The organism is Paenibacillus aurantiacus (assembly GCF_042431225.1).
GTDB classification, from domain to species: Bacteria; Bacillota; Bacilli; order Paenibacillales; family Paenibacillaceae; genus Paenibacillus_Z; species Paenibacillus_Z aurantiacus.
Map to the genome: position 1 here is coordinate 170,814 of NZ_JBHMDO010000024.1, position 56,226 is coordinate 227,039.

Sequence of the window (56,226 nt, forward strand, 5' to 3'; positions counted from 1 at the left end):
CCAAGACGCCGGCCATAGTAGCGACAATGCAGCAGCAGCAAGCGCGATCGATCCGGTCTTCCGCTCCGACGCAAGCGTGAGCGCCATGCCCTGCACGGCCTGAGCCACGACCGCAACCGCCACGAGCAGAAGCCACTTCGCCCATTCGCCTCCGGCCAGGTCCGTCGCCCCCATCGCATATGCAAGCGCGGCAAGCGCCAGCGCGGACGGAAGCGTGAAGCCTGCCCATGCGGCGATACCGCCCAGCCACCCGGCGCGCAGCATGCCGATTGCGATGCCGACTTGACTGCTGGCAGGCCCGGGAAGCAGCTGGCATAACGATACGATCTCGGCATAGGTCTGGTCATTCAACCATCGTCGTTTCTCTACGTATTCAGCGCGAAAATACCCAAGGTGAGCGACGGGCCCGCCGAACGAAGTAAGTCCAAGGCGCAGCGCTGCTCGAAATACTTCCCACACCGCATCCCGACGCGGCTTGGCAAGGTCAATATCGTGATCCACTTTGCATTCTCTCCTCGCCGATTCGAAGCCCGGACTAACTCGCCCAGGGCTTCGACCGATCGTACCACCTGTCCAGTTTGCCGTAAAGTAAAGAAATCGTAAATAAGAGCCGTCTGCTTATATTGGCAATTCTTGTCCTCGGGCATCTACAAAACCTCGCTTCACCTGCAGCGGTCTTGCCCGTTCAAGCAGACCGATGATCGACGAGGCCGTCGCGGAAGGATCGCCCGGCGCTTGTTCACCGCCCATATCCGTGCGGATCCAACCCGGATGAATGGCGAGCACCTGGAACCCTTGCGGACCCAGCTCCATCCGAAGTTTCTCTGTGAAGTAGGTAAGCGCCGACTTCGAAAGGCCATATGGATAATCTCCGGCATACACCGATGCGTACGCGCCTGCCTCGGACGATATGTTCAATATCGAAGGCATCTTAGCTCCGCGAAGCAGCGGCATCAGCGCTTGCGCGATGAGTACGGGGCCGACGAGATTGGTCGTTAAGGAAGCGCTTAGCGCGTCCGGATCGAGCGATTCGATTCCATCCTCCCGCCCAAGCAGAATCGCAGCGTTGTTCACTATCCCATCAAGCGTCTCTTCGCGAGAAGCAAGGACGCCGGCGAACGAGGCAATCGACTCCCGGCTAGCGACGTTCAGCTCGATCGGAATAATTCGGTCTCTCACTTGCGGATCCAGTTCCCCATATCGGCTCGCATCCCCCATATTCCGAATGCCCGCATATACCGTGTGTCCGCGCATGGCCGCGGCCGCCGCAAGCTCGAAGCCAAGTCCTCGGCTTGCGCCTGTGATCGCGATTTTCATCCCCAACTCCTCCTGACGTTACAATATTCCTTCTATAGTATAGCGCTTTCATTCGTAATTTTCTAATGCACCGATCACCTTGGGATGGTTATATCAAAGCCCCAGCGGTTATATGACTTTGAATACCAATGCGTAAAATGCGCGCGAACTCGAAATGCTATGGCATTGAAAGGAGTGTTTGGCAATGACCGAACAAAACCAGAAGCAACCCGTTCCGCAACCGGCGGACGGCCCGCAGCGCCCGACAACGCTTCCGCCTCAGCACCAGAATCAGCAGCCCGGAATAGAGTCCGAGATGACGCCAAGACCGCTCTTCGACTCCTCCGCGTACTTGGCGGCAGGCAAACTTAAAGGGAAAGCAGCCATCATCACTGGCGGCGACAGCGGCATTGGACGAGCCGTGGCGATCGCCTATGCGAAAGAAGGCGCCAACGTCGCGATCGTGTATTTGAACGAACACGGCGATGCGGAAGAGACGAAGCGCCTCGTCGAGGAAAAAGGCGTCCAATGTCTGCTCATTCCTGGCGATATTGGCGACCCCGCTTTCGCCAAACAAGCCGTAGCGAAGACGGTCCAGCAGTTCGGCAAGCTCGATATCGTCGTCAACAACGCGGCTGAACAGCACCCGCAGCAGAAGCTTGAGCAAATCACGCCCGAACAGCTCGAACGCACGTTCCGCACGAACGTATTTGGCATGTTCTATATCACGCAGGCAGCAATCCCGCATTTGCAGGCGGGAGCTTCTATTATTAATACCGCTTCCATCACCGCGTACAAGGGCAACCCGACGCTGCTTGATTACTCGTCAACGAAAGGCGCGGTCGTGTCGTTCACCCGTGCGCTGTCCCAGAACGTCGCCACGCAAGGGATCCGCGTCAATGCGGTAGCGCCTGGCCCGATTTGGACGCCGCTCATCCCGTCGACGTTCGACGAGCAGCAAGTCGCCAAATTCGGCGCCGACACCCCGCTCGGACGCGTCGGACAACCGGACGAACTTGCTCCGGCGTATGTTTACCTCGGCTGCGGCGACTCGTCCTATATGAGCGGACAAGTCATTCATATTAACGGCGGAGAAGTCGTCAACGGGTAAGCGGCGGATACCTGAGCGTTATCGAAACTCCAGTATATGCGAAATGAATACCGAGCGGCATGGTAACATGGCGCCGAAACAGGCAAAAGAGCCACCTTTTAGGATGGCTCTTTTGGTTTTTCAGCCGAAGCTCGCGCCGTATCTCGCGGCCCCAAAGAAACGGCAATAGTGCGTAATGCGCATTCGCCGCCTTCCTATCCTCCGCATTCAAATTAAACTCCCGTCGCAAAACGCCCTGCAATGCCTAATTGGGCGATTGATTCTTTCACTCCAGCTGTCGACAGCACCTGTTCTTCGAACGCTTCGCGCTGTCCCCAGTCCGTCTTCATGGACGCCGCCTCGAACAGGCCGACGCTCACGTCTTCATATGCGAGATGATTGCTGTTATCGAACCAGTCGATATCACGCGACGCATCGTTATGCACGATCGCGTTCATCTCGAACTCGCGTTCGTCGTCGGCCGACGGTCCGAAAAAGGCAAGGAGACCGCCCGTACCGTACGCTTCCGTGTCGACTTCCACCAGCGCGGAGCGCGCGCCATCCCTGTCAACCGCGCCTCTGACGCGTGCGCCCTTGACCTGGAGCGTTTCAATCATGACAGATAACCTTCATTCACCTTGAACAAACCCATTTTGGCAATATGCACGCGGGTTTCGGGGGTTCCCAGGTCGTACAGCAGCTTGTAAATCTGGACAAGTATCGAATCGACTCCGTCGCTCAAATGATCTGTATCCGCGGAGCCGTAAGGGTGCTTGTGAAAATGGACCACCTCTGCTTCGTCCTCCGTCGCCAGATCGTCGAACAGTTCCTCCAGGCGGTCAAGTTCGTCCTCGTTCGCGCGGATCTCCAGCTCGAAGGACGCTACCTCGGGGTCTTCCAGCACGGAGCCCGCCTGAACGGATACATAATAAGTCTTGCGCTCCAGCGCCCGGTCCGCGTGCGGCATCACCGCTTCCTCGTCTCGGACATTATCCTCCTGACGGTCGTACATCGTCTTCCACGCTCCTCTATGCCTGGCATCTTCATCCTTGATTAGCATCCCCCGGGGGACAGACATTTTATCCTTTTTTGTCGCATACCCATTCTAATACCGCTGTTTCTAACGCCCATTTCCAAGGCAGAAGCCAAAGGCCAGAGAGGAATGAGAACCAATGTGTGGATTTACGGGCTGGATCGATTGGAACGAGGATTTGACTTTACAATACGCAACTCTAGAGAAAATGACCGATACGCTCGCCTTTCGAGGTCCCGACGCCACCGGCACGTGGATATCTCCGCACGTGGCGCTGGGGCACCGTCGTCTATCCGTCATGGACCCGGCCAACGGCGCGCAGCCCATGGTACGTGCCTCCGGCGATGATACGTACGTCATCGTATATAATGGCGAGCTGTATAACGCTCCCGAATTGAAGCGGGAACTCGAAGGACGCGGACGGTCGTTCACGACCAACTGCGATACCGAGGTACTGCTCGTCGCCTACATGGAATGGGGCCGCTCGTGCGTTGAGCGGTTCAACGGCATCTTCGCGTTCGCGATCTGGGATACACGTGAGCAGCACTTGTTCCTGGCTCGCGACCGTCTCGGCGTTAAGCCGCTGTTCATCGCCAAGCAGCTCGGCCGATTCATCTTCGGATCCGAGCCGAAGGCGCTTCTCGCCCATCCTGCTATTCGTCCCGAAGTCGGGCCGGAAGGCTTGGCCGAAATTTTCATCGTCGGCCCCGCGCGTACGCCCGGCCAAGGCGTATATCGGGATCTCGGCGAGCTGCTCCCTGGCCAATGCGCGACCGTCACCCGCTCGGGCGTCTCGGTCTCGCACTACTGGAAGCTAGAGAGCCGCCCGCATACGGAAACCGTCCAAGAAACAGCCAAATCCGTGCGGGATCTACTGATCGATACGGTCGAAAGACAGCTCATCTCCGACGTGCCGCTTGGCACGCTGCTCTCCGGCGGACTCGACTCGAGCATTCTGACGACGCTGGCCGTCCGGCATTACGAACAGAGCGGGAAAGGGAAGTTCAAGACATTCTCCGTCGATTTCGTCGATAACGACAAACATTTCAAAGCTCATGCGTTCCAGCCGAACGCGGACGCGCCGTGGATCGAGCGGATGAACCAATACTTGGGCACCGAGCATCACACGTTCAAATTCGATACGCCGGACATCTACGGCGCGCTGCGAGCCGCTCTGCATGCCCGCGATCTGCCGGGCATGGCGGACGTGGATTCGTCGCTGCTGCTGTTCTGCGAAGCGATTAAGCAGCATGTGACGGTCGCGATCTCCGGTGAGGCGGCAGATGAAATTTTCGGCGGTTATCCTTGGTTCCACCGCGAAGAGTCGCTGAACGCCGCCACATTCCCGTGGTCGCTCGCCTCGAATATGCGTGCTAGTCTATTGTCTGAAGACGTGGCCGCTTGGATTCGGCCGCTGGAATATATCGGCGACCGCTATAGCGACGCCATCGCGGAAGTGCCTAAGCTTGCGGGCGAAGACGAAGCGGCGGCCAAGATGCGCGTTATGTCGTACTTGAACATCACGCGCTTCATGCCTACGCTGCTAGACCGCAAAGATCGCATGAGCATGGGGGCAGGGCTAGAGGTGCGCGTCCCGTTCTGCGATCATCGCCTTGTCGATTATGTATTCAATATTCCATGGGAGATCAAAACCGCAGGGGACCGGGAGAAAGGCATTCTTCGTATGGCGATGGAAGGCGTCCTCCCGGACGACGTGCTGTACCGGAAGAAGAGCCCTTATCCAAAAACGCATAACCCGAATTATTTGAACGCCACCCGCTCCAAGGTCTTGGAGATCTTGGACGAAGGCACTTCGCCGCTGCTGCCATTGATTAACGTAGCGAAAATCCGCGAAATCGCCGCTTCCGACGAAGCAAGCTCCAATCTGCCGTGGTTCGGCCAGCTGATGAGCGGCCCGCAGCTGTTCGCCTATTTGCTGCAGATCGATATATGGCTGCGTGAGTATAACGTAACGATTCGCTAATTAGCGGCTAACAAACAGGGTATGACAAAAACCCGCAAGCACGCCCATACCGGGTTTGCTTGCGGGTTAGTTGTTCATTGGCAGCAAAGCATATGCAAGTATTCAGCATTGCCGCCTCTTCCGTTATTCCGCGCTCTTCAGCTGCTCGAGCAGACGCGCCAGCGCGCGGCCACGGTGGCTGATCGCCTGCTTCTCATCCTTCGTCAGCTCCGCCATGGATCGATGGTGCGAGACAAGCCAGAACAACGGGTCGTAACCGAACCCGCCTTCGCCTCGCGGTTTGCTCATAATATCGCCCGCCACGTAGCCTTCGGCCTCTGCGAACGTCCCGTCCTTCGGATCGTACAACGCGAGCGCGCAGACGAATCGCGCTTCGCTGAGCAGCTCCGTGCCGTCCTCAAGCGTCTGGAACCTCTCGACGCCGCCAGCGTCCAGCTTCTTCAATTCTTCCAGCAGCTTCGCGTTGTTCGACGCATCGGTCGCGCTTTCGCCGGAGTATCGCGCGGAGTAGACGCCCGGTTCCCCTTGAAGGCGCACAACCTCTAGACCCGAGTCATCCGCCAACACCGGCTGTCCAAGCGCGTCGCCGACTGCCTTCGCCTTCTTGCGGGCATTCTCGGCGAACGTAAGGCCGTCTTCCTCGACGTCCGGCAAATTCGGATAATCGAACATGCTGACAACGTCCATCCCCAGCTTCGCGAAGGCATGGGCGAACTCGCGCACTTTGCCGGCGTTCTTCGTCGCGACGACGACCGTATCTCCGGACCTCATGCGTTCGCCGTCCCGATCCGGTTGCCGAACAGCCCAAGAACCGCCTTCTGCTTGGCGATCAATTCAAGAATGCCGCTCTCCGCCGCGCCGAGCAGCTCGTTCAGCTCCGTTCGCGAGAACGGCGCCTCTTCGCCGGTGCCTTGAATTTCGACGAACTTGCGGTCCCCGGTCATGACGACGTTCATATCTACTCTCGCCTTGGAATCTTCCTCGTAGTTCAAGTCGAGCAGCGTCTTGCCGCCTACGACACCTACGCTAACCGATGCCAGATAATCGGAAATGGGGTATTTCGCGAATTCATGGTTTTTGCTCAGTTTATGTACGGCCAGCGCTAGCGCAACGAACGCGCCGGTAATCGATGTCGTTCTCGTGCCCCCGTCCGCCTGGATGACGTCACAATCGATCGTGATCGTCCGTTCCCCAAGCGCCTGCAAATCGACGACCGAGCGAAGCGCCCGACCGATCAGCCGCTGGATCTCCATCGTGCGGCCCGTCAGCTTGCCCTTGGCCGATTCGCGCTGGTTGCGAACTTGCGTGGCCCGAGGCAGCATCGAATATTCGGCCGTGATCCAGCCTTTGCCTTGCCCTTTCATGAATGGAGGCACGCGCTCTTCAACCGAAGCCGTGCACAGCACCTTCGTATCGCCGAATTCGATCAGCACCGAGCCTTCCGCGTACTTGTTGGGGTTCATCGTCATGGTAACGGGCCGCAGCTCGTCCCATTGTCTTCCGTCGGTTCTCATCGTTAGCGTAATCCTCCGTCCTTCATGCTTAAGCGGGAGCGACTAACCTTCCCGCTAATCCACCCTATTTTACCAAAGCCGACAGCGAAAATCATCTTGCCTCCGGGTCAAGGCGAAAAAAAGAACATGACCGGCCGCTTGTGCGGTTCGGACATGTTCTTCGTAAGGCGAATGATAGGTCCAACTTAGAACGCAGGCACGATCGCGCCTTTGTACGTATCTTCAATGAACTTCTTCACGTCGTCCGTTTGGAGCGCGGCCATCAGCTTCTTGATCGCGTCGGAATCCTTGTTGTCCGGACGAGCGGCGAGAATATTCGCGTACGGGGACTCTTTGTCCTCAAGGAACAGCGCGTCCGTCGTTGGCACGAGCTTCGCTTCGAGCGCATAGTTCGTGTTGATCAACGCAAGGTCGACTTCGTCCAGCAGACGCGGCAGCATCGCGGCTTCGACTTCCGTGATTTCAAGCTTCTTCGGGTTCTCTTCGATGTCGGCTACCGTGCCGGCAACGCCTACGCCCGCCTTCAGCTTGATCACGCCTTGCTTCTCCAGCAGCGCAAGCGCGCGGCCCGCGTTGGACGGGTCGTTCGGGATGACGACTTTCGCGCCTTCCTTCAGCTCGTCAACGCTTTTCAATTTCTTCGAATAGCCGCCGAACGGCTCGACATGCACGGTACCAACGCTGACCAGGTCATAGCCTTTGTCTTTGTTGAATTGGTCCAGGTAAGGCACGTGTTGGAAGAAGTTCGCGTCGATCGCTTTCTCGTACAGCTGCACGTTCGGCTGCACATAGTCCGTGAACTCGACGACTTCCAGGTTGATGCCTTGCTCTTTAAGCGCCGGGGCGATATGCTTCAGAATTTCCGCGTGCGGCACCGGGGAAGCGCCAACCTTCAGCGTCACTTCTTCCGTCGTCGCCGCCGTATTGTTCTCGGCCGCATTGTTCGTCGCTGCGCCGCCATTGCCCGTCGCCGCGTTGTTGCCGCCGTCATTGTTTTTCGCGCCGCATGCGGATACGACGACCGCAAGCACCAGCGTAAGCAGAATCAAACTAATCTTTCTCATTCCATTTCCCTCCTAATTATCATTGCTTCTCTATGTCCATGAATCCTACTTGCGGCTATAGCGTCGCACGAGCAGGTCGCCAGCCATCTGAAGGAGTTGAACCAATATTACTAGCAGCGCGACCGTAACGAACATGACGTCAGTCTGGAACCGCTGATAGCCGTAACGAAGGGCCAAATCGCCCAGACCGCCGCCTCCGATGACACCCGACATCGCCGTATAGGAGACGAGCGTTACCGCGGTAACGGTCACCGCCGCGAACAATCCCGGACGCGCTTCGCGCATGAGCACGCGGAATACGATGTCCGATTTCGAAGCGCCCATCGCCACAGCCGCCTCAATGACGCCTCGGTCGACTTCGCGCAGCGCCGTCTCGACCAGACGGGCGAAGAACGGCGCCGCGCCGACGATAAGCGGCGGAATGGTGCCCGCTACGCCGAATGTCGTCCCGGTGATCGCCTTCGTTAACGGCATGATCGAAATCATGAGAATAACGAACGGCACGGAACGGACGATATTGACGATGAACGAGAGCACACCGTATACAGCGGACTGCTGCAGTAATTGACGGCGCGACGTAAGAAACAGCACAAGTCCGAGGAAGAATCCGAGCACGATCGTAAAGACGAGCGACCACGCCGTCATCGTCAGCGTATCTTTGGTCGCCTCCCAAATCTCGTCCGGGCGTACGTTTTCAAAGCTCATGTCAATTCCTCCACATTCAAGCCGTCCTGGCGCAGCTGCGCCAGAATGCCGTCAATCTCCAAGCTTGCGCCGATAAATTCCACGATAAGTTCGCCGTATGGAGTTTGCTTCATCCGGGAAATCGTCCCCTGCAAAATCGCCACCTGCACGCCGAATGCCTTCACCGCATTGTACAAGATAGGCTCGTACGTGACGTTACCTACATAATGGACCCGGAAAATGCGACCCTGACGTGCGCTCAGCAGCTGACGGATGTCCGAATGCGATTCGGCCGCCTCGTCGACAAAGTCCTGCGTCACCGGATGCTGCGGCTTCAGGAACACGTCGATAACGTCGCCCATCTCGACGATCGTGCCGCCGTCGATTACCGCGACACGGTCGCAAATCGAACGGATAACCTGCATCTCGTGGGTGATCAGCAAAATTGTGATGCCGAGCTTCTGGTTAATGTCGAGCAGCAGCGCAAGGATGGCGCTCGTCGTCTGCGGATCGAGCGCCGAAGTCGCCTCGTCGCAGAGGAGTACATCCGGATTGTTCGCGAGCGCGCGCGCGATGCCGACCCGCTGCTTCTGTCCGCCGGAGAGCTGCGCGGGGTACTTGTCCCCGTGATGCTCGAGCCCGACCAATTGGAGCAGCTCGTTCACGCGGCTTGCAATCTCGGCCTTCGGCAGCTTCGCAAGCTGCAGCGGGAACGCGATATTCTCCTTCACCGTTGCCATCGAGAGCAAGTTAAAGTGCTGGAAGATCATACCGATCTTGCGGCGCTCCTTCTGCAGCTGCCGGTCGCTGAGCGCGGTCAATTCGACGCCAGCCACCTTGACCGAGCCGGAAGTCGGCCGCTCCAGCAAATTGACGCAGCGGAGCAGCGTGCTCTTACCCGCTCCGGAATGGCCGATGATGCCGAATATCTCGCCTTTGCGCACGGTCAGATCGATATCGCTGATTGCTTCGACCGATTGTTTGCCGACCTGATACATTTTGGTAATACTTGCTAGTTCTATCAGATTAATGCCCTCCTGCCCAAAAGTATTGCGAAAAGTCCTGTTACCACGTATAATACCCTCTTGTGCTTCTTTTAAAAGGTTTGCTCTATGAATCCCGGCGTCAGCAGCCAGGAGTAAGGATACAATATTCGATTGCAGAGGTTTACATATTATTCCTATCCAGTTACACGGATATGAGCAATTTTAACAACCTCACATCATTACGTCAATGACAAAAAATAACTATTGTAACAAAAAAAGCCCCACTTCGCGAGGAAGTGCGGGCTTTGCCTTTTCTTTGTCACAATTAGGACTTAATGGTGTTCACGTAGACCGGTTTGTCCACTGGTTCACTGTATGAATTGTTCTCGGTGTCGATGACCGAGGCGCTGCCGTTCACCGTAATTTTCACTTTGGCGTAGCCTGTATTCTCCGCGAGCGCAAGCACGACCGCTTTCAACATTTGAGCCGGCATGGCCTGACCGTCCTGGTAAGCCTCGTCTTTCAGATCGATCGTGACGTAATCCTTCTCCTTTTTGACGTCCTTAACCTGAATGTCCGGCGTTGCGACTGGCGTCAAGCTCTTCAAATTAGAAGGACCCGCGATAAGCTGTTCGATCGCCGCCTTCGCTTTATTGTCGGTCCGGTTGATCAGGCGCGTTACCGGTACGTAGTAGGGCTCGTCGTTCGGCGTGACCGAAGAGAAGTAGAGCGTCACCGGCGTCGATTGGCTGTAATCTACACCCTCCGCCGTCTCCAAGTTAATGCCGACCGCGCGCGTCAGCGCTTCGTCGAGCGGATAGCCATCCACTGGCATCTCGCCCAGCTTGACACCGTCCATAGACAGCTCGACCTTATCGATGCCCGGCAAGCTGGTGAGCGTCCAAGTGACCGCTTCCACAATACGTCTCTCATCCGTGGCTGCGTAGTTGCCGAATGCCTTATTGAAATCGACGACGGCTTTCTTCTGATCGGCGATGACATCAAGCTTGTTCACCGCCGTGCCGGCCGGCAGCACCGCTTCGAAGCCGGCGGGAAGCTCGCTCTCGTTCGCCCCGCCTTGTACCATGAGCTCAAGCGCCCGCTGACCGGCCGTCTCCTCCGCCCCGAGCGTCGCCAGCACGGTGACCGGCGCGAGCAGCTGGTTCTGATCACGCAAATACACCGTCATCTGCGTCTGTCCTTCCGCGACCGCTTCGCCGCCCGCGTCCGCGGATGGGGTTGCGGTCGTACCGTTCTGCGCGGTCGGCGTCACGGCGCCTGCCGCGTTGGTTGCGCCCGTACTGCTCGTCTGCTCAGAATTTTGCGGCGGGTCGATCTGTTGGCTCGCTTGCTCGGAGAACAGCCCGCATCCAGCCGTTAGAATCGGCAGGGCCAACACGCCGGCCAGCGCCGCCTTGCGAAGTACGCGATAGTGAGTCATCTCGATAGTTCCTCCCTTTTTTGATGTTGCGGATTGAACTGGCGTATATTTGGTACAAGTCTCCTTTTGTAGTACTATGTATACGAGCCCGTCCGAACAATTAGACCAGTTGTTTTGTCCCACTAATTCGAGTCAAGGGGTGCAATCGATGTCCAAGTCCAAACTGTATAGCTTAAATAGCGAAAGCGTCGCTGCCGCGACGAAAGATTGGCTGGCCAAACGCGGCGTGACGCGCGAACAGATCGCCGAGCTGGTATTATTCCTGCAGAAGGATTACTTCCCGGACTTGACGATCGAAGAATGCGCCAACAACGTCGACGCCGTCCTCTCCAAGCGCGAGGTGCAGAACGCGGTACTGACCGGCATCCAGCTCGACCTCCTCGCCGAGGAAGGCAAGCTGCTCTCCCCGCTGCAAGAGATGATCGAGAACGACGAGGGACTATATGGCTGCGATGAAATTCTCGCGCTGTCGATCGTCAATGTCTACGGCAGCATCGGATTCACGAACTTTGGCTACGTCGACAAGCTGAAGCCCGGCATTCTGAAGAAGCTGAACGACAAAGAAGACGCGCAATGTCACACCTTCCTTGACGACATCGTCGGCGCGATCGCCGCGTCGGCGAGCAGCCGCATCGCCCACCGTAAGCAGGCTGAACGCGAAGGCCGCACGACGCCGCCGCTGGATTAAGCCGCCGGGCCCAAAAGTAAAGAGGGCAGAGAAGAAGTCGCTTGTGTACGACTTCCGCTCTGCCCTCTTTATTTGTCCTGATAACGCGCGAACCGGCTATGCCTCAGGTGACGCGGGTGGCATCCAGCAGGCTGGACGCCGCCTCTTTACCTTGACGGATACAATCCGGCAGTCCGACGCCGTCGAATGCCGCTCCCGTCACCCATACGCCGGGCAGCGTCTTCGCCATCTCCCCGCGCAGCTGCGCGGTACGCTCCAGATGGCCGACCGGATATTGCGGCATGGATTGATGCAGCCGCGTAATCTCCGTGAACAACGGCTCGGCCGTAATGCCCATGATCGAGCGAATATCCGCGCGAACCGCTTCTTTCAACTGCTCGTCCGGCAAGTCCACGACCGCTTCTTCTCCTGCCCTGCCGACGTAGCAGCGCAGCAGCACTTTATCGTCTGGAGCGGAATGCAGCCACTTGGACGATGTCCACGTGCAAGCCGTGATCGTCGTTCCTTCCGAGCGGGGAATGACGAAGCCCGACCCGTCGAACTGATATCCGAGCGTCGCTCTATCGAAGGCCATGACGACATTCGCGACCGAGACGTAATTGACCGCACTTATCGCATCGACGTTCACATACGGCTCCAGCAGCGACGCAGCATGGAACGCCGGCGTTGTGATGACGACGCCGTTCGCCTCTATCGCTTCTCCGCAGTCCAGCAGAACGCGGTAGCCGCATTGCTCCTCGAACCCTGAGTCGGGTTCAGCTACCTTCTCGATCCCGACGACCTTGGCGCCCAGCTTGAATTCTGTTCCATCGGCTGCGAGCGATCGTTCGAGCGCATTCACCATCGTCGCCAGCCCCCCCTTGAATGTCAGGAAAGCCGTGCGCGCGGATGACGGCAGCTCCGAAGCGTTCGCAGCGATTGCCGGCGTCTTGCCTTTGTTCGCCCGCATGCCGCGAATGAGGCTGCCGTGCTTGCGCTCCGCCGCGCCGAACTGCGGGAATGTCGCCTGCAGACTCAACGTGTTCAAGTCGCCCGCATAAATGCCGGCAAGCAGCGGCTCGGCCACCCGCTCCATCACTTCTCGTCCCAGCCTGCGCGACAGGAAATTGCCTAGCGACTCATCGCCGTCCGCCTTTCGCGCGGGCTTGACGAAGTCAAGCATCGCCCGCATCTTCGCGCCGAAAGTAAGCAGGCGCGTCTTCGCGAACTGGGCGATCTCCGTCGGAATGCCGAGCACGAGTCCCTGCGGCATCGAATGAAGCTTACGACGGTGCAAAATGTACGTTTTCTTCGCCGCCGGATTCGTACCCGTCAGCTGCTGCTCGATGCCGAGCTCCAGTGCCAAATCGATTATCGGCTTTTTACGTGCCAAGAAGGAATCCGGACCTCGCTCGATGACGAACCCGTCACGGTGCAAGGTGTTAATTTTGCCGCCGACGCGATCCATCGTCTCTACGATCGTCACGCGGATATCGAGGCCCCGTCGCTTGGCTTCCCTCAGCAAATAAAAAGCGGAGCTCAGTCCGCTGATCCCGCCGCCGACGACGACAATCCGATCAGGTTCTCCGTTTCTCCGCATAAACTTCATCTCCTATAAGCTCTCTATATCTTTGCTTGACCGCTTGCGGCCGCACGGCCGCAAACATTATTAGGCGCCTTGCGCCTCAAGCTGCGCAATAATCGTCTCGGCTAATGTCTCCATATAGAAACGGTCCGTGTTCAGCATCGCGATGCGCTCGAAGTGGACGCCGATCTCTTCCGCCAGCGCCTTCGCTTCGATGTCCAGATCGTACAGCACTTCCAAATGATCGGAGACGAAACCGATCGGCGCGGATAGCACCTGCTTGTAGCCTTTCTCCGACAGCTCCTTCATCGTATCGAGGATGTCCGGACCAAGCCACGGCTCGTGCGTGCGCCCGGCGCTCTGCCACGTGAATTCCCAATCCTGCACGCCGGCTTTCTTGGCGACCGCATCGGATGTCTCCTGCAGCTGCTGCTCGTACGGGTCCCCCAGCTCGCGAATGCGAACCGGCAGGCTGTGCGCGCTGAACAGCACTTTCAGCGGGCGGCTGCGGTCGAACGCGGCCAGCTTCGTGACGACACGGTCGACTAGCGCGTCGACGAGCTTCGGATGCAGGTGATAGCTATCCACGCACGTCATCTCGATCCCTAGCTCTGCCGCCTTTTCCTTCGCGCGCTTGTTGTAGCCGCCGACGCTCATGACGGAATAATGCGGTGCGAGCACGATGCCGACCGCTCGTTTGAAACCGCCCTTCGCGATCGACTCCACGCCGTCTTCGATGTAAGGACGCGCATGTTTCAAGCCTTGATAGCAGACGAAGCGGCCAGGGGCAAGCTCGTCCAGCGTCTGCTGGAGCGCCTCGACTTGGCGGTTCGTGTTCTCGCGCAGCGGGAATACGCCGCCGGCTACCGCTTCGTAGCGGTCCTTCAGCTCGGCGAGCAGCTCCGGCGTCGGCGGATTCCCGCGGCGGATGTGCGTGTAATACGCCTCGACGTCGTCCATGCTCTCCGGTGTTCCGTATGACATGACGAGGACGGCGATTTGATCGTTAGACATGGGATGATGCCTCCTTCTGCTGGCGCTCGGCGATCGCCTCGGCCGAATAACGGTGAATGAATGCGGTCAGCTCGCGGAGCTTGTCCAGCGAAGCTTCAGGGAACAAGCCGTGGCCCAGGTTGAACACGAAGCCAGGCTCTTGGATGCCTTCGTCGATAATCGAACGGGCGTAAGACTCGACGACATCCATCGGCGCAGTCAGGACGTAAGGGTCCAGATTGCCTTGCACGGCGTACTTGCCGCCAAGGCGGCGTCTGCCTTCCGCGATCGGCACGCGCCAGTCCAGTCCGATGACGTCGGCTTTCAAACGGCCAAGCGTCGGCAGCAGCTCGCCGGAAGCGACGCCAGGGAAGTAGATCTTCGGCTGCGGCAGATCGGACAGTTCGTCGAAAATGCGCTCGATTGTCGGCAGGACAAACTTCTGAAAATCCGCCGGGGACAACGCGCCGACCCAACTGTCGAACAGCTGGAACGCCTTACCGCCCGCTGCCATGTGCGCGCGCAGATAAGCGATGACCATGTCGCCGAGTTTGTCCATGAGCTGGAACCAAACCTTCGGATCGCCATACATGAGCGACTTCGTCCGGATATAAGACTTGGACGGACGGCCTTCGATCAAATAGGACGCGATCGTGAACGGCGCGCCCGCGAACGTAATGAGCGGCACGTCCAGCTCCCGGTCCAGAATGCGGATTGTCTCCAGCACGTGGCTAAGGTCGCCTTCGACGTCGATCGGCTTCAGGCGCTCCACATCGGCCGCCGAGCGGATCGGATTGTCAATAACCGGGCCGATATTCGGCACGATGTCGAAGTCGATGCCGATCGATGCGACCGGGTTCATAATATCGGAATACAAAATCGCCGCGTCGACGCCGAGCTTGCGGATCGGCATCATCGTCACCTCGGCTGCCAATTCGGGCTGACGGCAAATCTCGAGCAGCGAATATTTCTCTTTTATTTTGCGGTAGTCGGGATCATAGCGCCCTGCTTGTCGCATATACCAGACGGGCAAGCGATCGACGGATTCCTTCCGGCACGCCCGGATGAAACGGTCGTTGTAACTCATGGTCGTTCCCCATTTCTCTCGTATTCCCTTCGTTTCCATTATGCCCTTTTTGGTTGGACGTAACAACCGCTGCCATCCGGCTTTCGTTGACAATCATATGACAAATATATGTTCGCTTTCGCAACTCCCTTAATTGAAGCGGAAGTTATTTACAAATTCTCCAAGTTTACATGACGTTCACTTAACAATGCGTGACGCTCCATTAACAATGGGCTTGTACGCTTGTTCATGAGGCTACTATTACGCTAAGGAGTGAATTTCTTGAGCAACAACATGGACCGTAAAACGTTTCTTTCCTATCTGGGCACGGGCGCTGCCGCGCTAGCCGTCGCATCCGCGGGTCTGGGCACGTTGGAAGGCAAAGCATCCGCCGCGACGGGCAACGCCAACCACCTGTTCGGCTTCAAGACGAATAAAGTCAGCGGCTATTTCGACCCGATCCAACCTTCCAAAGAGGACAAGCTGATCGTGCCGAAAAACTTTAAATACGACGTAGTAGCGGCGTACGGCGACGTCATCAACCCATCTGGCGAGAAGTTCGGTTCCGGTGCCGACTACAATGCGTTCTTCCCGATCAAGGACTCCAGCACGCGCGGCCTGCTCGTCACGAACCACGAGTACACGACCATCTTTCAATTGGGTCCTGTAGGCGACGCCATGACCGCCGAGCAATTACATAGCAACCTCTATAACCAAGGCATGTCCGTCACCGAAGTGTACCGCGACGCAGACGGCACATGGAAGCTTGACCCGACTTCGGCATATGCCCGACGCATTAACGGCTATACGATGTTCCAATTGACGGGACCGGCGGCAGGCATCGCGGCGCTGAAGAACGCTTCAACGGTTCAAGGCACGTTCGCCAACTGCTCCGGCGGCGTTACCCTATGGAACACGGTGCTGTCCTGCGAGGAGAATTTCTCCGAGACGGCTGCGGCATCCAAACTGACGGACACGCACTACGGCTGGGTCGTCGAGATCGATCCTTTCGACAAGACGTTCCTGAAAAAGCATACGGCGCTCGGCCGCTTCAACCATGAGAACACGGCGATGGGCCTGGCAGCTGACGGCCGCGTCGTCGTCTACATGGGCGACGATAAGAAAGACGCCTGCGTCTACAAATTCATCAGCAAAGGTAAATACAACGCCTCCGCCGGCCGCGCTAATTCCGCGCTGCTCGAAGAAGGTACGCTGTACGTCGCCAACCTGAAGACGGGCAAGTGGGCGCCGGTTACGCTGGAGGAAGTCAAGAAATCCAAGACGTATGCGGAGAAAGCCGACGTGCAGAAGAAGTTCGCGTCACTCGGCGACGTCGTCACCTATTGCCAGGAGGCTGCGCTGCTCGTAGGCGGCACCCCGACTGACCGTCCGGAAGACATCGAAATTTCGCCATTTGACTATACCGTGTTCATCGCACACACCAACAACGATAACCACGGCAACATCCACGGGCATATTACCCGGATTTTCGAAGCGAATAACGATCTGGGCTCGCTGGAATTCGATTTCGAAATTTTCGCCGCAGGCGGCCGCCAATCCGGCTTCAGCTCGCCGGACAACCTGGCCTTCGACTCCAACGGCAATCTGTGGGTTGTCACCGACATCTCCAGCAGCAGCCAAAATAAAGGCGTGCACAAATCGTTCATGAACAACGGCCTGTTCGTCATCCCGACGAGCGGCAGCGCCAAAGGCAAAGCGCTTCAATTCGCTTCCGCGCCAGTCGAAAGCGAGCTGACAGGCCCATTCTTCACGCCGGACGAAAGCACGCTCTTCCTCTCCGTGCAGCATCCGGGCGAGAACACAACCGACCTGAGTAAGCCAACCAGCCTGTGGCCGCATCGTTCGGGCGATAAAATCGCGCGCTGCGGCGTCGTCGCAATCAGCGGCTTTAAGCTGTAAGGCTAACGAACAGTTCGAATATTAAACGACTACACATATTGACGCGGATGCGCGAGCCTTTCCGACCGGACAAGCCGCGCATCCGCGCGATTAAAGGAGATGTACAGCGATGCCGTTTGGCAGCATTGGTATTCCGGGACTTATTTTGATTCTAATTATCGCGCTTATTATTTTCGGACCGGCGAAATTGCCGGAACTGGGCCGCGCCTTCGGCCGCACGCTGAGCGAGTTCAAGGGCGCGACGCGCGGGCTCGTAAGCAGCGACGAAGACGAGGAAGCAAAGAAAGACAAAGCCGCGCAGACGGCGGCTTCCAAGTCTTAAAATGGCAAATCCGAACGACTTGAACCTGGTCGGCCACTTGGGGGAGCTGCGGTCGCGGATTATCCGGACGCTCGCGGCGTTCCTCGTCTCCATGACGGCCGCTTTCATCTATGTGCGGGACATCTACGGCTGGCTCGTCCGAGGCATCGATCACAAGCTGGTCATTCTCGGCCCGTCGGACGTGCTCTGGGTGTACTTGGTCATCTCGGCGGTCGTCGGCATCACCGTCACGCTGCCGGTAGCCGCTTATCAGACGTGGCGATTCGTCCAGCCTGCTCTGCCGCCTGTCGCAAGCCGGACCATCTATGTGTTCATTCCGGCAATAAGCGCGCTGTTCGTCGCAGGGATCTGCTTCGGGTATTTCATTCTGTTCCCGATGGTGCTCTCGTTCATGGAAGAGATGGCCGGCGAGGAGTTTCTGGCCATGTATACGGCTCAGAAATATTTCTCGTTCATGATCCACATGACCGTGCCGTTCGGATTACTGTTCGAGATGCCAGCCATCGTCATGTTCCTGACCAAGATCGGCATTTTGAATCCGAACCGGCTGGCCAAAGCGCGCAAAATCGCGTACTTCGTTCTCGCGATTGTCGCGATCTCGATCACGCCGCCCGACATCGTGTCGGATATTCTCGTTATCGTGCCGCTCTTCCTGCTGTACGAGATCAGCATCGGCATTTCGAAATTGGTCTACCGCAATCAGCTTCGCGCGCAGTCCGAATGGCAAGCCGGGGCTTCGTCGTAGCCGCAAGCCGTCCAAGCTTTGCACTCCCTGTCGCAGACCCGTATCCATTCAACCGCCAATCCGTTGTAAGCAGCGGAAACGGCGGTTTTTTGTGTTATGCGCTGAATTACCCCCATCTGGCTGCCCCTTCCCGCGACGCCGCTTCCTCTTTGCCATTGTGCTATACTGTTCCTATTGTGTTCACAACGCGCAACAAGAGGAAGGTGGCCACAGACGCATATGGAACAATGGAAGAAAAACTTGGCCGTGTTGTGGGTCGGACAATTTCTCGTCATGGCCGGGATGACGATGATCATCCCGTTCCTGTCCCTATATCTACAGGCGGATCTCGGACTCAGCGACCCGCACGAGACGGCGACGTGGGCGGGGATCATTTTCGCCGGCAACTTCGTGACGTCGTTCTTGTTCCAACCGCTATGGGGCAAGCTGTCCGATCGGTATGGACGCAAAATGATGCTGCTTCGCTCCGGATTCGGCATGGCGATCGTCATGGTGCTCATGGGCTTCGCCCAAAATCCGTGGCATCTGCTGCTGCTGCGCATGGTGAACGGCACCATCTCCGGCTTCAATCCCGCATCGGTCTCGCTCGTCTCGGCCACCACGCCGAAGGAACGAATGGGCTTCGCGATGGGCACGCTGCAATCCGGCGGTATTGCGGGCACCATTCTGGGTCCGTTCATCGGCGGCTTGATGGCCGACGCGATCGGATTCCGCCCGATCTTCTACGTCACGGGACTGCTCTTGTTCCTCGCTTCCCTGCTGGCGATGTTCGTCGTCAAGGAGTCGTTCGACCGGACCAAGGCGGCCGCCAAGCCGAACATCTCGGTCATGGCAGGCTTCCGCAAATTGGGGCGAATTCCGCAGCTCACCTCGCTGTTCGCCGTCACGTTCCTCATTCAGTTCGCCATGATCGGCCCGATGCCGCTCATGCCGCTCTACGTGCAGGAGCTGCACGGCACCGCCGTCAATCTCGCCTTCTGGTCAGGGCTTGTCGGCTCCGCGACCGGACTGTCTAATATGGTCGCCTCTCCGCTGCTCGGCCGTCTGAGCGACCGGATCGGCCAGGAACGGGTGCTTGGCGTATCGCTCGTCGGAGCGGCGCTGCTGTTCGTGCCGCAGGCGTTCGCCTCCACCGTCTGGCAGCTGCTGGCGCTGCGGTTCCTGCAGGGGATGTTTCTCGGAGGCCTCATTCCGTCCGTCAACGCGCTTATCCGCAAGCATACGCCCGATGGCATGGAATCGCGCTCGTTCAGCATGAATTCGAGCACGCTGTCGCTTGGCAACATGATCGGCCCTGTTGCAGGCGGCCTGATCTCCGGATGGATCGGCATCGAAGGGGTCTTTATCGTGTCGGCCGCTCTGTTCGCGCTGAACGCGGTATGGGTCAGATGGTCGTTGATCCGGCGAACAGCATCTGCTCGGGAGAAGGGCACTCCTTAGCCCGAATGCCGTTCCGGTCCTGAGCCGCGGCGAGAAGCATAACAAATAGCCTTCCAACCTGCCGTTTAGGCAAGATGGAAGGCTATTTGTACTTCTGCGGGCTACTTCACCGTTGCGACGGTTAATCCGTCATAGCCCGGCAAAATCGTTCCCGTCAATCGTTCGTCGCTTAGCATTCGTTCATTGAACGCCCGCATTGCTTGTACAGACGGCCCGTTCTTCTCTGAATTCCACACTCGGCCGCGAAGCAGCGTGTTGTCGCCGACGATGACCGCGCCCGGGTTCGCCAGCGCAAGCGCCCAGTCCAAATATACCGGGTAGCCTTCCTTGTCGGCGTCGATAAAGAAGAAGTCGAATCGTCTTCCCTCTTGCGCCAGCTTAGCCAAATTGTCCTTCGCATCACCGATGCGGTACTCGACACGTCCGCCGAAGCCGGCCGCTTCCATATTCGTTCTCGCCGCGTCCGCGAAATGCGGCAGCAGCTCAAGCGACGTCAGCGCGCCATCCTCGCCAAGCCCACGAGCCAAGCAAATGCCGCTGTAGCCCCCGAGCGCGCCGATCTCCAGCGCCTGCTTCGCGCCGGACATCTGAACGAGCATCGTCAACAGCCGCCCGTAGCCGGGAGCTACGGATATCTCCGGCATGCCCAGCGCTTTGATCGATGCAATAACCCGCTCGAGGTCGGCGTCGGCGCCAAGTAAGTCGTTTACGTAATTTCCTGCTTCCATTATTACTCTATCGCTCCTATAAGGCCGGAATTGTAATTCGGGCCGAGTTTGTCCTATACTTGATTGTATGATTTTGACCGGCTGGATACAACCGGCATGAAGACGGAGTGATAGCATACATGAGTAAATTGCAATTGATCGCCACCGCACCGATGGGGCTGGAAGCGATCGTCGCGCGCGAGTTGAAGGATCTCGGCTACGAGGATCAGAAGGTCGAGAACGGCCGGGTCGTATTCACCGGAGGACCGGAAGACATCGCGCGCGCCAACCTGTGGCTGCGGACGAGCGACCGTGTCCTGATTAAAATGGCGGAGTACCCTGCCACGACGTTCGATGAATTGTTCGAGGGCGCCAAGGCGATCGATTGGCCGGCCTTCATCCCAGGCGACGGCGAATTTCCGGTGGAAGGCCGCTCGCACAAATCGCAGCTGACGAGCGTGCCCGCCTGCCAGAAGATCGTCAAGAAGGCGGTCGTCGAGAAAATGAAAATGACGTACGGCACCGAATGGTTCCCCGAAGACGGCGCCCGCTTCGTCATCGAGGTCATTCTGCTGAACGACATCGCCACGATCACCTTGGATACGACCGGGCCTGGTTTGCATAAACGAGGCTACCGTAAGCTAGTCACCGAGGCGCCAATCAAAGAAACGATGGCCGCTGCAATGGTCATGCTCAGCCGTTGGAAGCCGGACCGGCCGCTTGTCGATCCGTTCTGCGGCTCCGGGACGATCCCCGTCGAAGCGGCGATGATCGCCTGGAACATCGCACCAGGTCTACGCCGCACGTTCAACAGCGAAGGCTGGCCGCTCCTTGGCGAGGACATCTGGGAACGCGCCCGCGAGGAAGCCTATGACGCCGTCAAAGACGACATCCCGCTCATGATCAGCGGATCCGACATCGATCCGGGCGCGATCGAAATCGCGGAAGCCGCCGTGAAGAAGGCCGGCTTCGGCCGCGATATCAAGCTAAGCGTCCTGCCGGTCGCGAAGCTGAAACCGCAGGGCGACTATGGCGTCATCGTGACGAACCCGCCGTATGGCGAACGTCTCGGCGACGATGCGGAAGCGGAGAAAGCGATTCGTCAACTCGGCCTCATCGCCCAGTACTTGCCGACGTGGTCGTTCTTCGCGCTTAGCCCGACGAAGACATTCGAGCAGAATTTCGGTCAGAACGCGACCAAGAAGCGCAAGCTGTTCAACGGCCGGATCGAATGCGCGCTCTATCAATTTTTTGGACCGCTTCCTCCAAGACAGAAGGAGTAGTCCACCCTTGTGCGGTGCGAGTCAAGTCGACGCGCCGCGCCAAACGTGTATAATTCCGCCAATGCCCTTGCCGTGCGGGCGCGGCACGCTTCGTTCGTACCTATGCGCCCGCCATGGCGCACGAGTACGAACGCTTCATTACAGCGTTCGCAACCGTGCGGCGCACGAGCACGAACGCTTCATTACAGCGTTCGCAACCGCACGGCGCACGAGTACGAACGCTTCATTAACAGCGTTCGCAACCGTGCGCATAGGTGCTGCATTTTGGAGCCCTCCGGCTCCTCGTAGGAAAGGAACGAAATCGATTCATGCGCATTACCTTGCAAACTAATATGAAACGGAGCGTGCGGACCTCGCTGGAAGGATTGGAGAGAATCAAAGTCATCGATATTGTCATCTTCTTCGTCGTCATGATGATGAAGCTCGTCCTATTCGACCGCTTCGTTCATGTCCCGAATATGGCCATGAGCTGGGATGACGTGCTGGTGGGCCTCGGCACGCTCGCGCTCGTCTCCTTCTGGTCGATGTGGCTGCCCCCCCGCGCGCGGACGGTCGCCCTGCTCATCCTGAATCTCATTCTTACGTTCGTCATTTATGCCGACCTTATTTATTTCCGCTATTTTCAAGATCTCATCTCCATCCCCGTGCTGCTGCAAGCCGGCCAGGTGGGAGAACTCGGCGACAGTATCTGGACGCTGATTGGCCCGGCCGATTTGTGGTTCATCGTCGAATGGCCGTTCATCATTGCATTCGGCGTCTATGCGCTCGCGCAGCGGCGTAAGGGAGGCTCGGCTCCGCAAGCTACGATAAGTGCCGCCGAGCGGATCAAGCGCCGCTGGTTCAAACTCGTCTTCCGCCTCTCGAGCAGTTTGATCATTTTCGCGGCCGGCCTGACGCTCGTCTTCGTCCCCATCAATATCGCCAAGCAGACGTGGGCGGTCGGACTGTTCGTTGGCAACTGGTGGAATCTCTCGTTATATAACGTGACAGGCGTGCTCGGCTTTCATGGCTATGACGCCTACCGTTACGCGCGGGACAACATTTTGCACGAGAATGCGTTGACTGATACGGAGATCGCGGAAGCGAAGCAGTTCTTCGAGGAACGGGGCGAGACGCGCAAGAAACTGGAGAGCGACCCGTTGTTTGGCGCCTATAAAGGCAGCAACGTCATCCTCATCCAGCTGGAGGCGTTCCAGAATTTCATGATCGGCCAGCGTATTGGCGGCCAAGAAGTAACGCCGAACATGAACAAGCTGATCGAGGAGAGCCTCTATTTCAACCGCTTCTATCACCAAACGTCCCAAGGCCGCACATCGGATGCCGACCTGGCTGCGAATGCCTCGCTCCAGCCGATGATTACCGGTTCCGTCTTTATCCGCTACGCCCAGCACGAGACCGACTCGCTCGCGTCGGCGCTGAAGAAGCAAGGTTATTCGCCGAACGTGTTCCATGCCTACGACGGCGGCTTCTGGAACCGCAACACGATGTACAGCAATATGGGCTATGACCATTTCTATAACCGCAAGGACTTCACGATCGACGAGCCGCTCGGCTGGTCGCTTGGGGACAACTCGTTCTTCCGGCAGTCGGTGGACATCATGAAGGAGACGAAGCAGCCGTTCTATTCGTTCCTCATCTCCCTCTCCAGTCACCACCCGTTCCCGCTGCCGAAGGATTACCAGACGCTCGATGTCGGCGAATTCAAAGGGACGATTTTCGGCGACTACCTCGAAGCCGCTCATTATGTGGATTCGTCGGTGGGACATATGATCGAACAGCTCAAGAAGGAAGGCTTATGGGACAAGTCGATCTTCCTGTTCTATGGCGACCACGACAACTCGATCCGCGACTGGAGTTATTTCGAGAAGTTCCTTGGCCGGCCGCTGAACGAGGTCGATCAGTACAATGTGCTGAAGCAAGTGCCGTTCATCGTTCATGTGCCGGACGGCAAGCTGACGGGCGTCCACGAGGAAGTAGGCGGCCAGCTCGATATTACGCCGACGATTCTGCATCTGCTCGGTATTTCGAGCGGGGACCTCTATCAACTCGGCACGCCGCTCGTCACCGAGCAGCCGCTTGCCGGCAAACGCGTCGTCATGCGCGAAGGCGCCTACACGGACGGCAGCGTCTGGTTCTTCCCGGCGACCGACGGTCTGCCCGAGCATAACCGTTGTCTGGATGCCGTCACCGGCGAAGCGAAGGATAACAGCGCCTGTCCGGCCGGTTCGGAGGCCCGCAAGGAGCTTGTCATGTCCGACCGGGTCGTCGTGTACGACCTCATCCGCGAGTTTCGCCGGAAGCCGTAATGCAGGTGAATCCGAATAGGCGGTGACTGCACCGCATTTGGACACAACGAAGAAACCTCCCCGGAGCCCGTAAGGCTCGCAGGGAGGTTTCTTCGTTTATTTCACGTAAGGACGCGCCTTCTCGATCGCTTCATCTTCGGTCGGCGCCGTAATGTACCGGCCGTTAATAAAGATGAACGCCCGCTTCGCGCAAGGTCCGCAATAGGACTTGCAGCCGACGAGAATTTCGGCGCTCGGGTCGAGCTTCTGGAGCTTAGGCAGCATCTTCTTCACGGAAATATGCTTGCATTTGTCGCAAATTCGTATATCGTTTGGCATGTTCCGTTTCTCCCCGCTCTAGTCGACGACCGACTGCTTAGTGGTCGCCGTGATTGCCTTTAGTCGGGTTCGTAACGGCAAAGCCTTCCTCTGGCGAGTAGAAATAGTCGACGCGCACGCCGTCCAGGAAGTCGTTGTCCTTCTCGAGCAGCACCTTGATGCCGCTGTCCGTCTCGACCAGCACGTCTTTATCCGATTGGTCGTCGATGCCAAGCCCGTAGTGAGCGTGGTCGCCGTGGGAATGCGTCACATAAACGCGAAGAAATTTGCCCTCGTGTTCGGGCTTGTCCAATTCGGCTTGCAGCACTTTAGCCGCGTTGCGCGAAATTTTGCATTTCATGAATTTTCATCTCCTTCATCGTACCATCTCTCCTATTGTAAAGAAACCGGACGCGCAGTTCAACCTTCAGCGCAAAATCCGGCTGTATTTTCGTTCCATCCAGCGGGTGTACAGCTCGGCGGCGATCATCGTTACCGCGATGTCATCAATAGGGAGCAGCGGCAGGGCATCCGGCATCACCCAGTAGATCAGCACCGGTACAAGGAATAACAGCTTGTCCAGCAGCTTCACCTCTTTGGCGGTGACGAGCCGGTAAATGCGGACAAACACATGCCGCCAGTGACGGAGCGAGAGCAGTTTGCGCATGGCTTGCGGCCTCCTTTCGCCGTCATTATAGCATAGGGAAGCATTCTCCGCATGCCAGCGCAAGGCACCCTGCCCCCTCCACTCGACCGGCACCTGCTACAGCCCGGCCAGATAACGAATCGCCCGCACGAGCATAGGCTGTAATTCGTCATACACGTCGTCGAAGCAATCCAAAGCAAGCGGATTGACACCGCTGCCCAGCTCGACCGTAAAGCCCGGCTTGCGATACTCGTATATAAACCAATCCTTGTAGCCGGCATCGCTGCCGGTCAGCTTGACGGGATTATACCCGCTCGCTTGCCCGAACGCTCTGGCCAGGCTCTCGCTCTCCGGCGGCTCATAGCCTCTATAATTCCAATAAATCTCCTGCCCCTGCGTATGCAGCGCGATCGCCAGATCGAATCGTTCAGCCGAGGTCAAATCAAACAGCGCTTTTGCTTCCGGCTCGCTAAGCGGTGCCGGCCCCGGATAATCCCGCCTTCCTGGCCCATCGGCCGCACGGCGTTTCACTTCCTCCTCCCAGAAGGCTGGGAACTGATCGTTCAGATCGACGCCTCGGGCATTCGCCTTCCAGCGGCGGAATCGGCGGGATCCATGGTTCCATTGGAGCAGCTCGTGATAGAAGGGATGATCCGCTTGCAAGCCCTCCTGAGCCAGCTTCACGCCGTCGGGGTTCACCAGCGGCACGGCCCATACCGTCACCTCGCTCAGCGCTTGACGCACGTCCATTCCCGCCAGCCGTCCGCCCCGAGCGCCTGCCGCAACCAATTCCTCGACGAAGCGCATGAGCAGCGGCGTCGTGATCCATTCATTGGCATGCATGGCAGCGTTAATATGCAGCTTGCGGGCGCCGTCGCCAATGCGGAGCGCATACAGCGGCAGGCCGAGGACGCTTGCGCCGAACGACTTCACGTGCACGAACGGGTAATGCTTCTCCAACATAGCAAGATCCCGCTCCAGCTCAGCCGGACCATATTCCGCGCGGGCGTCGATGATCGGTCCGCCCCCTGCCGATTCCGGCAGCGTGACCAGTTGCCCCGGGACCAGCTGCTTGGGATCCAGACGGGGATTCGCCGCCAGCAGCGCCTGGACCGTAAGCGAGAAACGCTCGGCCACGCCGAGCACCGTATCGCCCGGCTGCACGCAGTAGCAGGATGCGTTCTGCTCCGGGATAAACACAAGCAGCCCCGTCGCGATCGGATCCGCGGGAGACAATCTTGGATTCGCCGCCAACAGCGCGGCAGCATGGATATGGAATCTCCGGGCAATGCGAAGCAGCGTATCGCCCGGTTGCACGACGTAAGGCATCATGCTTATAACCTCCTCCTGGCCAAGCTGATCGGCCAAACACGTCACATGTCACATGCTATGCGAGGCAGGCGGCGCACATGCCAGCACCTAATCATGTATCCTATGCTCGTCCAAACTTGTTATCGCGAAATACATAGACAGCCCAATAGAAGCCTCGGGGCGTTCCGCGATACTTGCACGCGCACGACCGAGACTTCTAATGCGATCTACTTCTCATGACCCGCGACCTAAGTCAAGCCAATTCGCGGCACTTGCCAGACGACCGGGTTCAGCGCGATATGCTCGTCGAGCCATTGAAGCGCAATCTTTTGAAACAGCACGGCATCGCCGCTGCAGCAGAATTGATGAATCGGCTGTTCTTCGCCGCGAGCTAGTTTAGACTGGTCGTGCAAAATGGTGCTAATCTCGCGCGCCGTCTCGTCCGCAGAGCTAATAAGCGCCACCTTCTGACCGGTGACCTCCGAGATCGTCTCCGCCAGAAACGGGTAGTGGGTACATCCGAGAATTAACGTATCGAAATGGTACGGCCGAAGACTGGCCAACCCTTGCTCCACCGTCGCCTGCGTCTCGGGAGAACGGAAGTTGCCCTGCTCGACGAGCGGGACGAACGCCGGACAAGCCAAACTAACGACCCGGACATGAGGCGAAAGCTGCTTCAGCACCTGTTCATAAGCGCCGCTGCGGATCGTCCCTTCCGTGCCGATAACGCCGATCCAGCCATTCTGCGTTCTCCCCAAGGCCGCGCGGGCCCCGGGGTGGATAACCCCCACGACGGGCACGTTCACGCGCGAGCGTATATCTTCCAGCGCAACGGCGGTGGCCGTATTGCACGCGATGACGATCATTTTCGGCTGATATTGGATCAAATAGTCGACGATCTCGCGCGTAAAACGCATGACCTCCTCGGCTGGCCGAGGCCCATACGGCGCCCTGGCCGTGTCGCCGAAATAGATCACCTTCTCCCTAGGCAGCTGGCGCATCACTTCTTTGACCACGGTAAGCCCGCCTACACCGGAATCCAATATTGCGATCGGTTGTTGCACAAACACACCGCTTTCTTCAACGTTTTGTCTGTAGTAGCTCAATATCAGCTTCAATAGAATATGAACCGAAAGCGAAAAACGTACCTTCCTCCGGCGCAGATTGCGCGGACAAGGCTGATACAACAAAAAAGCCGGGCTCCGCTTGGAACCCGGCCTGCTCTTCTATTACGTCACCCCGGCCGACTCGACCGAGAATTCGAACAATGCGATCCGTTATTCCGCGGCAGGCAGGACGACCAGCTTCCACGCCGTTCCGATCGGCGGCAAGCTCTTCGTCAGCATTGGGCCATAGAAGCCGATAACCCGCGCCCCTTTAACCAGTTGATCGGCGGTCGCCTTCTCGCCGGTAGCTGTAACGAGCTGCGTGTCCGCATTCAGTGTCAATTTGACCTCTGGCTGTGATATATCGCTGAGCGCCTCGCCTTTGATCCAGACGGTAACCGCGCCGTCCGCAGCCCTCGATACGTCCTCGATCACTCCTGCCGTGCCAAGCATCATCTTAGGCGCAGCGGATGGTATCTTGACGATCAGCTCATACAACGAGGTTTGCGGCGGCAGGCTCAATGTTTGCGCCATGGAATGCACGGCCTTTACCTCGTAGCCCAGCTGCACATCCGTCCATTGCAGCACGGTTCCGTCCTCAGCTTTCACGACCGTATCTGGGCCGACGTTCAACACCAGCCCCTCGGTCCCCGTACCATTGATGCGCACGCTGCCTTCGCCATCTTTCACGTCGATGCCAGTCACGAACCCTTCTGTCGTTATGGTTTTCTTGTCAGCCAGCGTCACTTCCACGGTATCGGTCCCGCGAGTTACTTCTGCTTGGAGCACTTGCGCGGCGAACGAATCCGGCACGTACATTTTGCCGTTCGTAAGCTCCGGCGCGGCGCCGAGGGTAATGAGCATGCGTGCGAACGAATATTGGTCTACGCCTGTCTTCACGCTCGTCCATTGCGCGCCTTTCGCCAGTTCAACCGATTGCGACTTCCCATTCCACTTGACGCTATAGCCAAGCGCTGACGCCAAGTCGCGCAGCGGGATCATGACGTCCTTGCCGTTCTTATTCATATAGCTGGTTCCGCTTACGACCGATCCGTTCACGGCCAGCGAATATGCGCCATTGGCCGGCGCGTTAATTGTCGCATGAATCGGAACCGCTGTCTGGTAATCCTGTGCGGATGCCAAACCGCTTGCGCCCGTTGCCATCATTGCCGTCGTCAAGATCGCTAGTCCAAGTTTCTTCGTTGTGTGCATCATTATTCCTCCTGATGTGTTTGCTGGTGTCGTTGGTTCTTCCTTCTAGACGGGGCGCTATTCAAGAATGTTGCAAGATGCATCTATTTTTTTGCCCCGAGATTGTCGCGAGCATGATGCGTGGATGAGGATCTCCTATATAATAGATGTATCTGATCTTTACCTTCACGCGCAAGGAGCTGGCATCGACCATGGATCATTATCACTTCTCTGTAGGTGTCAATCCGCTGCAGCCGCGCGGCGACCTGTTCGTGTTGTTCAGCGGCCACGGCCAGCCCGTGCCCGGCCATGCGATCGGCCCTGCCGTGCATCATTACTATCTCGTGCATACCGTCATGTCCGGTCGCGGCCTCTTCCGCATGGACGGACGCGTCTACGAACTTGAAGCTGGCGATACGTTCGTCATTTTCCCGGATACGCTATTCTCCTATGCCGCCGACCGGGACGAGCCGTGGACATACCGATGGGTGGCGTACAAGGGAGACGGCGCAGCGGATATGATGGCGGCGCTCGGCATCGCGATCACGCGTCCCGTTCTTCGGGTCCCTTCCCTGCCGCGTGCGCTTCGGCTCTATCGGGCGATCCAACGAACGTTCGAACAGACGCCATCCGCCGATTTGGCCGATCTGGAAGCATCCGGCTTGCTGCGCTTGCTGTTCAAATTATTCGGCGACGCCAACCGGGAAAGGCTGCGCACGCCCGATCAAGGGCTGGGAAGCGATATCGAGCGCCAAATCAAGCGTGCGGTCCGCTGGCTCTCCCTCCAATACGCGGAATCGGTCTCCATCGACGATTTGTCGCGGACACTCGGCTACCACCGGACGCATTTCTCCAAAATGTTCAAGCAGACAACCGGACTGTCGCCTAAGCAGTTTCTACAGCAGGTTCGCATGGAACGCGCCAAGGAGCTGCTGGACGGACCGCATGAACTGCAAATCGATCAGATTGCCGCCGCAGTCGGTTACAGTGATCCGCTCTACTTCTCTAAATTATTCCACAAATTCGCCGGCTGTTCGCCGTCCGCCTATCGTCTTAGTCAACGCGGAGGAACAGAAGAGGACGATGACGCGGCCAGCCAAGCAGAGAAATGAGTGATGACCGAAAGCGGTTAAGCGCGCTGCAAGCCAAGCAAGCCATGTCATCGTCGACATGGCTCGCCCGGTCTCTTGTTATGACCCGTAACGCCAGCACGTTAGCTAATCGTCGTCCGTTCTGTCGCTTCTTCGTTCTCTTCTTGGCCGGCTGCGACTTCTTGATTCACTTCGAGCCGCTCGCTGCGTTCTTCACCGCGTTTCCAATTACGAACGGAATCGATGACGTTGCTCGTCGTCTCTTTCGCTTTATCCGCAATCGCTGCCCCGCCGCTTGCAACCTGCTTCGCGAGGCGTGTCGTCGATTCCCCGACTTGACCGGCAATGCGGACCGTTTGCTCGCCGACTTGCTGCGCGCCATCCGCGATATCTTTGCGGAGTTCGCGGCCCGACTTCGGCGCGAATAATAGCGCGGTTACCGAACCGACGACGCCCCCGGCTAACAGTCCATACAGAAATCCTTTATTTGCTTTGTTCTTGGCCATCTTGCATCTCTCCCTCATCGTTATAAAGTCGCCGCTTCCGGTTTGGGTTCCTTGGTATCGTGCCCAAGATCACCCGGGTAGCATGCAGAGGAACGCTCTTCGTTCCGTTTGGATTGCACGAATTGCCATGCCGCGTATCCTACTTCCGCCCAATCCAACGCTTCCTTGATTTGATGCTTATACTTGCCGCCGCCGCGTTCGACTTGCGAAGCGGCATGGGCGGTAAATACGCCCGTCAGGTTGCGTACGGCTGCAGCGGCTTGATCTGCCGAATCGCCGATGACTCGTGCGGCTTCGAACAATTTCGCCGCCCCGTCGATTTGCCGATGCACCGCGCGGATCGCCTCTGCCGCCGGATCGGCAACAGCGCCTGCCTTCACCGTGATCTCCGCCGCGCTTCGCTCGATCGCTTTGGCGGATTCGACCAACCTTCCAAGCTTGCGATCGGCCGACCTCAGCCACAGCAGCACGCCGGCAACCAGCACGACGAAGGCGATGGCGATGCTTGCCTGGAACCAAATATGGATCATCGTCCGTTCCTCCTTCTGCCCGGATAGGGCGAATGCCCATTTCGTAATGACAGTATAAGCAGCATGGGCTCGTCTTGACACAAACCCCGAATGAAAATGAGCACAAAAAAACCGGATCGCGGCTGCCCGCAATTCGGCTTCTAATCGGATTCCCGCGCGGATGATCGCGCGATCTTGTAGGTGCACTTCGTCCCGCCCTTCGCCAAACATTCAGTCCGTTCCACGTCTGCAAGCAGCAGCTCCCGAAAGAGCGCCAGCTCGCATTGACAGGCCTGCTCGTAGCGAGCCGCCACCCGTGCGATCGGACAATTGTATTCATGCAGGACAAGTTCGTCGCCATGGTTCTCCAGGCTGACCATATAACCGCCATCGTTCTGAATGTCGGAGAGCTCCTGTACGCGAGCCGCAAGGTCTTTGCCGCTCATGCGGCTGGCGTGACGCTCCAGTAATTTGCGTTTGCGCCCCTCGAACATCCGGTCGATCATGCTTGCTGCATTCGGATCGCCTTCTAATTCTTCCAGCAGATCGAGCGCAAGGGAGCTGTAGGTCTTCGGAAATACCTGCTCGGCTTCCTCCGTCAAACTATACTTAAGCGTCGGGCGGCCGACCGATTGCCGGACCACCGTCGGGCGAATAAGACCGTCCCGCTCTAGCGAGCTCAAGTGCCTGCGTACGCCCATCTCCGTGATGTTCAGCTCCCTGGCCAAATCGCCCGCGTTCATGGGCGCTCTCGTCTTCAGGAGCACTAATATTGTCTGCCGCGTTCCGCCCTCCTGACGAAACTGCGTCTTCGCTGGCAGCGCATCGCCGAATGGTTCCATGTCTCATCACCGCCTTTACGCCTATAAATCGACTGTTGATAGCGACATTGTATCCTATTTTGTCTTTGTCGTAAATCTCGGGACGCCTTCGCCCCCAAAAAAATAAGCGGCTATCCGCGAACCGGACAACCGCTTTGTGGAGTTGAACTACGACCCTAATTCCTGCAGCAAATACGCTTCCACGCTGCGTTTGAATTGTTCCAGCACGTCCGGAAGAGCCGTCGTGAGCGAGTGCAGCTCACCAGCTGGCCAGGCGAAATAGTCCTGCACGAGGGGCTTGCGAAGCTTGACCAACTCCATGACCACTTCCTTAATGGCCCCGGGGAATACGCCTTCCTCTGCGATAATATCGATAATATCCTCATAACTGCTCGCATCGCGCATAATGAAGCCATCAATAATGTAACTTCCAACGTCTGTTACGGCTTCAATTGCCAAATGTAGAGCGCGTTCCTGGGCCAGACCCTGAAGCAGTTCCCCTCTCCACTCGGCAGCCAGCGTACGCATCGCCCCCGCCACATCCGGAATGACGGCCAAACGAACGGATATTTGTTCCCGATTCACATAATACATAGCGATCAGCTCTCGAAATCGACGCTGACGGACGCTTCGCGCACCTGCGTGATATGTTCGATGACTTTCTGATGAACCGGATGTACTTGATACGCCCCGAGCGCTTCCATCGATTCGAACCTCGTGATCAGTCCGATATCGTAGGAACGCTCCGAATGCACGATATCTGTGCCCACTTCAATATGCTTCAGCACGTCGATCTTGCCCTCCATATCCTTCAGCACCTGCACGGTCTGCGCAATGGCTTCCGGGCTGCGGTCCTTCAGCTTGAACAATACAATGTGTGTAATCATGCGATGATCGCTCCTTATCCGTAAAAAATGATAGCTTGCGTGCCTTCCCCTATTACCTTGCCCTACATCCCGCTGGCCCGCCGACTGGCAACCGAATGAGTTGCGGCTTGGCGTCGCATAATAAGCCAAGCTGACGTAACAATCGGCAATCTTCTCGCAAAGGGGATGACTGTGTGCGTTACCGGGTTACCATTGTTGCCACGCTGATCGGCGTCGCCTTGTGCCTGTACAATTACACCGGTTATGATCCGCATAACATGGTATTCTTTATGTTTAGCATACCCGGCTGGTTCGCGGACATGTTCAAGGATATCCACGAAATCAACGTCTTCACGATGTACGCGCTGACCATTGTCAGCTGGGCGATCCTTGGATTCGTCTGCGATTGGATGATCGCGCGAGGAAGACGCCGCAAACGCTCGTACTAAAGATGGCGGCGTGAGGCCGTGTTCGACATCAAGACAGCGACACCCGCATCACGCCCGAGCGCTTGTATTCTAAAAAAAGGAGCCGATCAGGGCTCCTTTTCCGTGTTGGCTATAACTATTCGACGACGAGGACGGATTTCATGTCGGTGTGGCCGGTACCGCACATAACCGAGCAGTGAATTTCGAACTTGCCAGCCTGATCAACCGTGATCTCCTTCTCCATCGTGTCGCCTTGCAGATCTACGCCAAGGTCAGGAATGGCAAGACCGTGAATACCGCTTTTGTTGACCAGCTTCAAGATGACTTTATCGCCCTTCTTGACCTTGTACTCCTTCTGATCGAACGTAAAATCGGCATTGGCCTCGACTTTAACCATAACGGTACCTGGCGGCAAGGAAGCCGCTTCGTCTACCGGCTTCTCTGGCAGCTGGGTAGCCATGATGTAGATGGCGAGTGCGGATGCAGCTGCGAAGATGACGAACATAATCCACTTATACATTACTGCTTGCTCCCCTTTAGCTGGAATGTCTACTCTTTATATTACATAAGATCGTCCGATTTTCTCAACATTAAACTCCGGAATCTGCCAAAACTTTTTTTAGATTTTGACAAAACCTTGAACGTTGTGTGACATCGCGTAGGATTTCAACAGGCGCTCGGACTCGGCTCGAACGTAACTCCAGCCTAGCGTAAACGAGTGTTCGTAGCCTCGGCTTACGTACCTCGCAGTCATGCCGCTTGCCCCCTGCAGCTCCTCCAAGATGCGGATGCCGTGCTCGCGGAAATCCATGCGCAGCGCCGCCAGCTCCAGCAGCGTTCGATCTTGCAGTCCGCGCAGCATCGATTCGTATAAGCGCGGCAGCTTCGCGGGCGCGGCGCCGACGATCCGGATATCGTGATTCAGTATGCGCACGGTGACGCCCAGCAGCACGTATCGCTTCACCAGCTCCAGCTCTCTTCCGATCTGCGCGGCTGGTCCTTTGCCGGTCTCTCGCGTCATGGACACCCCTCCAAATAAGAACGTTTGTTCTTATTATATCGAATGTATGTTCGCTTTACAACCGGATTCGGGACGCTTCCGTCAATTACCGCAAACGAAATAAATAAGGGCTTGTTCTTCTTGAAAGAAGACAGCCCTTGACGGTTATTTTTTGTTCTTCAGCACTTCGATCATTTCGCGCAGCTTCGGCGGAAGCGGGATGCCGAGCACGCCGAAATTCTCGATAATCGAAATCAGCTCGTTCGCCAAATAGAAATAGATGGCCGCGTTCATCGTCACATACCCGGTGCCAAGCAAGATGTCGATCCGGTGCGCAAGCAAGATGACCAGCAACATGAGCCCTTTGCGGGTCAGTCCCCATGAACCGACCTTACTGTTCAAACCAGCTTTGCGCTTGACGGCCGCGGCGATCCCCGATATGATGTCGATCCCCATCGCAATGAGCAGCACTGTTAACGACTCTTGCCATATCCCGAACACGAACGCCCCTACAGCGCCGAGACCGGCCGCTATTGTACAGAATACCCATTGCATCCGCCAATCCTCCCCCTGCATGACATGCTACATCATATGCAGGAGAGGGCATCCAGGTTGTCCACGGCTGTACCCGCTCTTCAGAGCGCGTTCTATTCGGGCGGTTTCGGCGAGGAGGAGCGGCTGCCATGCAGAAGAGCACGCTATAGGCCGCTAAAGTTATTCGGCCCGGAACCGATATACCTTACTGCCGAAATCGCCGTGCGGATAGACGATCCGAATTCCCGCGTACATCAGCTCGTCGCCGCCGGAAACAAGACCGCTTCCCAGCTCCTTGTAGGCCAAATCCGGATCGAGCCCCTTCAGCTTCAGCCGGCTAAGCGGCGCATTTGGCTGCGCCAGCACGGTCACGTGCACGACGAGCGCTTCTTTCCGGTCTTCGGAGACGAACATCCACGCCGTCTCGTTCCCTTCGAACGGGCTAAGCAGACGGTAGAAATCGCCGAACAGCGTGAGCTCCCGTACATCTTTGACAAGCGCAACCTGGCGCTTCACTTCTTCTTTCTCCGCCTCGGTGAACGCCGTTAAATCCAGTTCGTAGCCGAAATTGCCCGACATCGCCACGTCGCCTCGCGTCGTAAGCGACGTGAGGCGACCGACCTGATGATTCGGAACCGCGGACACGTGCGCGCCCATCGAGCTGATCGGGTAGACGATGCTCGTGCCGTATTGGATGGATAGCCGGCTGATCGCGTCCGAATTGTCGCTCGTCCAGGTCTGCGGCATGTAGTAGAGCATGCCCGGATCGAATCGGCCGCCTCCGCCGGAGCAGCTCTCGAACAGAATGTCCGGGTGTGCCGACGTAATCCGTTCCAGTACGTCATAGAGCCCCAGCATATAGCGGTGCGCCGTCTCGCGCTGACGTTCCGGCGGAAGCAGCGCCGAACCGATCTCCGTCATGTTCCGGTTCATATCCCATTTGACATATCGGATCGGCGCGCTGCCAAGAATCGCGCCAAGCGCATCCACGAGATAATCCTGCACGTCCTTGCGCGACATGTCTAATATGAGCTGGGTACGGCCGGTCGACCGTCTGAGCCCTTCGACATGCAGACACCAGTCCGGATGCGCGCGGTATAAGTCGCTATCCGGCGAAATCATCTCCGGCTCGAACCAGAGGCCGAACGACAACCCCTGCCGGTTAACGCGTTCCACGAGATCCGGCAGCCCGTTCGGCAGCTTCTTGCGGTCGACGATCCAGTCGCCGAGCGAGGTCGTGTCGTCGTCGCGATGGCCGAACCAGCCGTCGTCGAGCACGAACAGCTCGATGCCGAGCTCGCCCCCGGCTTTGGCGATCGCTTCGATTTTGTCCGCGTTGAAGTTGAAATAGGTTGCTTCCCAGTTATTCACGAGAATCGGTCTGACCCGGTCGCGATGAACGCCGCGGCACAGACGGGTACGGTATAGCTTATGGTACTTGCGGGACATCGCGCCTAATCCTTCGCCCGAATACACCATGACCGCCTCAGGCGTCTGGAACGATTCGCCAGGCGCGAGCAGCCAAGAGAAGTCGAACGGATTGATGCCGATAAAGGCGCGCGAGACCGCGTAGGAGTCTACCTCGACCCCGGCGGCGAAGCTGCCGCTATAGACAAGATTGAAGCCGTAAACGTCGCCATGATCCTCGTCTGCACCTTGCGCAAGCAGCGCGAAGAACGGGTTCTGGGCATGGCTGCTTGAGCCGCGGCGGCTCTCCACGGACTGCATGCCCGGCGCAAGCGCCCGCTTGCGAATATGCCGCTCCCGGCTCCAATTGCCGGACAGCTGCAGAAACTCGTAACGGTCGTGCGGCAGGTCGACGCTCGCGCTTAATGCGCGGTTCAGCCGGATCGGCTCCTTGCCGGCGTTGGTAAGCCGTGCGGAACGGATCAAGACATCGAATCCTTCCATTACCGTATAAGTCAACTCGACCGTAAGACCCGACTGATCGTCCGCAAGTTCGAGAATAAGCGTCGACGCCTCGTCGTTCGATTCGGCGTATACGGCAGGCAGTCCTTCCAGGGCAGGCTTGCCTTCCACGATCCGGTAAGACCGATAGGTAAGTTCGGCCGCGCTGCTGCCGCTCGCAAGTCCGACCTCGTACGCCGGCGTTCGGAAATCCGTCGTGCCATAGCCGGGATATTCCAGCATGACCGTATTGAGCGAGAACGATTTGTCCGCTTCCACCGGATTCGGATCGAAGGACACCCGGCCGTTGCGCTCATGAAGCAGGGCCGGATCTGCCTTGCGGAGCTTGCGGCCCCAGTACAGGTGTACAGGGTACCCATGTATAATTTGAAACGCGTAACTCGTTGAGGCCGTCTGCAAATGAAAGACCTGCTGCTCGTTATTTACCAGGATCGGCATCCTGTCATTCCTCCTCGTTGTGCGCTGGCGCTGATTCGTTCGGAATCAGGTTATGATACCAGTATAGAGCCGCCCGCCGGCCGGTGAGTATGGACGCATTTAGCCGGGACATGGAGAAATGTAGGATTATCCGCAATCAACTTAAACCGAACACGCCCGAACCGCGAAGACGAAACGAGACGTCCACGATCAAATCGTCTTCGCCCGGCAGCCATCCGTCCCGCTCGTGCGTCAGCTTGCGCCAAAGCCCGACATGGCGACGGTACAGCGCCTCCTCCAGATTGTACAGATCCTCTCCCTTCGCAAGCCCTTTCCGGTACGTATCGAGCACCTCTTCTTTAATGACCTGCTTCATCCGCGCGACGATCTGCTTCTGCGACATGTGTCCGCCGATCTCGGCCACTTCGCCGACCACGCTCAGCTTGATCGTGAAGACGGGCTCCTTCTTGGAGACGTCGACGCGGACCTTCTGCTTGACGTCGTTCACCGCGATCGTCGCTTTGTTCGCGCCGTCGCCGGCGATCGGCATCAAATACCGCGTGAAATTCGGATTGACCCATTTGACGCCGTTCATCTCGGCTAGCGGGAACAACGTCGCGCTGCCCTTGCGCTTGATCGCGAACATGCCTTGGATCACCTGCATTTTCACCGGCTGCGTCTGTTCCTGCCACATGCGGGTGCTGACGCCGACCACGGGCAGCAGCACGGTAGCGGCCCCTTCGTTATAACGGGCGACGAAATGCTGCATGCTGAGCGGATCGATCAGGTTCGCCCGCCTCATCTGATCCCGGGGGCTGTAGATCAGGCTCGTCGTCTGCGGCATGGCGAAGAACGTGCTCGTCGTCAAGATATCCTCGATCGGGCCCGTCGTCCCGAACACCCAAGAGGTGTAGCGGGATACCCGGACCCGGTTCAGCGCGTCGAGAATTTCATCCAGCTTCTCCACCGCGTTGTCCCGGATAATGACCGTCTTCAGCTGCTCGGTGTTCATCTCCGTCTGCGCCGTGCGGAGCAGCTCGCTGTACGCGCCGTAGAACGTTGGGCCGACGCCCCGGCCGATCCATACCTTCGCGGCTCTGTTCTCGCCGCCCTCGCTCTTGGCGATGGACGCGAAATCGACCAGCTGGGTATAGACGATGAACTTCCCTTCCTTATATTCGACGCCGACTGCGGTCGCGTAATCCACCGTCTCCAGATTGGTCGAATCCCAGCAGCCCGTTATTACTAGGCAAATCAAGAGTGCGCCAATGACCCGCATCCCTTTGTACGCTCGCCTGTCACCGTTCATGGTTATTCACCCGCTTCGCCCGGTATTTCCATGGCAGCTGGATCAGGATGGTCAGAAGCTCCCTTGCGCTCTTGACCTCCCCGAAGCTGATATATGGCATGCCGAACGATTGCAGCGAGCTCATGTACAGCAGCACCGTGAACAGCCCGATGAAAAACCCGAACAGACCGAGCACCGAGGAGATGAACATGATAAAAAGCCGCATCAGGAGCACGCTGCCGTTCAGCGACTGATTCACGAGCGTGAACGTCGCCACCGCCGTCACGGCCGAAACGACAAGCATCGTCGGCGACGTCAAGCCTGCTCGGATCGCCGCGTCCCCGACGATGAGGCCACCGACGACGCTGACCGTCTGCCCGACAGGTCGGGGCAAACGCACGCCGGCCTCCCGGAACAGCTCGAACATGAGCATCATGAGGAACAGCTCGAGCTGCGAGCTGAGCGGCAGCCCGTTGCGCGAGATCGTGACGGTCGCCAGCAGCGGAAGCGGCACCTGATCCGTATTGAACGCAAGCAGCGAAATCCAAAATCCCGGCAACGTAATGGCCAGCGATAACCCGATCAATCGGAGCACCCGCTCCAATGCCACGAAATAGAAGGGCATGTGCGCATCTTCCGGCGATTTGAAGAGATGCGCCAGATTAGCCGGCGCGATGAGACCGGCGGGCGATCCGTCGACAAGGATGGCGAATCGGCCGTTCATGAGCGACTGGACGACGAAATCGGGGCGTCCTACATAGTTGATGAGCGGAAAAAGCGAAAACGAACGGTCGGATAGAATTTCTTCCAGTTCGGCGGCGCCGTGAAGGGCCTGGATGTTCAGTCCCTTGATTCTTCGTCTGGCCTCGTCGACGACGCCGGGCGGCGTGATTCCTTTCATGTAAAGCAAGCGCACCGGCGTTTGGGAAGCTTCGCCGACGCGGAAATTCTCGATTTGCAGCCGCGGGGTCCGCAGCCGTTTGCGTATGAGGGCGGTATTGACGTCGATCGACTCGACGAACCCGTCGCGAGGACCTTTGAGCGACAGCTCCATCGTCGACTCTTCCGGCGTCCGGCCGGGCTGGCTGGCAATGTTATAAGCAAAGAAGCGTCCGCTCCTATTGCGCCAGATCACCAGCTGGCCGTCGAACACGAACTTCATCACCTCTTCGCCTTCCTCGCCCGGCGTGAATTCCATCACGAATGGGGAGGATTGCGACTCGGGCGCCCAGCCGCCTTGCTGGGTCAACACGTCCTGCAGCAGCTCGCGGCTGATCATTCCTTCGCAGTAGACGAGCGTCGCCGGCCCGAGCGGGTCTGCCGAATCCTCCAGCTCCGTCATCAGCACGTCCCCGCACCCGCGCACTTTCTCCCGTATCCATTCAGCCGTTATAGGCATGGCGCTCGCTTCCGGCATCGTTCCCCTCCTCCCTCAGTTTATTGAACGACAGCAGCCAAAGCACAGTCGTGATCGCGATCGTCAGACATACGTTCGCAACGAAGATCATCCGGGTCAACTCTCTATAGTCGAACATGAAATGCGACAACACTTTAGCTGCCACAATAAATAGCGCGCAGATGACCGCCAAGGCCGCCCCCCGGAACGCCGGCCTGCGCAAGGGCAGCAGTTCAAGCACGACGAAGAGCGACATCGACATCCGCACGAACGAGCCAGCCACCCACTGGAATATCGCAAAGAAATCCAAATGCTCGATGTACCGCCCGATCGTCACGAGGCGCCACTGGGCGAAAGCCGGGTAACGCAGCTTCGCCGCCTCCACAGGGCCAAACTCGGTTACGGCGCCGATAGCCGGACCTACCGTGAGCAGCGTCAGAAATCCGAGGAGCCCAAGCAGATGAACGCGATCAAACGAACGCGTCAAATGATGCTTGACCACGAGCAGAATATAAAGCTCCGATATGCTCCCGAGCGCCAGCAAGCTGCCGCGCAGCACGCCGCCAGTCCCATGCTCCAATATAGGCAGCAAATAGCTGTAGTTCTTGTCCGGCATATTGGCCGTCATGACGAAATCGCCGAGAAACACGACGGTGGGCAGCAGCATCGTCGACATGATGGCGATCGTCCGGATGCCGCTCCATACGCCGAACCCGATTAAGGTGACCAAGCAGATCAAAATCACGAGCGGCGGCGTCGCGGGCAAATAAGTCGTCGTCGTCCACGCCGCGGTCTCCGCGTACGCTTGAAAACTGGTCATCGTTAATTGCAGTCCCATCGGCGCCAGCAGAAGGAAGGCCACAGGCTTCGGCAGCCGGCGAAACAGTTGGCGCGCGAGCGGTTCTCTGCCCGTTCGCCGAAGCGTCCCGTGAAGGACGAAATAGATCCAAGGCAGCGACGCAAGCATCGCAACCGGGGCACAGAGCCACGCGTCTCGTCCGGCATCCTGCAAGATCAGCGGCAGCAAAATGACATGGTTGGCTAGTCCGACGGACAGGATCAGCATAAACAACAAGGGCCATACCCCGAAGGTTTGCACATTCATCTCGCCCTTCAACTCCCGGAAGCTTTTCCCAAAATGATGCCCAGCGGACCGAATTATCATGCATCTTCTTCCATGCATAAAACATGGGTTTTCATGGAACGATGAAAATTAGACAATAACCGGAAAGGCAGGATTCCGATGCCAACGAAGGTCGCCACCACCATCGAAGCGAATGCCCGCATTCTCCAGCACACGTTCGCCTCCTGCGGCGATCTGCGGATTCTGCCGTGGCAGTTCGGCCCGAATATGAAAAGCCGGGCGTTCTCGGTCTACTTCGATACGATCGTGCAAGAGCGAGGCGCGAACTACTTCCGGCAGACGCTGCAAAATATTTTGGATCAAACGCTCGGCGCCGGAGAGATGGTCACCCCGGGCATGATCGCCCATTATTACGACCGGAATGTCGCTTCCGAACAGCCGGCTTTCCTTGTCGAGGATTTGGAACACGCCGTCAGCCTCGTGCTCGCCGGCTACCTCATCATCTTCATCGACGGCTGGGAGAAAGCCATCGCTTATATGGCCGCCGACGTGCCAAGCCGCGAAGTGAATGAATCCGTTACGGAGCCCGTCGTGCAAGGTCCTCGCGAGTCGACCGTCGACAAGATGAAGACCAATATCGGGATGATTCGCGCTCGCATCCAAAGCCCCAAGCTGAAAACCTGCTACTTGCGCGGAGGCGGCGCTTCCCGCACGATGGTCGCCTACACGTATCTCGACGGGGCCGTCGATCCGGCCGTGCTGAAGGTGTTCACCGAGCGCATGGAGCAGCTCAAGGATGGCGACGTGCTGGAAACCGCTTATGTCGAAAGCGTCATCGAAGACAGCACCTGGTCGCCTTTCCCGCAGTTCCGGTATACGGAACGTACGGATGTCGCGGCGGCCGCACTGCTCGGCGGCAAAATCGTCGTCCTCGTCGAAGGGACGGGCAGTCTCCTCCTCTGTCCCGGCTTGTTCTTCGAGCTCCTTCAGTCGAGCGAGGATTACTACCAGCGCACGCTGGTCGCCAATGCGATTCGTTGGATGCGGCTGACCGCATTCCTCATGGCGCTGCTGCTGCCGAGCCTGTACATCGCGCTCTCCACCTTCCATACGGAGCTAATTCCGACCGTCCTGCTGCTGGCCGTACTCGATTCCAGGGAGGGCATCCCGTTCCCGGCGTTCGTGGAGGCGTTCATCATGGTGTTCTTCTTCGAGCTGCTGCGCGAGGCCGGCATCCGCCTGCCAAGGCCAGTCGGCTCCGCCGTCAGCATCGTCGGGGCGCTGGTCGTGGGCGAGGCCGCCATCAATGCGGGCATCGCCTCGCCGTTCATGGTCGTCGTCATCGCCTTGACCGGAATCGCGTCCTTCTCGCTGCCGCAATATAATTTCGCCATCGCCCTGCGGCTGCTTCAAATCCCGCTGATGGCGTTCGCCACGCTACTCGGCGGGTTTGGCCTCATCATCGGCTATTTGCTCATTTGGAACCATCTTGCTCGTCTGCAATCGCTCGGCGTTCCTTATTTGCGTCCGCTCGCGCCTTGGAACGCCGGCCAAATGGCGGACACCGTCTTTCGCAGACCGCTCGTATCCCGATTCAAGCCGCTAGCGGACCGAAAACCCGCGGCGAAACGATCTTGACCGTTTGTCCCGACAAGGATGTGAACCTCATGATTCCACGCGCAGGACGAATCATCGGCCGTTGCCCGTTTCATATGCTTCGTTCCTTATTGATCCGGGCGCTGCTCTTCACGATGCTGCTTGCAGTGGCCGGCTGCGCCGACCAGGCCGAGCTGACCGAGCGGGCCTTCGTGATGGGTATGGCGTTCGACCAGAACGAAGACGGCAAGCTGCTGCTCACGCTCCAGATGTACAAGCCTTCGCAATCGGTGGCGGCCCAAGGCAAATCGGGCCAGTCCTATGTTAACGTGCGGACAAGCGGCAGCACCGTGATGGAAGCCATACGGGATCTGACGGTCCATCTCGGACGCAAAGCGCAGTTCAGCCATCTGCGAGCGATCCTGATCAGCGAGAAGTTGGCCCGAAGCGGCATGATGTCCGAGCTGCTTGATATTTTCTACCGGGATAACGAGCCGAGATTAACCTGCAGCGTCATCATCACGCGCGGCAAAGCCGGCCCCTATCTGGATATCGCGCCATTAATCGAGAGTACAGTCAGCCAGCAGTATTATTTGAACGAACGCGTGGCCGCGAAATATAGCGGCAAATCCGTGCACGCGAGCCTGCTTAAGCTGGCGCTCCAGCTGCGCAGCGCCTCGGCAAGCGCCATGGTCCCCTATTTGACGCAGCGTACGGAGAGCGGGGCGACCAAACCGAGCATGGCTGGCATCGCCATACTCCGGGACGGACGCATGACCGATAAGCTGACGGGCACGGAGACGGAAGGACTGCTGATGCTGAGCGACAACTACCAAGGCGGTGTCGTCGAGATCCCTTGCGATTCGGCTGGGGAAAGCGGCGAGGGCAAAGGAGTGGAATCGATCGAGCTGCTGCAATTCCAAGCCAAGAAGAAAGTGCGGGTGAAGGGCAACACGGTGGATGTCTCCTACCGCTTGCATGCCGACGCCGCGGCGCTCGGCTTAACCTGCAGCCATATTATTACGTCCGCACACGAGCAGGAGCTGGGCAAGCGAGTCGCGGAGCAAATCAAAGCGTACGCGACGAGCGCCCTCCTTCACCTGCAGCATTCGCAATCGGACGCGCTCGGCATCGGCAACGTGATCTATCAGCGCCATCCCGTATTATGGCAGACATGGAAGAAGGATTGGCCCGAGCGCTTCGCCAAGCTGAACGTTACCTTCGAGGTCGACGTCCTGTTCGCCTCGCATGGCACGTCTGGCGGCAAGCCGTTCTTGAATCATCCGGATAACTAGGGAGTGATGCGCTATCCTGATCGTCATCGTCTTGACATGTCTTGCCGTCATGGTACTGCTCGATCTGCGCGACGGACGGCGGGAAGGCCCAAGGCCGACGCGCATCAAAGCCGTCTACGGCGTACTGCTTGCCATCACGCTATATCATGCCGCGCTGACGTTCCGATGGCTCCATTTGCCCGGCTTCTACGATCTGGCGGATATGCTGTTCGGCCGAATCGGGCTATCCATCATTCGAGCTTTAGGCTGGAGGGGGTAAGACGGGTGCCTGTCTATATCACATCGAATCAAGCGGTGGGGCTGCTGTTTATTTTTCTGACCAGCTCGGCCATCGTCAATTTGCCGGCCCCGCTCATCAGCTTCGCCGGCGGAGGTGCCTGGATTGCGCTCATCGCGGGCGCCTTGGCGGGCATGCCGATGCTCTTCCTCCTCCTGTGGCTGAACCGCCGCTATCCGGGGAAGAGTCTGATCCAAGCCGGTCAGCAGACGATCGGCCTGCCCGTGACGATGGCGCTTGGCGCAGCCTATTTGTATTACCAGCTCCATATCGGGGCAGCCGTTATTCTCGATGTCGCCATGTTCATGCGCAGCTCGATGATGCGTAACACGGAATCCTACTGGTTTATCTTCCCGCTGTTCGCCGTGGCGGCCATAACGGTGCGGACCGGCATTGACAAGTTCGCGGGGCTGTTCCCGCTGCTGATGGGCAGCGTCGTCGCATTCACCGTCATCGTCGCGCTGTTCTCGATCTCCAATTTCGAGTTCGCCCATTTGCTGCCGATCATGCCCCGCGGCATTGGCCCGATTATGCACGGCTCTCTGTTCTCGTTCGGGTTGCCCTACGCGGAAATGTCGCTGTTCGGCATGCTGCTGCCGTTCATCGGCAATCCCGACAAGAAGCTTGGGCGTAAAATGAGCGGCGCGATTGTGGGCAGCGTCATCTGTCTGATGCTCTCCACCATCGTGGCGCTGCTCGTGTTCGGGCCGGTGGCCGGCGACCGCAAATATTCGCTGTACGAGGTGGCCCGTACGGTGGAGGTCACGGACGTCTTCCAGCGCATTGAAGCGCTAATGGCGTATTGCGTGGTCACCGCCGCGTTCATGAAAGCGACGATCGTCCTGTTCGTCGCGCATCAGACGTGCATCCACCTGCTCGGGCGCAAAGAAGACAAGATGCTTGTGTATCCGCTGGCTGCGCTGATGGCCGTGTTGTCGAACAGCGCGCTGCACGAAGGCGAAGCGCATTGGACATACTTGCTAACCACGACGCATATGGTGTGGGGCATCGTCTGCGGCGTCGGCCCGGTCCTGTTGATCGCGACCGTCGCAGCCTTGCGTAAACCAAGGTGAAACGGCCGGCGCCGTCTTTGTTGGCGACGCGCGTTTCATTCCGGAGAAATACAAGATGATTTATAAGAGTGGAACTTATAAAGGCTTGTATTTGCAAAAAAGCCTCCGGCTCCCAAGAGGAGCCGAAGGCACAAACATCGCCGACACCATAACCAAGCGGTAAATTACCGCTCCATATGATCGTCCGGCTGGGCGGCTTTGACCGACAAACCCCCGTCAACCATGAGCAAATGGCCATTGATCTGCATCGCTTCCTCCGAGGCGAGGAAGACGACGGCGTCGCCGATTTGCCGCGCGGTGCCAAGCCTCTTCATCGGGTTGGCCTCGACTTCCTTGCGCCGAAGCTCGGGATCGGCAAGGAAGTCGGTGCACATGTCGGTATCGACCGTGCTCGGACCGACCGCATTGATGTTGATGCCGTACTTGCCCAGCTCGATCGCCATGCCTTTGGTCAGCATATGCGCAGCCGCCTTCGACGACTGGTAGTGCGGGATGACCGGGCTCGTGACGACCAGGCTCGCCGTGGAGAGCACGTTGACGATCTTGCCCGCGCGGCGTTCGATCATCGACGCCGCCGCACGCTGCGCACACATGAAGATCGACTTCACGTTCGTGTTGTAGGTGCGGTCCCATGTCTCCTCCGTTACTTTCATGAACGGCTCGAATGGCGCGATCCCGGCGTTGTTCACCAGAATTTCCACGGGCCCGAACCGTTGCTCCACCTCGCCGAACATCCGCTCCACCTGTTCCTTGCTGCCCACGTCTGCCTGCACGACGAGCGCATTCACGCCGAGCGCGCGCGCCTGCTCTGCGACCGCCTCGGCCTTCGAGCGGCTCGAGTCCGACGTGAAGTTAATGGCTACGTTCGCCCCTTCTTCCGCCAACCGGATGACGATCGCTTCGCCAATGCCCCGGCTGCCGCCTGTGACCAGCGCGATTTTACCTTGTAATCTCCCCATAATTCCGTTCCCCTTCCTCATGACCTTGCAGCATCCGGCTACAGGCTCGGTCCGATTCGATTGATGCTGAATTCTTGATGGCCGAGTATCTCGGCCTTCGTCAATTTGCCCGACGCAACCTCGGCAATCTCCTGCCAAATCCGCTCGCCGGCGGCGCCTACCCCTGCCGTCCCATCCAAAATATCGCTGACGTCCACGTCCATATTATCCGTCATGCGTTGATACATCGCCTTGTTGCCGGTAATCTTGATGACCGGCACGACCGCCGCGCCCGTCGGCGTCCCTCTTCCCGTCGTGAAGCAGACGAGATGAACGCCGCTCGCCGCCATGCCGGAAACGCACTCGATATCGTTGCCTGGCGAGTCCATGAAATACAGTCCCGTGCCAGGAATGGGTTCCGCGTATTCGAAGGCGCCCATCATCGGCGACGTCCCGCACTTGCTGATACAGCCGAGCGACTTCTCTTCGATCGTCGTAAGACCGCCCGCGATGTTGCCGGGACTTGGGTTGCCGCCGCGCATATCCGCTCCCATCCGTTCGACCTCGCGCTCGAAGCGCGCGACGAACGCATACAGCTGCTCCGCGACTTCGGGCGTCGCGCACCGCGCGGCAAGCACGTGCTCCGCCCCGATAATCTCCGTCGTCTCGCTGATGATGACCGTGCCGCCTTGGGCGATCAACAGGTCGGATGCCGCCCCGAGCGCCGGATTGGAGGCCATGCCGCTCGTCGCGTCGGAACCGCCGCACTTTACGCCGATGCGCAGCTTCGAGGCCGGAATCGGCTCCGGCTTCAGCAGATCCAGCTCCGCGCGCATCGCTCTAGCCAGCTCCGCCCCGCGCTGGATCGCTTTGATCGAACCGCCGGTCTCCTGGATATCGATGACCTCGGCCCGTTTGCCTGTGCGGCGAATGTCATCCGCCAACGCATAGGGATCCACGACCTCGCAGCCCAAGCTTACGATTAGCACCGCGCCGACGTTCGGATTCCGCCCGGTGCCAGACAGCGTCGCGAATGTACGGTCCTTGTCCGCGCCGATCTGGCTGCAGCCGTGCTGATGCGGGATCGCGACGGTGTCGGGAACAAGCTGGGTAATGCGCGTACAGACCTGATTGGCACAGATAACCGTCGGAATGATGAGCAGATGATTGCGGATGCCATAGTCGCCGTCCGGGCGCAAATAGCCAAGCAGTTCAGTTTGCATGCGTATTCGTCTCCTTTGTGCTTCCCGCTTGATCGCCGCGGCCGCGGATGCCTTCCACGTTATGGACGTGGACATGCTCCCCCGGTTTGATCGGTTCTGTCGTCTGGCCGATGATTTCTCCGTATTTGCGCACCGGCTGACCGGATGCGATATCGCGGATCGCAATCTTGTGGCCGAACGGAATCGCGGCAAGCGTCGTCACGCTGCCGAGCGTCTCTCCGCTTCGATACTGCACGTTCTCGCCTGCAGCCAAATCCCGCAGCGCCGTCGCGACGTCGTCCTTCGGATCAACGACTAGCGCGTCAGCGCCCGGTTGAATCGCATGTGCCATGCGGCACCTTCCTCTCTGCCCGTGTGAAAGTAAGAAAGCGTTATAATTTGAGTTATCGATAACTCTAAACTAACAGCGCCATCAATTGCTGTCAAGCACCATTTCCGTTATAGTGAGAACCATGAAGAATCGATTAGGGAACAGGAGTTTGGGCTTCATATGGTGACGATTTACGATATTGCGAAGCGGGCTGGCTGCTCGGCTATGACCGTCTCGCGCGTTATCAATAACACGGGGCGAATCAGCGACGAGACCCGCCAGCGCGTGCTCGATATTATGAAGGAAATGAATTATGTGCCTAATGCGATGGCCCGCAGCCTCGTCAAGCAGGAGTCTCGCATTCTGTCGCTGCTCATCACGGATATTACGAACCCGTTCTATACGTCGCTTGCCCGGGGCGCGGAGGATGCCGCCCGCGAGCTTGGCTACCGGCTGCTCCTCGCCAACAGCGACGAAGATTTGGCCAAGGAGAAGGACTATATCGACACCGTCTTGTCCGCGCGCGTCGACGGCGTGCTGTTCGCGCCAGCTGGCGACGAGTCGCTGCCGAACTTGAAGCGGCTTCGGAAGCAGAACCTTCCCTTCGTGCTGATCGACCGGGAGGTACCCGGCATCGAATGCGATATGGTACTCGGCGATAGCAAGGAAGGCGCCAAGCGGCTGACCTCGCATCTGATCGAGCAAGGCCATGCGCGGATCGCGCTGCTCGGCGGATCGCGCGGCGTCTCGACGGCGAGAGCGCGGCAAGCGGGCTACGAGGAGACGCTGCAGCTAAGCGGGCTGCCGTATCGCGAAGAATATGTAGCCGAAGGCCATTACCGCATTGGAGAGATCGCGCGGCATGTCCAGCGTCTGATGGCGCTGCCGGAACCGCCAACCGCGCTATTCGCGGCCAATAACTTCCTGGCGCTCGGCGCAATCCGCGCGCTGCGGGATCAAGGCCTTCGCGTTCCCGAGGACGTCGCGGTCGTCTGCTTCGACGAGCTGGAAGCCGGCTTCGTCCTTGATCCTTTCATGACCGTCGCCGCCCAGCCAGCCTACGACTTCGGCGTCCTCGGCATCCGGCTGCTCGTCGACCGGATCCAAGGCAAGGCCGCTGAAGAATGGCGTCGCGTCGTGCTGCCGCCGGCGATTTACGCGCGGCGCTCGAGCGGGGCAGGATGACCAAAAAAGCCCCGCGGACTACTCGTTAACCGAGCAGTCCGCGGGGCTTTCATGCTTTTATTTCCACTTACAGCATCTTCATGATCGCCTGCGGGATGTGTTCCAACGAGCTCTGCTTCTCGACCGCACCCAGCTCGAAGGCAACCCTTGGCATGCCGTATACGACTGAAGTTTGTTCATTCTGGCCGACCGTGCGCGCGCCCTTCCGGCGCATCGCGAGCAGCCCTTTCGCGCCGTCATACCCCATGCCCGTCAGAATGACCCCGACGCTCTCGGGCGCGCATACTTTGGCCACCGAATCGAACAGCACGTCCACCGAAGGGCAATGCCCGTTCACCTTCTCGCCCTCAAAGCATTCGACACGATACCCGCTGCCTGATTTCTTCACGCGCATATGCCGGTCTCCCGGCGCAACCAGCACGCGGCCGGAGACGATCTCGTCGCCGCTCTGGGCTTCCTTCACCTCGAAGCCGGTCGTCTGATTGAGCCGATCCGCGAACATCCGGGAGAATCCGGCGGGGATGTGCTGAACAATGACGATCCCCGGTATGCGAGCAGGCAGGTTCTTCAGCACGCTGAATATCGCCTCCGTCCCGCCCGTGGATGCGCCGATCGCGATGACTTTCCGTTCCGTCGGGTTCCCGGCCGCAAGCGCCGTCTCGTGCGGCAGCGGCGATGTCTGGCGCCCCGCGCCGCCTGGCGCCACCTTCGCTTGCGCAGCCGCTTTGATCGTGACGGCCAGCGTCCGCAAGAAGCTCTCTACGCTTTTGGGAGAATTCGGATCCGGCTTCCGCACGAAATCCACCGCCCCCACCATCATCGCTTCGCCGACCGCGGCGTTCGCGCCGCTGACGACGACGACCGGAAGCGGCACTTGAGGCAGCAGCCTCCGCAGAAATTCGATGCCGTTCATCTTCGGCATCTCGACGTCGCAGGTCATGACATCAGGCTGCAGCGCCACTAATTTGTCCCTCGCATCGAACGGGTCGCCGGCCGTCCCGACGATTTCGATGGTCTCGTCAGCGGCCAATGCGCGCGACATCACTTCACGGAAAACGAGAGAATCGTCGACCACCAACACTCTAATTTTGCGCGTCACGGACGATTCGCGCTCCTTTCTCCACCTTACTGCTTGTTTTCGGATTCCGATCGATCATAGTTTCCGGTACAACGCCGGCTTAATATACTGATACCGCGTCGATTCCCGGTCCAGCGATTCGGAGTGCCCGATATAGAGGTAGCCTCCCGGTTCTGTCATCTCATAGTATTTCGCAATCAACTCGTTCTTGGTCGGGCCGTCGAAATAAATCATAACGTTTCGGCAGAAGATCACATGAAACTTCCGCTTGAACGGAAACGCTGGCTCCATCAGATTGAATTTGCGAAAAATAATTTCGCGCTGAATCTCCGGCTTGACCATCGTCCGATGCGAGTCGAGCTGCTGAAAATATCGGCTGCGCCATGCAGGCGGGACCGCCTCCACCGCTTCCGTGTTATAGATGCCCTTCTGCGCGATGTCCAGCACGCGGCCGGAGATGTCTGTCGCCAGCAGCTTCGTATTCCAAGCCGGTTTCTCCGTGCCGAAAAATTCGTCCATAATCATGGCGAGCGTGTACGGCTCTTCGCCCGACGAACATCCGGCACTCCAGATACGCAAGTCTTTGTCCTTGACCGTTCGCGCCAAATAAGGGAGCACCTCGTTCTTGAAATGCTGGAAGTGATCCACCTCGCGCATGAAGAACGTATGGTTGGTCGTGATCTTGTCGACCAGCAGCTTGGCGGAGCGGCCTGTGCGGTCGCTGACGACCTCGTTCATGAACTCGGTAAAGGAAGCCAGCCGCTTCTCCGACAGCACTTGCTGCAGCCGGCTGATGACGAGCGGCCGCTTCTCTTCCTTCAGATGAATGCCGAATTGCTGCTTGACGTACTCGCTCAGCTGTTTGAACTCTTTGTCGGTAATGGCAACCATGTCGCGCCTCGCTTAGTACTTGCCGAATTCGTTATCGGACAAGGCGATGTTGTTCCAAGCGGAACCGCTATCTTGATGATCGCGCGCAGGTGCGGCTTTCGAACGCTTCTCGCCCATCGACTCGAGCATGCGCAGCACGGCCGGGCTGAACTCGTCGAACTTGCCGCCGCCGTATTGGCGCTGGCCGTGCTTCAGCGTGAAGCGGCCAACCATGTCCTTCAGCATCGAGGCTTGGCTCGACAGCTCCTCGCTTGCCGCCGCGCTCTCTTCGCTCGTGGCCGAGTTCGTCTGCACGACTTGCGACACTTGCATAATGCCTTGGTTGATCTGCGAGATGCCGGATGCCTGCTCGTTGGAGGAAATCGCGATGTCGCCGACCAGCGCAGCCACCCGCTCGATGCCGCTGACGAGTTTCTCCAGCTCGGCCGCCGTATCGCGGGCGATCTTCGTGCCGCTCTCAGCCTTCTTGATCGAACCTTCGATCATGTCCGTCGTTTCTTTCGCCGCGCCCGCGGAACGGGCTGCCAGATTGCGCACCTCCTCGGCCACGACCGCGAAGCCTTTGCCGTGCTGGCCGGCGCGAGCCGCCTCGACCGCCGCGTTGAGCGCGAGAATGTTCGTCTGGAACGCAATTTCGTCGATCACTTTGATGATTTTGGAAATGTTGGCCGACGCGTCGTTGATCTGCTCCATGGCGCTGAGCATTTCGCCCATTTGGCGGTTGCCGTTGATCGCGTTCTCCTTCAGCGTCTCCGCCAGCTCGTTCGCATTGCCGGCATTCTGCGCGTTCAGGTTCGTCTGGGACGAAATTTCTTCGAGCGAGGCGGACAGCTCCTCGACCGCGCTTGCTTGCTCCGTAGCTCCCTGCGACAGGGCCACGCTGGATGCCGATACTTGACCGGAACCCGAAGCGACCTGCTCCGCGGACGAATTGATGTTCGACATCACGTCATTCATATTATCAACCAATTCCTGAAGTTTGCGGCCGAGCAGATCCTTATCCGAACGGACCTTGACATTCACGGTCAGGTCGCCCGATGCGATCCGCTCAGCGGCTTGAGCTTGTTCGCGGATGTTGGCGATCATGTTCTCGAACGCGGACATCAGCTGGCCGACCTCGTCTTTCGTCGTTGCGCGGACGTTCACGCCTACGTCGCCGACGGCCAGCTTATCCGCCGCTTGGGTCAACGCGCGAAGCGGACGAACGATGCTGTTGATGATCACGATGCTGAGCACCAGACCGATGAGGGCAGCGACCGAAATGGCGATGATGAAGATCAAGCGAGTATTCGCGTAATCTTTATCGCCTTGCTCGCTCGCTTTCTGGGCGTTAGTCTCGTTGTATTTGACCAATTCGAGGAGCTTGTCGGAGACGCTGTTGAATAACGCCTCCGAATCGCCGTTCATGCGAAGCATGGCTTGGCTTGTTTGCAGCTGGCGGCTTAGCGACAACACTTCGCCGCTGATGGCCAAGTAGTTGTTCCATTCGTTCTTGACAGCTTGCAAATTCTGCATGTCGATGTCTTCGACGACCGTGCTTTCGTAAGAAGCAAGCGTGCTGCTGATTTCATTCTTCTTCTGCGCAATGGCTTTGTCCAATTCAGCCATCTCTTGTTTGTTCGTCGATATAACATGGCGGTACTCTAAAATCCGATAGTCAGATGTCATCGTATTCAAGGCATTGGCGTCTCTAACGCCGGGAAGCCAAGTGTCGCTGATGATCGTGGATTGATGATTCACATTGCTGAGCGAAACGGTGGAATAGACGCCGACGGCGATAAGAAGAGCCAGCAGGAAGCCAAAGCTGGCGAACAGCCGATTTTTGATGGTAAGATTCATCGTTATCCTCCTAAGTTGTCGATTCTGGATGTCGGGAATGATTAAGGGTTCATGGACAAACTAGCGATATCCTGCTCGGCAATGAGCTTGGCGCAATCGAGAATGAGCTTCACATCGCCGCCGGACTTGCCGATGCCCTTAATATATTTGCTGCTGTAGCCTTTGTTCAGCTCCGTCGGACTGACGATCTCCGTCTCCGGAATCTCCAGCACCTCCGAGACGCTGTCGACGATCAACCCGATGGTGATGTCCTCAATGTCGACGACGATGACGCACGTGCGGTCGTTGTATTCGCGGAACGGCTTCTTGAAGCGCAGGCGCACATCCATAACCGGAATGATTTTACCGCGCAAATTGATGATGCCTTGCATATAGTCGGGCAGCTCCGGCACGATCGTGATCGGCTGCAAGCCGATAATTTCGATTACGTATTTGATTTCGATGCCATAATGCTCGTTGACCAGCTTGAACGTTAAATACTTGCCTCGCTGCGTGTCTTCTTCGAGCTCGTACTGCATAAGGTCTTGTTCCATCATCTATGCTTGTCCTCCTTGCTTGATGATTGCGCTCGCGTTAACCGGATACGGCCAACGCGCCGGGATCGAGAATGAGACTGATGCTTCCGTCGCCAAGGAGCGTGCAGCCAGCCAAGCCCTGAATATTGCGCATCCGCTTGATATAAGCCGGCAGCGCCTTGACGACGACCTGCTGTTGGCCAAGCAGTTCGTCGGCGAATAGACAGAACGACTGGCCGTCGTGCTCGACCATGATCAGAATGCCTTCCGAGAACAGCGTCGTATCCGACTTCACGCCATAGCGTTCATGCAGCCGCAGGATCGGGTAACATTGTCCGCGAACCATGATCATTTCGCGGTCGTCCGGATCGCGGATGATATCCGTTTCCCTAGGCCGGAACGACTCGACGATTGATACCGTCGGCACGGTATATCGGGAATTGCCGACCCGAATCGTCATACCGTCGATGATGGCCAGCGTGAGCGGGATCTTCAACGTGATGGTCGTTCCCGATCCCTCCGCGCTGTCTACGGCGATGGTGCCGCCGATCGCGCTGATGTTCTGAGATACGACGTCCATGCCGACGCCCCGACCGCTATATTCCGAAATGTTTTCTTTAGTAGAGAAACCGGGCAGGAAAATAAGTCCATATATTTCTTTGTCCGACATCTCGTTCTCCGGCTTCGTCAGCAAACCATTCTTTCTGGCTTTCTCGAGCAGTTTCTCTTTCGATAGCCCTTTGCCGTCGTCCTTAATGTAAACATACACATCGCCGCCTGAATTGCGGGCCTCGAGCGTCACGGTCCCGGAACGCGACTTGCCTGCCGCTTCCCGGTCTTCCGGCAGCTCGATGCCGTGATCGACCGAATTGCGGATCAAGTGCATGAGCGGATCCGAAATATGCTGAATGACGTTCTTATCCACTTCGGTCTCTTCGCCAATAAGCTTCAATTGCACTTCTTTGCCAAGGTTCTTGCACATGTCGCGCACGATCCGATGCATCTTCTGGAAGGTCGCCGTCAGCGGCACCATCCGGATCGACATGACGACGTCCTGCAGCTCGCTCGTAATTTTGTGCAGCAGCTGCGACGCTTTGTGGAACCGGTCAAGCTGCAAGCCATGCAGGTCCGGATTCTGGGTCACCATCGCTTCGGCGATCACCATCTCGCCGACCAGATCCATGAGCCGGTCCAACTTGTCTACATTGACGCTGATCAAACTCTGGCTGCCATGCGAAGCCCCATGGACCTCGCCGGACTCCTTCTTCGCCGGCTGTTTCTTCTTCTCTGGCGTCGATGATGGAGCGGGCGCAGCCGGAGCCACATCCACTGGAAGCGCGCTCTCTTGCTTCGCTGCCGATTCGAGCGCGAAGGTTGGATCATCCACGAGATGCAGCTCATAATGGCTGAGGAACAACGTCTCGTCCAAGAGCTGCTGGAAGCGGGCATAAGGGACGTCGCTCCGGAACCGCATCGTGAAGCCTTCGGCCCGAATCAGCTCCGCCGCGGCTTCGTCCTCCAGGTAGTTGGCCGGATCGCATGCGATATTCCACGCATAGTCCTTCAGCGCGTGGACAATGCCGAATGCCCGGATATTCTCCATCTCGCATTCGGGCTGGAACCGAATATAAGCGTTGAACTCGCTTTGCTGCGCCTGGCCCGGTATCGTCAGCCTGACGCTCTTCAGGAAGAGCGTATCCTCAAGCAGCGTGTGCAGCGTCTCATACGACTCATCCGATTGGAACCGAATGACGAAGCCTTGCTCCCGGATGAGTCGAATACTCTCTTCATTCTCCAAATAGTCCGCGGGGAAGCAGGATAACCGTGCGACATGCTGCTGCAGCGCATGCACAACGCCGAATGCGCGGACGTTCTCCATCTCGCAGCCTTCGACGAAATGCAGCAGCGCCTCGTAGCTCGCCATACCGCCAGCCTGCCGCCGAATGATATCGGCTGGAGCAGACGGCGAATTCGCCGTCATAGGCAAGGCATCGGCCGGTGCTTTGGGCGGCTGGCTTGCAGCTGCAGCCGTGTTTGCGGAAGGAAGCTTGGATCCGGAAGCCCCCGGATGATTCGCCGCTTTCAACTCTGCCAGGAAACGATGAATAGAGCCGATCAGCGCCTCGGCTTCGCCGTCCGGCTGGTCGCCCGATTTGATTTTGTGCAGCTCTACCTTGATGAAATCAATGCCTTCAAGCACCATGTCCGACAGCTGCGTATAGTCAACCTCCGCCGGCTTCTGCTCCCGCAGGAAGAAGAATAGATCCTCTAACGAGTGGGACAGCGTGGCGACGGTGGTGTAGCACATCATCGCCGATGAGCCCTTAATTGTATGCATATTGCGTAAGATCTCGTTGACCGCTGCCGGATCGAAACCTTCCGCTTCGCAATGAACGATCGTCTGCTCCAGCATTTCGATATTTTGAGTCGTTTCGTAGATAAACATCTCGACCATTTGCTCTGTGATGTATGGGTTCGTCAATCCTATCGCCTCGCAATGTATTAAGCGTTCATAGTTATTAGATCGGCCCTTAATCAACACTGTGTTAGGTTTCGCAGACTGGGAATTCAAGGCGAGCTTTGAAGGCGAGCTTCGGTGGCGAGCCTGCTGCAGAGCATGCAAAAAACCGGCTGCAGTCATGGCTGCAGCCGGTCGTCTTCGTTATTGCGCGTCAAAACCAATATCGTCCAGCATGACTTTGCCTGGACCGCCCTGGAACCGGAACGTCACCGATGCCAGTTCGGATGCCGAGAAAGACACCCCGTTGACCTCAAACGACGTGAATGGCAGCCGATAGGATTGAAAGACCGGCTCCGTCTCCTCCACGTACTTCTCGTCTTTAATCCGCTCCTCCATCCAGGAAGCGATCGTGAACGTCGAGCGAACCGGCTGCAGAACGGGCATGAAGGCAGCCAAGGGCTGCGTCACGCTTGCGCCGCCTTTAAGTTTAAGCTCCACCTCGATATCCGGCAGCGGTACAAGGGCGGTTTCGTCTTCTCCTCGCAGGTCGCGTTCCATGTTCGAGAGCGAGAAGACGAATGAATCGAGACTGCGGTTCGCGTCCAGTCTGCGCCGGAACGCATCCGAGAAGGTCAACGTATACGCGCCGCCTCGTCCCTCATCCCACTCCAGCACGACGCCGCGCGTGCCCCGGTTATTCCGCTGGCGGTCCTGCGCCTCTTCCTCCGTCCACTTCAAGCCTTGCGCCTGAACTTCGATCTGATCCCGCAGCTTCGTCTTGTCGCGGTCCTCGTCGAACGTGCCGGCCGGAATGAAGGCGCTGCTCTCATAGCGATTGAAATAGGTCGCTTGCGGAAGCCACGAGCCGCCAAGCCGGTAATCCTGAAACAGCGGCCGGTACTCGTCCTTGCCATGAATGGTAGCCTCTAGAAAGGCCGAAATATATACCTTGGCGACTTCGCGCTGGTCTTCCGCCTCCATCATGTCAGAACGATCAAG

The 56,226-nt window shown here is 58.0% G+C and carries 57 protein-coding genes (2 of these 57 running past the window's edge); 16 read left to right on the plus strand and 41 right to left on the minus strand.

Going from position 1 to position 56,226, the window contains the following annotated elements:
* Together chrA and ACFFSY_RS15240 are read right to left on the minus strand one after the other, a co-directional pair.
* Positions 1-501, minus strand: partial view of a chromate efflux transporter gene (chrA, locus tag ACFFSY_RS15235; RefSeq protein WP_377495408.1) — the 5' portion only. It extends 708 nt beyond the left edge of the window; only the first 501 of its 1,209 coding nucleotides appear in the window; it begins with the start codon at positions 499-501; its stop codon lies off the left edge, out of view.
* Positions 502-618: 117 nt separating this feature from the next.
* The gene (locus ACFFSY_RS15240; RefSeq protein ID WP_377495410.1) at positions 619-1,317 is read right to left on the minus strand and encodes an SDR family NAD(P)-dependent oxidoreductase; all 699 of its coding nucleotides are present in this window, start codon (positions 1,315-1,317) and stop codon (positions 619-621) included.
* 184 nt (positions 1,318-1,501) lie between these two features.
* Between ACFFSY_RS15240 and ACFFSY_RS15245 the strand changes: the two genes are divergently transcribed.
* Positions 1,502-2,407, plus strand: coding sequence for an SDR family oxidoreductase (locus tag ACFFSY_RS15245; RefSeq protein WP_377495412.1), 906 nt, complete (start codon positions 1,502-1,504; stop codon positions 2,405-2,407).
* 212 nt (positions 2,408-2,619) lie between these two features.
* Here the strand turns inward: ACFFSY_RS15245 and ACFFSY_RS15250 are convergent, their stop codons facing one another.
* On the minus strand, positions 2,620-3,003 hold the full coding sequence (locus ACFFSY_RS15250; protein WP_377495414.1) for a hypothetical protein: 384 nt from the start codon (positions 3,001-3,003) through the stop codon (positions 2,620-2,622).
* A complete protein-coding gene (locus tag ACFFSY_RS15255) occupies positions 3,000-3,398 on the minus strand; it encodes a hypothetical protein (RefSeq protein WP_377495416.1) in 399 nt (132 codons plus the stop codon). Before ACFFSY_RS15255 ends, ACFFSY_RS15250 begins: the two co-directional genes overlap by 4 nt.
* A 160-nt stretch (positions 3,399-3,558) precedes the next feature.
* Between ACFFSY_RS15255 and asnB the strand changes: the two genes are divergently transcribed.
* The gene (gene asnB, locus ACFFSY_RS15260) at positions 3,559-5,403 is read left to right on the plus strand and encodes an asparagine synthase (glutamine-hydrolyzing) (protein WP_377495418.1); all 1,845 of its coding nucleotides are present in this window, start codon (positions 3,559-3,561) and stop codon (positions 5,401-5,403) included.
* 123 nt (positions 5,404-5,526) lie between these two features.
* Here the strand turns inward: asnB and rdgB are convergent, their stop codons facing one another.
* From rdgB to ACFFSY_RS15290, 6 genes are all read right to left on the minus strand, one after another.
* Positions 5,527-6,174 (minus strand): RdgB/HAM1 family non-canonical purine NTP pyrophosphatase, encoded by a 648-nt coding sequence (rdgB, locus tag ACFFSY_RS15265; RefSeq protein WP_377495420.1) that lies wholly within the window; start codon positions 6,172-6,174, stop codon positions 5,527-5,529.
* On the minus strand, positions 6,171-6,917 hold the full coding sequence (gene rph, locus ACFFSY_RS15270; RefSeq protein WP_377495422.1) for a ribonuclease PH: 747 nt from the start codon (positions 6,915-6,917) through the stop codon (positions 6,171-6,173). Before rph ends, rdgB begins: the two co-directional genes overlap by 4 nt.
* 185 nt (positions 6,918-7,102) lie before the next feature.
* On the minus strand, positions 7,103-7,981 hold the full coding sequence (locus ACFFSY_RS15275) for a MetQ/NlpA family ABC transporter substrate-binding protein (protein ID WP_377495424.1): 879 nt from the start codon (positions 7,979-7,981) through the stop codon (positions 7,103-7,105).
* A 45-nt stretch (positions 7,982-8,026) separates the two neighbouring features.
* On the minus strand, positions 8,027-8,692 hold the full coding sequence (locus ACFFSY_RS15280; protein ID WP_377495576.1) for a methionine ABC transporter permease: 666 nt from the start codon (positions 8,690-8,692) through the stop codon (positions 8,027-8,029).
* Positions 8,683-9,690 (minus strand): methionine ABC transporter ATP-binding protein, encoded by a 1,008-nt coding sequence (locus ACFFSY_RS15285; protein WP_377495578.1) that lies wholly within the window; start codon positions 9,688-9,690, stop codon positions 8,683-8,685. The genes ACFFSY_RS15280 and ACFFSY_RS15285 overlap by 10 nt, the downstream gene beginning before the upstream one ends.
* A 286-nt stretch (positions 9,691-9,976) precedes the next feature.
* Positions 9,977-11,092 (minus strand): GerMN domain-containing protein, encoded by a 1,116-nt coding sequence (locus ACFFSY_RS15290; RefSeq protein ID WP_377495426.1) that lies wholly within the window; start codon positions 11,090-11,092, stop codon positions 9,977-9,979.
* 148 nt (positions 11,093-11,240) lie between these two features.
* Between ACFFSY_RS15290 and ACFFSY_RS15295 the strand changes: the two genes are divergently transcribed.
* Positions 11,241-11,780, plus strand: a complete 540-nt coding sequence (locus ACFFSY_RS15295; RefSeq protein WP_377495429.1) for a phosphatidylglycerophosphatase A family protein — start codon at positions 11,241-11,243, stop codon at positions 11,778-11,780.
* A 103-nt stretch (positions 11,781-11,883) separates the two neighbouring features.
* Here ACFFSY_RS15295 and hemG read toward each other — a convergent pair whose 3' ends face one another.
* From hemG to hemE, 3 genes are all read right to left on the minus strand, one after another.
* Entirely contained in the window at positions 11,884-13,359 is a 1,476-nt protein-coding gene (gene hemG, locus ACFFSY_RS15300) for a protoporphyrinogen oxidase (RefSeq protein WP_377495431.1), read from the minus strand.
* 69 nt (positions 13,360-13,428) lie between these two features.
* Positions 13,429-14,358 (minus strand): ferrochelatase, encoded by a 930-nt coding sequence (gene hemH / locus ACFFSY_RS15305; protein ID WP_377495433.1) that lies wholly within the window; start codon positions 14,356-14,358, stop codon positions 13,429-13,431.
* Positions 14,351-15,424, minus strand: a complete 1,074-nt coding sequence (gene hemE / locus ACFFSY_RS15310; protein ID WP_377495435.1) for a uroporphyrinogen decarboxylase — start codon at positions 15,422-15,424, stop codon at positions 14,351-14,353. Before hemE ends, hemH begins: the two co-directional genes overlap by 8 nt.
* Before the next feature lie 273 nt (positions 15,425-15,697).
* Between hemE and ACFFSY_RS15315 the strand changes: the two genes are divergently transcribed.
* The 4 genes from ACFFSY_RS15315 to ACFFSY_RS15330 all read left to right on the plus strand — a co-directional run bounded on the left by ACFFSY_RS15315 (position 15,698) and on the right by ACFFSY_RS15330 (position 19,830).
* A complete protein-coding gene (locus ACFFSY_RS15315) occupies positions 15,698-17,323 on the plus strand; it encodes a PhoX family protein (RefSeq protein ID WP_377495581.1) in 1,626 nt (541 codons plus the stop codon).
* 109 nt (positions 17,324-17,432) lie between these two features.
* On the plus strand, positions 17,433-17,645 hold the full coding sequence (tatA, locus tag ACFFSY_RS15320; RefSeq protein ID WP_377495437.1) for a twin-arginine translocase TatA/TatE family subunit: 213 nt from the start codon (positions 17,433-17,435) through the stop codon (positions 17,643-17,645).
* Between the two features lies 1 nt (position 17,646).
* Positions 17,647-18,390, plus strand: coding sequence for a twin-arginine translocase subunit TatC (gene tatC, locus ACFFSY_RS15325; protein ID WP_377495440.1), 744 nt, complete (start codon positions 17,647-17,649; stop codon positions 18,388-18,390).
* A gap of 219 nt (positions 18,391-18,609) precedes the next feature.
* Positions 18,610-19,830, plus strand: coding sequence for an MFS transporter (locus ACFFSY_RS15330; protein ID WP_377495442.1), 1,221 nt, complete (start codon positions 18,610-18,612; stop codon positions 19,828-19,830).
* 101 nt (positions 19,831-19,931) lie between these two features.
* On the opposite strand, the gene ACFFSY_RS15335 is transcribed toward ACFFSY_RS15330, so the two are convergent.
* A complete protein-coding gene (locus ACFFSY_RS15335; RefSeq protein ID WP_377495444.1) occupies positions 19,932-20,558 on the minus strand; it encodes an O-methyltransferase in 627 nt (208 codons plus the stop codon).
* A 119-nt stretch (positions 20,559-20,677) separates the two neighbouring features.
* Here ACFFSY_RS15335 and ACFFSY_RS15340 point away from each other — a divergent pair, with 119 nt between their 5' ends.
* Together ACFFSY_RS15340 and ACFFSY_RS15345 are read left to right on the plus strand one after the other, a co-directional pair.
* The gene (locus tag ACFFSY_RS15340) at positions 20,678-21,820 is read left to right on the plus strand and encodes a THUMP domain-containing class I SAM-dependent RNA methyltransferase (RefSeq protein WP_377495446.1); all 1,143 of its coding nucleotides are present in this window, start codon (positions 20,678-20,680) and stop codon (positions 21,818-21,820) included.
* A gap of 308 nt (positions 21,821-22,128) precedes the next feature.
* The gene (locus tag ACFFSY_RS15345; protein ID WP_377495448.1) at positions 22,129-24,126 is read left to right on the plus strand and encodes an LTA synthase family protein; all 1,998 of its coding nucleotides are present in this window, start codon (positions 22,129-22,131) and stop codon (positions 24,124-24,126) included.
* 96 nt (positions 24,127-24,222) lie between these two features.
* Here the strand turns inward: ACFFSY_RS15345 and ACFFSY_RS15350 are convergent, their stop codons facing one another.
* The 6 genes from ACFFSY_RS15350 to ACFFSY_RS15375 all read right to left on the minus strand — a co-directional run bounded on the left by ACFFSY_RS15350 (position 24,223) and on the right by ACFFSY_RS15375 (position 28,701).
* Entirely contained in the window at positions 24,223-24,444 is a 222-nt protein-coding gene (locus ACFFSY_RS15350) for a YuzB family protein (RefSeq protein ID WP_148930337.1), read from the minus strand.
* Between the two features lie 37 nt (positions 24,445-24,481).
* Positions 24,482-24,784: an iron-sulfur cluster assembly accessory protein gene (locus ACFFSY_RS15355; RefSeq protein ID WP_377495451.1), complete on the minus strand. Its 303-nt coding sequence runs from the start codon at positions 24,782-24,784 to the stop codon at positions 24,482-24,484.
* A 66-nt stretch (positions 24,785-24,850) separates the two neighbouring features.
* Complete coding sequence (locus tag ACFFSY_RS15360) at positions 24,851-25,090, minus strand: hypothetical protein (RefSeq protein WP_377495453.1); 240 nt, start codon at positions 25,088-25,090, stop codon at positions 24,851-24,853.
* A 96-nt stretch (positions 25,091-25,186) separates the two neighbouring features.
* Entirely contained in the window at positions 25,187-26,401 is a 1,215-nt protein-coding gene (locus tag ACFFSY_RS15365; RefSeq protein WP_377495455.1) for a M14 family zinc carboxypeptidase, read from the minus strand.
* 227 nt (positions 26,402-26,628) lie between these two features.
* On the minus strand, positions 26,629-27,444 hold the full coding sequence (gene racE / locus ACFFSY_RS15370; RefSeq protein ID WP_377495457.1) for a glutamate racemase: 816 nt from the start codon (positions 27,442-27,444) through the stop codon (positions 26,629-26,631).
* A gap of 213 nt (positions 27,445-27,657) precedes the next feature.
* Positions 27,658-28,701 carry a copper amine oxidase N-terminal domain-containing protein gene (locus ACFFSY_RS15375; RefSeq protein WP_377495460.1) on the minus strand — a complete coding sequence of 348 codons (1,044 nt, stop codon included), beginning with the start codon at positions 28,699-28,701 and terminating at the stop codon, positions 27,658-27,660.
* Positions 28,702-28,844: 143 nt separating this feature from the next.
* Here ACFFSY_RS15375 and ACFFSY_RS15380 point away from each other — a divergent pair, with 143 nt between their 5' ends.
* Positions 28,845-29,789, plus strand: a complete 945-nt coding sequence (locus ACFFSY_RS15380) for an AraC family transcriptional regulator (protein WP_377495462.1) — start codon at positions 28,845-28,847, stop codon at positions 29,787-29,789.
* A 101-nt stretch (positions 29,790-29,890) separates the two neighbouring features.
* Here ACFFSY_RS15380 and ACFFSY_RS15385 read toward each other — a convergent pair whose 3' ends face one another.
* From ACFFSY_RS15385 to ACFFSY_RS15405, 5 genes are all read right to left on the minus strand, one after another.
* Positions 29,891-30,274, minus strand: a complete 384-nt coding sequence (locus ACFFSY_RS15385) for a YtxH domain-containing protein (RefSeq protein WP_377495464.1) — start codon at positions 30,272-30,274, stop codon at positions 29,891-29,893.
* A 20-nt stretch (positions 30,275-30,294) separates the two neighbouring features.
* Positions 30,295-30,804 (minus strand): DUF948 domain-containing protein, encoded by a 510-nt coding sequence (locus ACFFSY_RS15390; RefSeq protein WP_377495467.1) that lies wholly within the window; start codon positions 30,802-30,804, stop codon positions 30,295-30,297.
* 140 nt (positions 30,805-30,944) lie between these two features.
* The gene (locus ACFFSY_RS15395) at positions 30,945-31,625 is read right to left on the minus strand and encodes a helix-turn-helix transcriptional regulator (protein ID WP_377495469.1); all 681 of its coding nucleotides are present in this window, start codon (positions 31,623-31,625) and stop codon (positions 30,945-30,947) included.
* Positions 31,626-31,772: 147 nt separating this feature from the next.
* Positions 31,773-32,198 (minus strand): DUF86 domain-containing protein, encoded by a 426-nt coding sequence (locus ACFFSY_RS15400; protein ID WP_377495472.1) that lies wholly within the window; start codon positions 32,196-32,198, stop codon positions 31,773-31,775.
* A 5-nt stretch (positions 32,199-32,203) separates the two neighbouring features.
* Positions 32,204-32,491: a Dabb family protein gene (locus ACFFSY_RS15405; RefSeq protein ID WP_377495475.1), complete on the minus strand. Its 288-nt coding sequence runs from the start codon at positions 32,489-32,491 to the stop codon at positions 32,204-32,206.
* 173 nt (positions 32,492-32,664) lie between these two features.
* Between ACFFSY_RS15405 and ACFFSY_RS15410 the strand changes: the two genes are divergently transcribed.
* A complete protein-coding gene (locus tag ACFFSY_RS15410; RefSeq protein WP_377495477.1) occupies positions 32,665-32,919 on the plus strand; it encodes a hypothetical protein in 255 nt (84 codons plus the stop codon).
* A 115-nt stretch (positions 32,920-33,034) separates the two neighbouring features.
* Here ACFFSY_RS15410 and ACFFSY_RS15415 read toward each other — a convergent pair whose 3' ends face one another.
* From ACFFSY_RS15415 to ACFFSY_RS15445, 7 genes are all read right to left on the minus strand, one after another.
* Positions 33,035-33,418, minus strand: a complete 384-nt coding sequence (locus ACFFSY_RS15415) for a cupredoxin domain-containing protein (protein ID WP_377495479.1) — start codon at positions 33,416-33,418, stop codon at positions 33,035-33,037.
* Between the two features lie 99 nt (positions 33,419-33,517).
* On the minus strand, positions 33,518-33,919 hold the full coding sequence (locus tag ACFFSY_RS15420; RefSeq protein ID WP_377495482.1) for a YhjD family protein: 402 nt from the start codon (positions 33,917-33,919) through the stop codon (positions 33,518-33,520).
* Between the two features lie 144 nt (positions 33,920-34,063).
* A complete protein-coding gene (locus ACFFSY_RS15425) occupies positions 34,064-34,453 on the minus strand; it encodes a phage holin family protein (protein ID WP_377495484.1) in 390 nt (129 codons plus the stop codon).
* A gap of 159 nt (positions 34,454-34,612) precedes the next feature.
* A complete protein-coding gene (locus ACFFSY_RS15430; RefSeq protein WP_377495486.1) occupies positions 34,613-36,799 on the minus strand; it encodes an alpha-galactosidase in 2,187 nt (728 codons plus the stop codon).
* Positions 36,800-36,935: 136 nt separating this feature from the next.
* The gene (locus ACFFSY_RS15435) at positions 36,936-38,087 is read right to left on the minus strand and encodes a Ger(x)C family spore germination protein (protein WP_377495488.1); all 1,152 of its coding nucleotides are present in this window, start codon (positions 38,085-38,087) and stop codon (positions 36,936-36,938) included.
* Entirely contained in the window at positions 38,077-39,483 is a 1,407-nt protein-coding gene (locus ACFFSY_RS15440) for a spore germination protein (RefSeq protein WP_377495490.1), read from the minus strand. Before ACFFSY_RS15440 ends, ACFFSY_RS15435 begins: the two co-directional genes overlap by 11 nt.
* A complete protein-coding gene (locus ACFFSY_RS15445) occupies positions 39,449-40,567 on the minus strand; it encodes a GerAB/ArcD/ProY family transporter (protein WP_377495492.1) in 1,119 nt (372 codons plus the stop codon). The genes ACFFSY_RS15440 and ACFFSY_RS15445 overlap by 35 nt, the downstream gene beginning before the upstream one ends.
* 138 nt (positions 40,568-40,705) lie before the next feature.
* On the opposite strand from ACFFSY_RS15445, the gene ACFFSY_RS15450 reads away from it, so the two are divergent.
* The 4 genes from ACFFSY_RS15450 to ACFFSY_RS15465 are packed head-to-tail and all read left to right on the plus strand — an operon-like array spanning position 40,706 to position 44,787.
* Entirely contained in the window at positions 40,706-42,184 is a 1,479-nt protein-coding gene (locus tag ACFFSY_RS15450; protein ID WP_377495494.1) for a spore germination protein, read from the plus strand.
* A 29-nt stretch (positions 42,185-42,213) separates the two neighbouring features.
* Entirely contained in the window at positions 42,214-43,437 is a 1,224-nt protein-coding gene (locus ACFFSY_RS15455) for a Ger(x)C family spore germination protein (protein WP_377495496.1), read from the plus strand.
* Between the two features lie 49 nt (positions 43,438-43,486).
* A complete protein-coding gene (locus tag ACFFSY_RS15460) occupies positions 43,487-43,696 on the plus strand; it encodes a hypothetical protein (protein ID WP_377495498.1) in 210 nt (69 codons plus the stop codon).
* A 5-nt stretch (positions 43,697-43,701) separates the two neighbouring features.
* Positions 43,702-44,787, plus strand: a complete 1,086-nt coding sequence (locus ACFFSY_RS15465) for a GerAB/ArcD/ProY family transporter (RefSeq protein WP_377495500.1) — start codon at positions 43,702-43,704, stop codon at positions 44,785-44,787.
* Positions 44,788-44,951: 164 nt separating this feature from the next.
* Here ACFFSY_RS15465 and ACFFSY_RS15470 read toward each other — a convergent pair whose 3' ends face one another.
* Genes ACFFSY_RS15470 through ACFFSY_RS15480 form a run of 3 tightly spaced genes read right to left on the minus strand, consistent with a single transcriptional unit; the run spans position 44,952 to position 47,279 of the window.
* On the minus strand, positions 44,952-45,746 hold the full coding sequence (locus ACFFSY_RS15470; protein WP_377495502.1) for an SDR family NAD(P)-dependent oxidoreductase: 795 nt from the start codon (positions 45,744-45,746) through the stop codon (positions 44,952-44,954).
* Positions 45,747-45,784: 38 nt separating this feature from the next.
* Positions 45,785-46,948 (minus strand): UxaA family hydrolase, encoded by a 1,164-nt coding sequence (locus ACFFSY_RS15475; RefSeq protein ID WP_377495504.1) that lies wholly within the window; start codon positions 46,946-46,948, stop codon positions 45,785-45,787.
* The gene (locus ACFFSY_RS15480) at positions 46,938-47,279 is read right to left on the minus strand and encodes a UxaA family hydrolase (RefSeq protein WP_377495506.1); all 342 of its coding nucleotides are present in this window, start codon (positions 47,277-47,279) and stop codon (positions 46,938-46,940) included. The genes ACFFSY_RS15475 and ACFFSY_RS15480 overlap by 11 nt, the downstream gene beginning before the upstream one ends.
* Before the next feature lie 159 nt (positions 47,280-47,438).
* Between ACFFSY_RS15480 and ACFFSY_RS15485 the strand changes: the two genes are divergently transcribed.
* Positions 47,439-48,443: a LacI family DNA-binding transcriptional regulator gene (locus ACFFSY_RS15485; RefSeq protein ID WP_377495508.1), complete on the plus strand. Its 1,005-nt coding sequence runs from the start codon at positions 47,439-47,441 to the stop codon at positions 48,441-48,443.
* A gap of 67 nt (positions 48,444-48,510) precedes the next feature.
* Here the strand turns inward: ACFFSY_RS15485 and ACFFSY_RS15490 are convergent, their stop codons facing one another.
* The 6 genes from ACFFSY_RS15490 to ACFFSY_RS15515 all read right to left on the minus strand — a co-directional run.
* Positions 48,511-49,542 carry a protein-glutamate methylesterase/protein-glutamine glutaminase gene (locus ACFFSY_RS15490; protein WP_377495510.1) on the minus strand — a complete coding sequence of 344 codons (1,032 nt, stop codon included), beginning with the start codon at positions 49,540-49,542 and terminating at the stop codon, positions 48,511-48,513.
* 54 nt (positions 49,543-49,596) lie between these two features.
* A complete protein-coding gene (locus ACFFSY_RS15495) occupies positions 49,597-50,412 on the minus strand; it encodes a CheR family methyltransferase (RefSeq protein WP_377495512.1) in 816 nt (271 codons plus the stop codon).
* 12 nt (positions 50,413-50,424) lie between these two features.
* Complete coding sequence (locus ACFFSY_RS15500) at positions 50,425-52,251, minus strand: methyl-accepting chemotaxis protein (protein ID WP_377495514.1); 1,827 nt, start codon at positions 52,249-52,251, stop codon at positions 50,425-50,427.
* A gap of 41 nt (positions 52,252-52,292) precedes the next feature.
* Complete coding sequence (locus tag ACFFSY_RS15505) at positions 52,293-52,787, minus strand: chemotaxis protein CheW (RefSeq protein ID WP_377495516.1); 495 nt, start codon at positions 52,785-52,787, stop codon at positions 52,293-52,295.
* Positions 52,788-52,824: 37 nt separating this feature from the next.
* Complete coding sequence (locus ACFFSY_RS15510) at positions 52,825-55,248, minus strand: chemotaxis protein CheA (RefSeq protein WP_377495518.1); 2,424 nt, start codon at positions 55,246-55,248, stop codon at positions 52,825-52,827.
* 180 nt (positions 55,249-55,428) lie between these two features.
* On the minus strand, positions 55,429-56,226 hold the 3' end of the coding sequence (locus ACFFSY_RS15515) for an alpha/beta hydrolase (protein WP_377495520.1). 1,542 nt of this gene lie beyond the right edge of the window; the window shows 798 of its 2,340 coding nt (coding positions 1,543-2,340); its start codon lies off the right edge, out of view; its stop codon occupies positions 55,429-55,431.

Coding starts and splice junctions, on each gene's coding strand:
- ACFFSY_RS15315 (WP_377495581.1), top strand. CDS start 15,698: ATGGACCGTAAAACGTTTCTTTCCTATCTGGGCACGGGCGCTGCCGCG.
- tatC (WP_377495440.1), top strand. CDS start 17,647: ATGGCAAATCCGAACGACTTGAACCTGGTCGGCCACTTGGGGGAGCTG.
- rdgB (WP_377495420.1), bottom strand. CDS start 6,174: ATGAGGTCCGGAGATACGGTCGTCGTCGCGACGAAGAACGCCGGCAAA.
- ACFFSY_RS15470 (WP_377495502.1), bottom strand. CDS start 45,746: ATGGGGAGATTACAAGGTAAAATCGCGCTGGTCACAGGCGGCAGCCGG.
- ACFFSY_RS15360 (WP_377495453.1), bottom strand. CDS start 25,090: ATGCGCAAACTGCTCTCGCTCCGTCACTGGCGGCATGTGTTTGTCCGC.
- hemH (WP_377495433.1), bottom strand. CDS start 14,358: ATGTCTAACGATCAAATCGCCGTCCTCGTCATGTCATACGGAACACCG.
- hemG (WP_377495431.1), bottom strand. CDS start 13,359: ATGCGGAGAAACGGAGAACCTGATCGGATTGTCGTCGTCGGCGGCGGG.
- asnB (WP_377495418.1), top strand. CDS start 3,559: ATGTGTGGATTTACGGGCTGGATCGATTGGAACGAGGATTTGACTTTA.
- ACFFSY_RS15345 (WP_377495448.1), top strand. CDS start 22,129: ATGCGCATTACCTTGCAAACTAATATGAAACGGAGCGTGCGGACCTCG.
- ACFFSY_RS15420 (WP_377495482.1), bottom strand. CDS start 33,919: ATGACGCGAGAGACCGGCAAAGGACCAGCCGCGCAGATCGGAAGAGAG.
- ACFFSY_RS15435 (WP_377495488.1), bottom strand. CDS start 38,087: ATGAACGGTGACAGGCGAGCGTACAAAGGGATGCGGGTCATTGGCGCA.
- ACFFSY_RS15425 (WP_377495484.1), bottom strand. CDS start 34,453: ATGCAATGGGTATTCTGTACAATAGCGGCCGGTCTCGGCGCTGTAGGG.
- ACFFSY_RS15240 (WP_377495410.1), bottom strand. CDS start 1,317: ATGAAAATCGCGATCACAGGCGCAAGCCGAGGACTTGGCTTCGAGCTT.
- ACFFSY_RS15355 (WP_377495451.1), bottom strand. CDS start 24,784: ATGAAATGCAAAATTTCGCGCAACGCGGCTAAAGTGCTGCAAGCCGAA.
- ACFFSY_RS15480 (WP_377495506.1), bottom strand. CDS start 47,279: ATGGCACATGCGATTCAACCGGGCGCTGACGCGCTAGTCGTTGATCCG.
- ACFFSY_RS15390 (WP_377495467.1), bottom strand. CDS start 30,804: ATGATCCATATTTGGTTCCAGGCAAGCATCGCCATCGCCTTCGTCGTG.
- ACFFSY_RS15445 (WP_377495492.1), bottom strand. CDS start 40,567: ATGAATGTGCAAACCTTCGGGGTATGGCCCTTGTTGTTTATGCTGATC.
- ACFFSY_RS15340 (WP_377495446.1), top strand. CDS start 20,678: ATGAGTAAATTGCAATTGATCGCCACCGCACCGATGGGGCTGGAAGCG.
- ACFFSY_RS15290 (WP_377495426.1), bottom strand. CDS start 11,092: ATGACTCACTATCGCGTACTTCGCAAGGCGGCGCTGGCCGGCGTGTTG.
- ACFFSY_RS15365 (WP_377495455.1), bottom strand. CDS start 26,401: ATGATGCCTTACGTCGTGCAACCGGGCGATACGCTGCTTCGCATTGCC.
- ACFFSY_RS15500 (WP_377495514.1), bottom strand. CDS start 52,251: ATGAATCTTACCATCAAAAATCGGCTGTTCGCCAGCTTTGGCTTCCTG.
- ACFFSY_RS15380 (WP_377495462.1), top strand. CDS start 28,845: ATGTATCTGATCTTTACCTTCACGCGCAAGGAGCTGGCATCGACCATG.
- ACFFSY_RS15295 (WP_377495429.1), top strand. CDS start 11,241: ATGTCCAAGTCCAAACTGTATAGCTTAAATAGCGAAAGCGTCGCTGCC.
- ACFFSY_RS15350 (WP_148930337.1), bottom strand. CDS start 24,444: ATGCCAAACGATATACGAATTTGCGACAAATGCAAGCATATTTCCGTG.
- ACFFSY_RS15485 (WP_377495508.1), top strand. CDS start 47,439: ATGGTGACGATTTACGATATTGCGAAGCGGGCTGGCTGCTCGGCTATG.
- ACFFSY_RS15505 (WP_377495516.1), bottom strand. CDS start 52,787: ATGATGGAACAAGACCTTATGCAGTACGAGCTCGAAGAAGACACGCAG.
- ACFFSY_RS15375 (WP_377495460.1), bottom strand. CDS start 28,701: ATGATGCACACAACGAAGAAACTTGGACTAGCGATCTTGACGACGGCA.
- ACFFSY_RS15440 (WP_377495490.1), bottom strand. CDS start 39,483: ATGCCGGAAGCGAGCGCCATGCCTATAACGGCTGAATGGATACGGGAG.
- ACFFSY_RS15405 (WP_377495475.1), bottom strand. CDS start 32,491: ATGATTACACACATTGTATTGTTCAAGCTGAAGGACCGCAGCCCGGAA.
- ACFFSY_RS15400 (WP_377495472.1), bottom strand. CDS start 32,198: ATGTATTATGTGAATCGGGAACAAATATCCGTTCGTTTGGCCGTCATT.
- ACFFSY_RS15475 (WP_377495504.1), bottom strand. CDS start 46,948: ATGCAAACTGAACTGCTTGGCTATTTGCGCCCGGACGGCGACTATGGC.
- ACFFSY_RS15385 (WP_377495464.1), bottom strand. CDS start 30,274: ATGGCCAAGAACAAAGCAAATAAAGGATTTCTGTATGGACTGTTAGCC.
- ACFFSY_RS15330 (WP_377495442.1), top strand. CDS start 18,610: ATGGAACAATGGAAGAAAAACTTGGCCGTGTTGTGGGTCGGACAATTT.
- ACFFSY_RS15255 (WP_377495416.1), bottom strand. CDS start 3,398: ATGTACGACCGTCAGGAGGATAATGTCCGAGACGAGGAAGCGGTGATG.
- ACFFSY_RS15430 (WP_377495486.1), bottom strand. CDS start 36,799: ATGCCGATCCTGGTAAATAACGAGCAGCAGGTCTTTCATTTGCAGACG.
- rph (WP_377495422.1), bottom strand. CDS start 6,917: ATGAGAACCGACGGAAGACAATGGGACGAGCTGCGGCCCGTTACCATG.
- ACFFSY_RS15450 (WP_377495494.1), top strand. CDS start 40,706: ATGCCAACGAAGGTCGCCACCACCATCGAAGCGAATGCCCGCATTCTC.
- ACFFSY_RS15495 (WP_377495512.1), bottom strand. CDS start 50,412: ATGGTTGCCATTACCGACAAAGAGTTCAAACAGCTGAGCGAGTACGTC.
- ACFFSY_RS15245 (WP_377495412.1), top strand. CDS start 1,502: ATGACCGAACAAAACCAGAAGCAACCCGTTCCGCAACCGGCGGACGGC.
- ACFFSY_RS15335 (WP_377495444.1), bottom strand. CDS start 20,558: ATGGAAGCAGGAAATTACGTAAACGACTTACTTGGCGCCGACGCCGAC.
- ACFFSY_RS15250 (WP_377495414.1), bottom strand. CDS start 3,003: ATGATTGAAACGCTCCAGGTCAAGGGCGCACGCGTCAGAGGCGCGGTT.
- ACFFSY_RS15415 (WP_377495479.1), bottom strand. CDS start 33,418: ATGTATAAGTGGATTATGTTCGTCATCTTCGCAGCTGCATCCGCACTC.
- ACFFSY_RS15455 (WP_377495496.1), top strand. CDS start 42,214: ATGATTCCACGCGCAGGACGAATCATCGGCCGTTGCCCGTTTCATATG.
- tatA (WP_377495437.1), top strand. CDS start 17,433: ATGCCGTTTGGCAGCATTGGTATTCCGGGACTTATTTTGATTCTAATT.
- ACFFSY_RS15275 (WP_377495424.1), bottom strand. CDS start 7,981: ATGAGAAAGATTAGTTTGATTCTGCTTACGCTGGTGCTTGCGGTCGTC.
- ACFFSY_RS15460 (WP_377495498.1), top strand. CDS start 43,487: ATGGTACTGCTCGATCTGCGCGACGGACGGCGGGAAGGCCCAAGGCCG.
- ACFFSY_RS15395 (WP_377495469.1), bottom strand. CDS start 31,625: ATGGAACCATTCGGCGATGCGCTGCCAGCGAAGACGCAGTTTCGTCAG.
- hemE (WP_377495435.1), bottom strand. CDS start 15,424: ATGAGTTACAACGACCGTTTCATCCGGGCGTGCCGGAAGGAATCCGTC.